The organism is Providencia sp. PROV205 (assembly GCF_028479505.1).
Taxonomy (GTDB): domain Bacteria; phylum Pseudomonadota; class Gammaproteobacteria; order Enterobacterales; family Enterobacteriaceae; genus Providencia; species Providencia huaxiensis.
This window is the reverse complement of sequence record NZ_JAMPNU010000009.1, coordinates 57,672-107,937: the sequence shown is the minus strand read 5'-3', so window position 1 is coordinate 107,937 and position 50,266 is coordinate 57,672. Positions and strand designations below refer to the sequence as shown.

Genomic DNA, 50,266 nt, shown 5'->3' with positions numbered 1-50,266 from the left:
ACGAATATTTATCGATAAAAATATATCATCTATTACCCCGCAATATACTGATATTATTGATACGTAATTTTAAAAACATTCCCTCTTTGCTATTTTTCTAATGGTGTCTCATGGCGCAGGTGTCACGGGCAAGAAGCCTTGGTAAGTATTTTCTCCTATTTGACAACATGTTGGTTGTCCTCGGCTTTTTTGTCGTTTTTCCACTTATTTCTATTCGGTTTGTTGATCAGCTGGGTTGGGCTGCCGTGGTGGTGGGTTTTGCCTTAGGAATTCGTCAGTTTGTTCAACAGGGCTTGGGGATTTTTGGCGGTGCTATTGCTGACCGATTTGGCGCAAAACCCATGATTGTCATTGGGATGTTATTACGCGCCAGTGGTTTTGCGGTGATGGCCGTGGCCCATGACCCTTGGGTATTATGGTTATCTTGCGTCCTCTCAGCACTGGGGGGCACCTTATTTGACCCTCCACGAACCGCATTAGTGATTAAATTGACCCGCCCGTATGAACGCGGCCGTTTTTATTCTTTACTCTTAATGCAAGACAGTGCTGGAGCCGTTATTGGCGCGTTGATTGGTAGTTGGTTATTGCAATATGACTTCCATTATGTCTGCTGGGTTGGCGCTGCGGTTTTTATCATTGCGGCCATCTGCAATGCTTGGTTATTACCCGCTTATCGGATCTCAACCGTCAGAACCCCTATCAAAGAAGGTATGGGGCGCGTACTAAAAGACAAACGTTTTGTAACTTACGTTGTCACTTTAGCGGGCTATTTTATGTTGTCAGTTCAAGTGATGCTTATGTTTCCGATTGTTGTCAACGAGTTAGCGGGGACACCAACTGCCGTCAAATGGATGTATGCGATTGAAGCCGCGATATCATTAACATTGCTTTACCCTATTGCTCGTTGGAGCGAAAAACATTTTCGCCTTGAACACCGGCTCATGGCCGGGCTATTTTTAATGAGTCTCAGCATGTTTCCAATTGGCATGACAACCTCTCTCAATACGTTATTTGCTCTTATTTGCCTCTTTTATCTCGGCACAATAACCGCTGACCCTGCTAGAGAAACATTAAGCGCGTCACTTGCTGACCCTAGAGCCCGAGGCAGCTATATGGGTTTTAGCCGCTTAGGCCTTGCTTTAGGCGGAGCTGTCGGTTATACCGGTGGCGGCTGGATGTACGATATTGGCCACCAATGGAATATGCCACAATTACCTTGGTTCTTATTAGGGATCATCGGTTTTATCACTTTATGGGCTCTTCATAAGCAATTTAACCGTAAAAAAATTGAAACAGTCATGTTGAGTGGGCAGTAATGCGCTAAACTAGCGGTGTTACTGTAAAAGGAGTCTTTATGAAGAAGTTTTTAATCGCTGCTATGGTGGGCTTTCTCACTCTGTTATCGGGCTGTAGCCAATTATCTGAGTTTAGTATTAGTGAGTCACAAATTAATAATTACCTTGCTAATAAAGTAAAATATGACCATAAAGTCGGCATTACGGGTTTTGCTGATGCGGATATTCAGCTCGCGAATTTAAAATCAGAAATTGGCCGCAGTGAACCAGGAAAAGTCGCGTTAACGGGGGATGCAACCGTTAAATTAGACTCGCTGATTGGTAAAGCGGAAGCACAAATTAACCTGACACTCACTGCGCGTCCTTACTTTGATGCCAAAACAGGTTCAATTTACTTAAAAGAATTGAATATTAGCAATTACAAAGTGACGCCAGAAAATATGGATACCGCTATGTCAGCTGTTATTCCTTACTTAAACAGTTCACTTGAAACTTTCTTTGAAACTCAGCCTGTTTATGTGTTGAATCCAGATAATGGTGCTGCTGAAGCAACCGCGAAGAAACTCGCTAAAGGGCTGGAAATCAAACCGGGCAAACTGGTCATTCCATTAGTCGATTGATTTTAACCATAAATAATTTCGATTGATAAAAGCATTAAAGGCAACAGGAAAATCTGTTGCCTTTCTTATTCGTTCAAACTCAATCAAAATTATTAATCAACACTGACGACTAAAGTAGAGTAATACCCATAATCAAAAGTGACAGTGTCATAATTATTCCGTATCTGAATCAAGTTCATCACGCAGTGCGATAACTGCATCACGGGTAATTTGGGCTAAAGTACGGTAAAATGGGGTTGTGGCATGGGCCTCAACCTTCCCTAAAAAGCTGCCATACCAGCTAAGAATATAGCTATCAAATAGTTCTTCTTGAGCGGCGGTTTCATCTTCCGCCGCTTGGTCTTCCAACCAAGAAGCTGCGAGTAGTAAAGCACCAAAGGCATCGGCTGGCGCATTCGTCAAAGACATTCCTCTCACAGTTAAAAATTCGCGAACCTCTGCTTCTGTAATTTCAGAATCGTAATCATTCGCTAACATTGAAACTGCTGGGGATCCACCTGCAAACAGAGCTTGGTAATCCGCATTAACCGCATTGATATCGAGATCTTTCGCCATGCGTGACCACAACTCATCTTGTTCCAATGGCCATGATGCTTTTAATTTATCTTGAGCAATCATATCAATAAGCGGCTTTACGAGGCTATCAGAGGGACTACGTTGAAATAGTGTCCCCAAAATACGGCAGACGATTGAAAATTCGTTCATATATTATCCTATTTTACAGATTCAGTAGTCACACCTCGTGACCGAAGCAGTTACTTTCAGTATATCGAAAAAATAGGAAAGATATTAGGGGTGATGATTGCGAGTGATCACAAAGACCACTCGCAACAAAGAAGTGGCTAATAACCGCGTTGCATATCAACCACACCAACAGGGGCTTGGCCTGCTTCAATGCGTTCAATATTACTGACAATCATATCCATGGCTTCTTTCGGTTTTGTAAAGGCCGCAACATGGGGAGTGATAGCGATACGTGGATGTGTCCAGAACGGGTGCATTTGCGATAACGGCTCACTCGCAAAAACATCCAGTGCAGCACCTGCAACTTGCCCTGATTCAAGCGCTACAAGCAAATCTTGTTCAACCAAATGGGCTCCACGTGCAAGGTTAATGACATATGCCCCTTGCTGTAGCTGGCTAAACAGCTGCTGGTTTAAAATTCCCACCGTTTCTGGTGTACTTGGCAGAAGGTTAATAACCACACGGGTACCAGAAAGAAAACTGGCTAATTGGTCATTACCAAAATAACTTTTCACGTTATCAAGTTGCTTTTCAGAGCGGCTCCATGTTCTTACATGAAAACCAAAGCTAACTAAGCGCTTTGCAACGGCTTGCCCTAATGCACCAGCCCCCATCACGCCGATAACAAAATCTTCGTGTTGATAAGCTGGTAACTGCTTCCATTGGCGCTGTGATTGCAACTGCCGGTATTCATCCATGCGACGAAAATAGCTTAACACTTTCGCGCAAGCGTACTCTTCCATTTGGATCGCCATACCCGTGTCTTCCAAACGCATGACAGGAACGCCTGCTGGTAAGGTGCCAGGTTTGTCTTGTTCTTGCTTTAAAATAGCATCCACACCTGCACCTAACGCGAAAATACCTTTTAAATCACTTCGGCCAGCAAGGCATTCATAAGGCGGTAACCAAACCATGGCATAATCCGCACTTTGGTTATCCCCTTTTTCCCATTGGCGAATATTCACCTGTGGTAATCGCGCTTTCATACCGTCAATCCACTGTTTTGAATCAAAAAATGGATGGTAAAATAAAATATTCATGGCAACTCCTCTTTGGTTTCTAACAGAGTGTGCCGAATGGCATTTCTTTTCAAGTTAATCAAGCCTATACACGCTACTCAATCAGAATTTTGTTAACTAGCTAACGGTTTTTACCTCCACGACTTGCCGTTTTAAATTAACATCAAAAGTATTATTTACCTTAGTCGGTCACATTTAAGATTAGATAATAATCAAATTGTTTTTTATTTAGCTAAACAGCAACAAAAGTCGGAAAAAGGAGAAATAGGGAGTTGACGTAAGACGCTATTTTCCCTATAGTAGCGCCCCGTTGCAGAGCAGGTTTTTATTCCCTACTCCACAACAGATTTAGAAAAACGGTGAGGTGTCCGAGAGGCTGAAGGAGCACGCCTGGAAAGTGTGTATACGGCAACGTATCGAGGGTTCGAATCCCTCCCTCACCGCCATTTTTCTTCTAGTTCTTACCCTCTCTTTCTTGATATTCCATCCCTTTGTTTTGTTTCTCTTTCGGTTCTATACCTACTCCTTGTGCATGGTATTCACGGCTAATATCTTCCCAGAGTTCTGCATTTTCTACTCCTGCTACTTTTGGGTCAAACACTGGGTCAACACCGAGTTTTTCCTGCCGCTCAAAGTCACGCAGTGCCCGTAATGCAGGTTTTGATAGGAAGACAATGGCGATAAGATTGAGGTAGCTCATGCTACCGAACCCGATATCACCAAGACTCCACATTAAACTGACTGATTGCACGCTTCCTATAAAAACAATAATCAAAAATACAAATTTCAGTATCAATTTGAGAATGGGGTAACGCAATTTTCTATCAAGATAAACAATTGTGGTTTCTGCGATATAGTAATAAGCCATCAATGTTGTGAATGCGAATAAAAATACAGCGATTGAGACGAATCCTGATCCTGCGGAAGTAAAGACGGTTGATACCGCCATCTGAGTCCATGCGGTTCCTGCTGCAACCCCTGGGACATATTCAACTAAGGCCGTTGCCGAACCATCGGGAAAAACGTTATACATATTCGTGACAAGGATCATCAGACCCGATGCTGTACACACAACGACAGTATCAATATAAATCGAAAATGCTTGGATCAGCCCTTGTTTTACAGGATGGCTTACCTCAGCGGCTGCAGAGCTAAATGTGGCTTCACCCGCACCGGCCACATTGGAAAAAACCGCACGACGCACCCCCCATGAAACAGCCGTACCAATAATACCACCGAATACAGCGTCCATTCCCATCGCACTGCGGAAAATTAAACTGAACATAGCCGGCACTTGTTCGTAATGGCTACCCAAGATGATCACCATCATGACGATATAAGCCAAAGCCATAATTGGTACAATCTTATCTGCTGCACTCGCAATACGTTTTATACCACCAAAAATTAGCCATGCCATCAGCACTGTCACAATGCCGCCTGTCGCAATTGGGGGTAAGTTGAATGAGGATTGGAAGGAATCCGCTATGGTATTGGCTTGAATACCCGGAACCAGTACACCATAAGATAGGCAAATAACGGCAGCCACCATAATGGCAAATGGCTTCAATTTTAACCCTTTCTCGATATAGTAAGGGGAGCCTCCACGGTATTGGTCATCAGAGCGCTGTTTGTATATTTGAGCGAGTGTGGATTCGATAAATGCACTTGCTCCGCCTAATAACCCCATGACAACCATCCAAAAAATCGCACCGGGGCCACCTGCGGCAATGGCTGTCGCCACCCCCGCGATATTCCCCACCCCCACACGTCCTGACAACGCTAAACAGAATGCTTGGAAGGAGGAAATGCCTTCTTTTGACGCTTTATTTTCCTTTAACAAACACACCATTTTAATAAGGTAGCGAAACTGTACACCGCGAGTCGCTAATGTAAAATAGAGCCCAACACCTAGCGATAATACCACTAATGCATTACCCCAGATGTAACCAACGATTGTATTAACGATGGCTTCCATTTTGTACTCCTTCGTTATTGTAATTGTTTATTTGTATTTGCAGGGTAAAAAAACCTGAGTCCACTTGGGCACTCAGGTCAACGTTTTTACTGATGGATAAACCAGATAACCTTGGTTTGAGTATATTGTTCAAATGCCTCTAAGCCGTTATCTTTACCGCCAAAACCTGATTGACGAAAGCCACCAAACGGTGTTGTGATATTACCTTCACTAAAGCCATTGACTGAAACAGTGCCTGCGTTAATGCGCTGTGCAATTTGCATGGCTCGGTGAATATTTTGACTATAAAATGAAGCCGCTAAACCATATTGAGTGTCATTGGCCAAAGCGACCGCTTCATCATCTGTTTTAAAGGATGTAACGGCTAAGATAGGGCCAAAAACTTCATGCTTAAATAGCGACATGTCAGGTGTGACCTCATCAAAAATTGTCGGCTCGATGTACCACCCAGCACCTAATTCATGATGGATTTTCCCACCCGCAATTAATTTTCCTCCCTCTTTTACCGTGGTATCTAAAAAGGATTTTACTTTCTCAAAATGAGCCTGTTCGACCATTGGCCCAATTGAAACATCCGCTTGCCTTGGGTCACCCACTTTCCATTCTTTAACCGCTACAGCAAGCTTGTCTAATAGTGTTTTTTTGATACTTTCATGCACAATTAAACGAGAACCGCAGCTGCAATTTTCACTCATATTCCAAAAGGCAGCTGCCATAATATGTGGAATTGCCGCGTCAATGTTTGCATCTTCAAACACTACTTGAGGACTTTTACCGCCACATTCGAGCACAATTTCCTTTAAGTTACTTTCGGCGGAATATTTTAAAAATAAGCGTCCCACATCTGTTGAACCGGTGAATGACACCATATCAACATCATGATGGCGACCAAGGGCTTCCCCGACTTTTTCACCTAATCCACAAACTAAACTTAATGCACCTTGAGGGACACCTGCCTCATAGGCCAGTTCCACCATACGATAGGCACTTAATGAGGTTAATTCGGCAGGCTTCACAATCACCGAGTTTCCTACAGCAAGCGCGGGAGCCACTTTCCATGCAAACATTTGAGCAGGAAAATTCCACGGTAACACCGCCCCAACCACGCCAATAGGCTCGTGCACTATCAGCCCCAATTCTTGATGACTTGTCGGTGCAATTTTGCCAAACAGCTTGTCAATCGCTTCGGCATACCAATAAAAGGTTTCAATGGTTGCGGGTAAATCAGTATTTAAACATTCAGTGATAGGCTTACCTGCATCTATACAATCTAGTGCCGCTAGTTCTTCACTGTGCAGTTCAATGAGACTAGCCCACTTAAGCATGATAGCTTTACGTTCTTGAGGTGATAACCCGCGCCATTCACCTTGATTGAACGTGTCACGTGCTACCTGTACAGCGACATTAATATCGTTCGCATCACCGTCAGCAATAAAACCAATAACGCTATTATCGATTGGGGTACGGTTTTCTAATTTATTTTGCTGCTCTGCATGCCCTGCAATTAAATTGCCAGCCCACAGTTTTCCTTGTTTTGCTCGTTCAAATACCTGCTGTTGGGTCATGGTCATATTTCCCCCTAGCGTTTAATCAATTTAATGAATTCATCGCGTTCTTGAGACGCTATATTTGACAGAGGCAAACGGACCGGGCCTACATTAAATGTGCCATTCAAGCAACCCGCTTTGGCTTTTTGGTTATAGTTACCTGATTCCATTGAGTAAATTGCAGGATAAATTTCATTCATAATCTGCTTAGCGAGTTGCCAGTCACCCGCTTGCGCCGCATTAAAAATAGCAACTTGCTCTGCTGGGAATACATTCCCAGCTCCTGCTATCCAACTTTTTGAACCCCAAAAGAAGAAATCCACTGGTTGGTCATCACAACCACAAATGACCTCAAAATTTTTGAATGGTGTTTGTAATAGATGCAGTGCTCGGCTAAAGCTTCCACTGCTTTCTTTGATAGCGACAATATTGTCAATTTCAGCTAGCTTGATAACCGTTTCAATGTCAATTTCAATACCGATCCGAGCTGGGAAGTTGTACATAATAATGGGTAATGGTGTTGATTTTGCGACTTTTTCATAGTGGGCGTACACCCCTTGCTGATCCGGTAAACTATACGGTGGTGGCGATAACATTAATCCTTCATAGCCCAGTTCTTGAGCTTGTTTCGCTCGTGCAATGGCACCTTCAGTTGATAAGTCGTTAATACCCGCAATTAGTGTCACTCGCCCTTTTGCAATTTTACAAACCGTAGACAGCACGGTTTTACGTTCATCTTCATTTAATGCGTAATACTCTCCCGTGGTCCCGCAGACCACTAAACCGGTAACTCCGCGCTCAATAAGTTTTTCAGTTAACTCAGCAAGCGCACTGATATTTAATGTTAAATCATCATGAAATGGCGTGACTAAAGGAACAAGAATGCCATGGAAATTCATTTGAATTCTCCTCAATATTAAAGAAATCGCTCAATGGAAAAAGGGGTGCAATCGATACTTGTCGGTTGCTGATGAATAAAACTATTAACGATATCTGCGGTGATCGCTGCTTGGGTTAGCCCTAAGTGTTGGTGACCAAAAGCAAAAATATAAGGGCCTTTATGGTCGATCACCGGCAAAGAGTCAGACGTTGATGGGCGAAATCCCATCCACGGTGTAGATTGTTGGCTGTTCAATGGCGTTTTCAGCATCGGCTGCGCTAACGGTAGAAAATGTTGAGCGCGTTGCATATTGGCTGGACGCTTTAGTCCCGCATACTCCACGGTTCCCGCGAGGCGTAACCCTTGAGACATTGGCGTCATAATAAAACGTCTATCCATACTTGATACGGGTATTGATAATCGTCCCAATTCATGGGGCAACATCAAATGATAACCGCGCTCAGTTTCTAACGGCACATTGATGCGACTAACCATTCTCACTAGTGATTTGGAAAATGCGCCGCCTGCAATAACAATTTTTTGGCCTGTGAACTGGCCTTGGGTCGTTGTCAATACCGCTTGTTGATTCGACGTCGATGTAATTTCTGTTACTTCGCAGTGGGTTAATACTTGTCCACCTGCGTGTAAAAACGCCTCAGTCAGCTTTTGGTGTAATGCACATAAATCCACAACATGGCCGGTATCTGGATAAAAAACACCCCCGATTTGGCTTTCGGATAAAGCGGGTTCGCGTGTTAGTAGCGCATCTTGATCAATCAATTGATTAGCTATACCAACACTTTGCAAGTACTCACTGTGCTGGCTTAACTTATCGAGCGTTTCTTTTTTCTCAGCCACCAACAGTGAACCCTTCATTTTGACAAGATCACTTAATTGCCATTTCTGAATAAATACTTGCCATGAATCGAAAGCGGCACTGTTTAATGTCATCAATGTATGATGGATATGGGTAAAGGGCTTATGGCGCATGTTACCTAACAGCTTGATTAACCAAGGTGTTAACGGTAATAAGTAACGCCAATCCAGACGCAGAGGGCCCAATGGGTCAAGGAGCATTTTTGGAATTGATGTTAAAACACTCGGATCAGCAATCGGGAAAACCTGTTCTGTCGCAATATGCCCTGCGTTGCCAAATGAGGCACCTTGGCCAATTTCCTGTTTATCAAGCAGCAACACTTGTGAGCCATTCGCTTGCACTGTCAGTGCGATACTCAAACCAATAATGCCACCACCCACCACGATCACTGGATATTTACGTTCCATTTCATACCCCTATGCCACCGAGATCCCAAAACGAAATGGATCTTGTTCATCTATCAATAAGGTATTTTTTCCGCTGATATAGGCATGCCCGCGAATAGTCGGAATAATGCCGTTTTCATCAGCCTGTTGAAAACTAGCCTGAAATTGGCTGCCAATGACGCTGGCTTGATGCCAGATTTCCCCTGCCGCCAGCTTTTTATCTGCAGCTAAGCAGGCGAGTTTAGCGCTAGTCCCTGTTCCGCAAGGCGAGCGGTCATATGCGCCACCTGGGCATAACACAAAACTTTGGCTATTGGCATTTGGGTGTGAACCGAATAATTCGATATGGTCAATTTCTTGGCCATCTTTACCGTAGATACTTTGGTCAACTAAGGCTTGCTTGATTTTTAAACTGACTTCTGTCAGTAATTTAATGTTTTGGAAATCAATGGCAACTGGCGACTGTTCAACAAGAAAAAACCAATTTCCACCCCAAGCGATATCCCCAATAACCGTGCCGAGATCTGGGACATCAACTCGTACCGCTTTGCGATAGCGATACGAATACACATTCTGAATACTCACGCTACCATCTTGATGTAATTGTGCTGTTACATCTCCAACTGGCGTCTCGATAAGATGGTTGCCATAAGTGATATGCCCCAGAAAGTGCAACGAGGCCACTAAACCGATAGTGCCGTGACCACACATTCCCAAGTAACCTTGATTGTTAAAAAAAATCACGCCTGCTGTTGCCGCTGGGTTTTGTGGTTTACACAATAGGGCTCCCACTAGAATGTCATTACCTCTAGGTTCTAAAATCGTTGTACGACGCCAGATATCATGGCTATTACGCAAAATATCTAAGCGAACGGCCACGCTTTGTTGCCCTAAATCGGGAAATCCATCAATAACAAGCCGAGTTGGTTCACCTGCGGTATGAGAGTCGATAACTTCAATTTTGGTATATTGAGATTGCATTGGTTAGCATCCTATCTATTATCATTGTTAATAGAATGCTTGATTTTTGTTAACAACTCTTGATATCTTTCTAACAAACTTATGCGGTTTTCAGCACAATCTAAAAATATTTAACAGAATTAATAAAATTAATTTAATATTTCGGAGCGCGGCATGATCAATCTAAATAAATTGCTGTTGATTAGTCAGGAGAACATGCTATTTCCCGTTGATAATATTGATATTTTATTAAACCATTTAGGTTTGATTATGCCACTCATTAATACCTTGCCGAATGTAACCTTTTTTGTGAAAGACCATAATGCAAAGTATGTTTTGGCCAATGATAATTTAGCCACCCGCTGTAAAATCGATAGTGTTAACCATTTAGTAGGTAAAGGTGCTGAAGATATTTTTCATTCAGAACTCGGCCAAAGCTATAGCTCTCAAGATTATTTAGTGATGGAAAAGAAAATTAGCGTCATTAATAAGCTTGAACTGCACCTGTATAAAGCAGGCTTGTTGGGATGGTGCTTAACAACTAAGGTTCCTATTTTTAATACACGTAACCAAGTTATTGGGGTTGCAGGAATTTCAGTGGATTTACAAGATGTCAAATCGGTCAGCCCTAAACTGAATAACCAGCTTAGCCGTGTTGAGCGCTATATTAGTGAACATTTTGATATTGCGATAAAAATGACAACTCTTGCTGAAATATCTGGCCTCTCGCTTTCTCAATTAAACCGCCAGTTTAAAGCGATTTTTTTGATAACCCCCCAACAATATATTCAAAAGATGCGTCTGGAACATGCTATTGAACTGCTCGAAGATGATTTTTCAATTACTGAAATTTCCAGTAAATGTGCATATGCTGATCACAGCGCTTTTTGTCGAAAATTCAAAGAAATGACCACAATGACACCTAGCCAATTCAAACGAATGCGTTCACGAATTGATAAACAAAAAGTATTGGCGTGATCGGGTATCATATCGGTTAATCTGTTTTTCCTTAATTTTGATAAGTCCCTTCTATTTCACTGCCACTAAATGTTTTTTATTCGATTATTCAAGTAATTGCCGTAATTTTATCGTTAAAATTATAGGGTAGCTTCCTTTGATTATCTCCTAACTTGAGATAGCTCTTATTGCAGAAATCAATCAATCGCGTATTGATATATCCCAATGCTGCGTCATAGTGCAGTGATGGGAAAGGAATACTCAATGACCATTTACGATCTGAAACCTAAATTTCAAGATCTTCTTCGTCCAATTGTTCATAAGCTATTTAGTGCGGGTGTTACCGCCAACCAAGTCACTTTGGCGGCTTTACTTCTATCCGTTATCAGCGGAATGCTATTACTTTTCATTCCAAATCCACACCTGTTTATTTTATTACCTTTCGTTCTGTTTATTCGTATGGCACTCAATGCGATTGATGGCATGTTAGCTAGGGAGCACAACCAAAAAAGCCACCTTGGTGCTATATTGAATGAGCTCGGTGATGTCATTTCAGATATTGCTCTGTACTTGCCATTTGCGGTTATTTTCCCTCAAGTATTTTGGCTTATTTTATTCATTCTATTTCTTACGCTACTGACTGAATTTATTGGTGTTATCGCTCAAGCTATTGGTGCGTCTCGCCGCTATGATGGCCCAATAGGTAAAAGTGACCGTGCATTTTTTTTCGGTGCGTTAGGGCTTCTCATTAGCATTTTTCCACAGATCATATTGTCTAGTTGGGTAAGTTATCTGTTTATCCTTTTAACTTTGTTGCTGTTTTATACTTGCTATAACCGTATTCGCCGTGCTCTTTGTGAATTATCTGCACATGAGAATAATAATTAAGGAAGAATTATGAACGTTCAAACAGATTATCTGACGCAACGTCCCGTTATTGAGTCCCAATTTACCACCAGTGACCATACTTCTCTTTTTTATCGACATTGGCCAGCAGAGGTTTCGACCAACAAAGCGGTTATTTTATTTCATCGTGGCCACGAACATTCCGGCCGTGTCGCCCATTTAGTCGATGAACTTAATCTACCTGACTATGCTATGTTTGCATGGGATGCCCGTGGACATGGCAGAAATGATGGCCCTCGAGGTTATAGCCCTTCACTCAGCACATCCATCAATGATGTCGATGAGTTTGTACGTTACATTTCCACTGAATATACTATTCCGTTAGAAAATATCATTGTTATCGGGCAAAGTGTTGGTGCCGTTCTTGTCTCCGCTTGGGTTCATGACTACGCCCCAAAAATTCGAGGGATGGTACTCGCCTCCCCTGCATTTAAAGTTAAATTGTACGTCCCATTTGCCCGAACAGGGCTTGCTTTAATGCAAAAAACGCGCGGCTTGTTCTATGTAAATTCGTATGTCAAAGCCAAGTATCTCACTCATGATGAACAACGCATTGATTCGTTTAATCGCGACCCATTGATTACTCGCCCTATTGCCGTCAATATTTTACTTGAACTGTATAAAACGGCTGATCGCATCGTTGCTGATGCGGGCGCAATTACTTTGCCCACCCAACTATTTATTTCAGGTAGCGACCACGTTGTTCACCATCGGCCTCAACATCAATTTTTTGATAAATTAAATACCCCAATAAAAGAAAAACATATATTACCCGGTTTTTATCACGACACTTTAGGAGAAAAAGATCGTCATATCCCGCTAGAGAAAATCCGTGATTTTATCGACAAATTATTCGCCTTACCGCGCTACCAACATAATTATCAATATGAAGATATATGGAGTGCCAGCGCTGAAAAATATCGTTCACTCATGACTCCATTGCCTAAATGGTGCCCTAAAAATCTTGCTTATAAAATTATGAGCAAATCAATGAGTACACTAGGCAAAGCTTCTGAAGGTATTCGTATTGGTTATGACAAAGGGTTTGATTCAGGCTCAACCCTTGATTACGTATACCGCGATAAAGCCCAGGGTAAAGGCTTATTTGGCCGTGTTATTGATAGACAGTATCTCAACAGTATCGGCTGGCAAGGAATACGCCAACGTAAAGTTAACATTGAAAATATCATTCGACAGGCTATTCGTGACCTCACTGATAAAGGGACACCTGTGCGAATTATGGATATTGCCGCAGGCCAAGGCCGTTACATTTTTGACGCAATCAATGACTATGGCAAAGTCGAATCTGTCCTACTAAGAGACTATAGCCCTGTCAACGTTGAACAAGGCCGCCTACACATCAAACAACGTTACCTTGAAGACAAAATTCAATTCACTAAAGGCAATGCTTTTGACGCTGATGATTTAGCTGCCGTTTCACCATCACCAACTATTGGTATCGTTAGTGGCTTATATGAACTGTTCCCCAGTAATGAAATGATAAAGGCGTCATTAAATGGGCTTTCTTGGGCAATTCCATCTGGTGGGCTATTAATTTATACCTGCCAACCATGGCACCCCCAAGTTGAGATGATTGCCCGTGTACTACCAAGCCACCAAGGTGGTCAAGCATGGGTTATGCGTTGCCGCAGCCAAGGTGAAATGGATAGCTTAGTTGAAGAAGCGGGCTTTGAAAAATTGAATCAATCTATTGATAACTGGGGGATATTCAGCGTATCTATAGCCAGACGACGTTAATGCATTCAACATACTATGTAATTAGCAACGAATGATTAGCAGTGAATGATTGGCAGTGAATGATTGGCAGTAAATAATTAGTTGTTAATGATTGATGGTGAACCATTGCCATCAATCACTAATTTTAACCATCACTAATACCCGTTGTTTATTGCGAGTAAAGCACCTATGCTGCTTAGTACTCTCTGTTTTTCCAGTTATTTTTTGATATCACCACCAGTTTGTTGCTATTTAAAGGAATAGAATAAAGGATGATGATTACAACCCGCGAGCCCCAAGAGACTATACCTCGACACAAAATAATATTGTCTGGTTTGCTATGGTTAGTTTTTTTAGCCCCTTTTTTCTTCTTAACTTATGGCCAAGTTAATACGTATACTGCAACGTTAGACCAGGTTCCGTCTGTCGTTTTTTCTTGGGAAACACATATTCCATTTCTTCCTTGGACTATCATTCCCTATTGGAGTATTGACATATTCTATGGGTTATCATTATTTATTTGTACGACCCGTAAAGAGCAAACCATCCATGGCCTACGGCTTATCACAGCTTCTCTTGTTGCCTGTATTGGTTTTTTGCTATTTCCACTTAAGTTTAGTTTCCCTCGGCCAACCACTGATGGGCTATTTGGCTGGATGTTTAACAGCCTAGAACTATTTGACCTCCCTTTTAACCAAGCCCCTTCATTACATATTATTTTATTGTGGATCCTCTGGTTACGTTTTCGAGCCCATACTCCAATAAAGTGGCGCTGGTTACTTCATAGCTGGTCTATTTTAATTTTAATTTCAGTGTTGACCACATGGCAGCACCATTTTATTGATGTCGTTACTGGATTTGCAGTTGGCCTATTAATTAGCTATTTGCTTCCTATACAAACTCGTTGGCAATGGCACTACACGGGGTCCCCTCGCAGTTTTAAAATGAGCAAAAACTATGGAATAGGTTCTCTTGCTTGTTTTATTCTTGCTTTTATCTTCCAAGGATTTGCTTGGGTACTATTATGGCCCGCTATCGCCCTCTTTTTTATTACCCTCGGCTATTTAGGGGCAGGCGCCAGCGTCTTTCAAAAAACACCTGAAGGAAATATTTCCCCTTCTGCTGCTATTTTATTACTACCGTACCGGCTCATTGCTTGGGGAACCTATCATTACTTCGCTAAGCACTGCGCACAACCCAGTATTGTTAATCAACATATCGTTTTGGGAGGCCGCCCACTATACGCTTTGCAAGCTCAAGCTGTTTTAGATATGACTTGCGAATGGCCTCGCAATTTTTACAGCAAAGGACTGAAATATTGTAGCCAACCGCAAATTGATTTGTTACCACTAAGCGCGGAAGATATCGAAAAGTCAGTCCATACTATGGATGAACTGATAAAACAGGGTCCGGTATACATTCATTGCAAATTAGGTTATTCACGAAGTGCGACTGTTGCTGTTGCATGGTTGGTACATCATGGCGATGCTAAAAACATAGAAGATGCCGTAACGTTAGTTGAACAAGCTCGCCCACAAGTTATTTTAAATACAGCAACGATAGAACAACTGAATGATTGGCACACCAATTACCATCTAAACCGAGTGAAAAATGAATACATTGATAAATAAACAGCAAGGTGAGGTCATCACTATTTTGACTCATAGTTGGCGTTATTTTGCTACTGGGTCTGTATTGGCACTATTTTGCCAATTCGCTTTGTTTTTCTATTCTAATTACTCTAAATATATTTTATTCGCCAATGTAATTATATTTATAATTTGCCAGTATTATATATATCGTCTTTGGTTAGATAACCATTTTTTTAAAATTATCTACACGCATAATGAAACGGAACAGTTTGATAATGCTTTGAATTGTTTATTTCCAAGCAAAATTAAATATCGTACGATGCAACAAAGGTGGTCTGGAACTAAACGCCTTTTCACACGAGCACTTGGGATAGCGCTGCTTCAATGGATAGGGCTATTGGCAGCAATAATAGCAGTTTAGTCGATTAAGTATTGACCAATTTATTATTTATAATGATTTATATTTACGATTAAAAAATAAAATGACTATTATTTATATGCACATCTAAAACAGGAACGTAACCATATAAAATATATTCTAACTATTTTTCTTTATAATATAACGTTTTTTTACTTTTGTTACTGAAAACGTTATGATAATTGTAGATTCATTGATACATAACAGATTTTTTTCAGGTTGCTAAGCGTATCCTTATAGGTACATCTTTCGTTTATTTTTCACCCTGTTATTTGGTAGGGTATAATGAGTACAAAAAAAATTAATAGGTTGCGCCCTTTTAGTGCGCTAATAGATTCTTGTTGGAAAGAAAAATATACGGCTACCCGCTTTATTAAGGATTTAATCGCGGGTATTACCGTGGGTATTATCGCTATCCCCCTCGCAATGGCTTTGGCTATCGCTAGCGGTGTTCCACCACAATATGGGCTATATACTGCGGCTATTGCAGGGATCATCATTGCAGTAACAGGTGGGTCTCGCTATAGCGTTTCTGGCCCCACGGCTGCTTTTGTGGTGATCCTCTACCCAGTCTCTCAACAATTTGGGTTGAGTGGGTTATTAGTCGCCACATTGATGTCGGGTATCATACTTCTTGCGATGGGGTTTGCTCGCTTTGGTAAGTTTATTGAATACATTCCCGTTTCTGTCACCTTAGGCTTTACTTCGGGAATTGCTATCACCATTGCCACAATGCAGATTAAAGATTTCTTTGGCTTGCAAATGGCGCATGTCCCAGAAAACTATGTTGATAAGCTAATTGCTATTGGCAATACATTCCCCACATTTCAATACAGTGACACTCTAATTGGGCTTTCAACCCTTTTGGTGCTTATCTTCTGGCCTAAACTAAAACTAAAACTTCCTGGCCATTTGCCAGCCCTTATTGTCGGGACTTTCGTCATGTGGGTGCTTTCATTATTTGGTATGGAAGTCGCGACTATCGGTTCTGAATTTAGCTATTTATTGCCTGATGGCACTGAAGGTAATGGTATTCCCCCTATTCTACCGCAGTTTATTTTGCCGTGGGAACTCCCCGGAAGTGCACCAATTAACTGGGCGATGATCACCGCATTAATGCCTGCGGCATTTTCTATGGCGGTACTGGGCGCAATTGAGTCACTGTTATGTGCCGTTGTATTGGACAACATGACGGGAACCAAACACCATTCTAATAGTGAACTTATTGGCCAAGGTGTGGGGAACATTGCAGCGCCTTTTTTTGGTGGGATCACCGCAACCGCTGCAATAGCTCGCTCCGCAGCTAACGTTCGAGCAGGTGCAACATCCCCTATTTCTGCGATTATTCACTCAATACTGGTGATACTCACATTATTGGTTCTTGCTCCAATGCTCTCTTATCTGCCATTAGCCGCTATGTCTGCATTATTATTGATTGTGGCTTGGAACATGAGTGCTGCAGGTAAGGTCGTTTACCTAATTAAACGTGCTCCTAAAGATGACATTATTGTATTAGTGTTATGTATGTCTCTAACCGTTCTATTTGATATGGTTATTGCCATCACTGTCGGGATTGTTCTCGCATCATTATTGTTTATGCGCCGTATTGCCAATATGACCCGTTCAACACAACTAGCAGAAACAGATGAAGAACAAAGCCGCTTAGTCGTAAGAATAAATGGCCCGTTGTTTTTCGCTGCTGCTGAACGTATTTTTGATGAGTTACGTGTCAAAAGCGCTGGCTATAAAACTATTATTATGCAATGGGACGCAGTACCTGTATTGGATGCGGGGGGCTTAGAAGCTTTCGAAAAATTCATAGATGCCGTTCGCAAAGATACCCATATCTTAGTTTGTGATATTCCGTTCCAGCCATTAAAAACATTGGCGAGAGCAAAAGTGGCACCTATTGAAGGCGTATTGAGTTTTTATAATTCAATGGATCATGCGCTTGAAGCCGTTAAAGCTATCGAACAAGCGGGTTCTATCGACACAGAAAAGCCAATAACAACACCTTAACTTAAGTATCAAACCAAACCGCCATGTTATTTTACATGGCGGTTTAGTATCACTCGCTGAAGCAAAACATCTCATTCCCTGCACTTTTTCCTTTTTCGCAGGCTATTTCCCTTAATTTTTTTGCTTTCACTTGGTCGATGGTCACCGTACCTGTATTATCTTCAGAAAATTTAAACGCTGCCATCCACTCTGCATAGCCCGGATAAGTCATCTCATTTGCCTTATCAAACCATTGTTGTGCTTGCTTTTCGTCTTTTGCAACACCTTTGCCATCTAAGTAAATAACACCAAGCAAAATAGGCGCAATAAAATAATCTGGGTTATTTAACGCATTAACCTCATTAAGAAGTTCTATAGACTGCTGATAATCCGTTTTACCCGCAATTGGGTTTATCAATGACTCTGCTAAACTGATTTTGCCACGCGTACTGCCCATTTCAACAGCTTTCGTCGCGTACTTACGAGCATCAATCAATTCCTGTGAAAAATAACTATCACTTAATAGATTGATATCTGCCAATAATGCATAACCATCCCCATTACCATTTTTTGCAGCTTCATTTGCCCATAAACGCGCACTATTAAGATTTTGAAGAACACCTAAACCGGAAAAATACATTTGGGCAAGCTGATACTGGGCCTGAGCATCTTTCTTGGTTGCTTTTTGGTGAGTTTGTACAAATTTCTGTTTATCTTCTGGGGTAATATCAAGTTGAGCTATCGCTTGAAAAGAAAACGTAATTAGAGACGAAACGATAATAGCTTTATAGAAAGTTGATTTCATATGTATTCTCATTGAATATATCAAAGTGCGGAGCCTTGCCCGCCCCATTTTAAGAAATATTGATATAAATTATTCATTCCCACCCAATGGTTTTCACACCAGTTCGGAGCGAGTAATGTGGGTTTTCTTGCACTGGCACTAATACGGTGATAAACAATATCAGCCGGAGTATGGCGCACCATTTCACCTGCAATTTCAGTATATTCATCGAGAGAAAGCGTTGCCAAGCGCCCTGCCCGCCAACTTTTGGCCATCACACTACCTTCGACAATATGTAAAGGGTGAAGTTTGATACCATCCGTTCCGCACTCAAGGACTTTATCAAGTGTTTGCATATTCATTTGGGCATTTTCACCGGGTAACCCGCAAATCAAATGTGTACAAACTTTTAATCCAAGGCTGCGAGCCTTTTGTGTCGTCTGTTGGTATGCATCAAAACCATGGCCGCGATTAATACGATGTAGTGTTTTATCATGGGCACTTTGTAAACCTAACTCAAGCCATATTTCATAGCCTTGCTGTTGATACTGGCTTAGCAAGGATAATACTGACTCAGGAACACAGTCAGGGCGGGTACCTACGCATAATCCAACAATATCGGCTTGCAGTAAGGCTTCTTCATAAAGTTGTTTTAATAGGCTCACTTCGGCATAAGTGCTGGTATAGGCTTGGAAATAAGCTAAGTAACGTTTTGCGCGGGAAATTCGGGTGATCTGTTGGTGAATTTGTTCACTAATAGTTTGAGATGACTGATTTTCATCAGCAAAAGAAGCCACATTACAAAAAGTGCAGCCTCCTCGCCCAAGGGTGCCATCACGGTTTGGGCAATTAAAACCACCATGTAAGGTAATTTTATAAATCTTTTCACCATATCGGCGCTGCAAATCAGCGCCGAACATAGAAACGACTTCAGTGAGTTGCATAAACCGCCTAACTTAGCGACTCGTATCTAACTCAGGGAAGCCTTTTACAACTTCGTCGATTGCTTTCATTTGCTTTAAGAATGGTTCCAGCTTATCTAATGGTAATGCTGATGGGCCATCGCAGCGTGCATTATCTGGGTCTGGGTGAGCTTCAAGAAATAACCCGGCTATCCCAACCGCCATTCCAGCTCTTGCCAATTCAGCAACTTGCCCACGACGACCACCAGATGCTGCACCAAACGGGTCGCGGCATTGTAGTGCATGGGTTACGTCGAAAATGACAGGACAGCCTTTTGATGCTTGAACCATGACATTAAAACCAAGCATATCAACAACTAGGTTGTCATAACCAAAGTTTGCTCCACGGTCGCAAAGAATAATTTTATCGTTGCCACCTTCGATAAATTTCTCAACGATATTTCCCATTTGTCCTGGGCTGATAAACTGAGGTTTTTTGATATTAATTACTGCGTCTGTTTTAGCCATGGCTGCAACTAAATCCGTTTGACGAGCCAAGAAAGCCGGTAATTGAATAACATCAACAACTTCGGCAACAGGAGCTGCTTGCGCAGGTTCATGAACGTCAGTAATAATTCTCACACCAAATGTTTGTTTCAACTCTTGAAAAATTTTCATTCCTTCTTCAAGACCTGGGCCACGGTAAGAGTGGATTGATGAGCGGTTTGCTTTATCAAATGATGCTTTAAAAACGTAAGGGATCCCCAACTTTTGGGTCACAGTGACATAATGCTCACACACTTTCATCGCCATATCGCGAGATTCTAATACATTCATTCCACCAAATAACACAAACGGCAAGTCGTTCGCGACATTGATATCACCAATATTGACTACTTTCTGCTGCATACTCTTACCTTTAATATTGAAACAGGGACATTAGCCTGTATGTTAATTAATGTAATACGATTGGATGATTATCCAACGAATAAATTTGTATTTTAATCATTTCAGAAACAGGGTCTTCTGGACAGTGCTCAATAAAGTAATTGAGATCACTTAACGCCACATGATTACAGTCTAAATGTGCAAGAATTAACCCTCGGTCCCGAATTTCGTAAGGGTCTTCAGGGTCAAGAGTCAGAAGCGTTTCACAAACTCGCAGCGCTAATTCCATCTTTTTCTCTTCCATTAATGACGCTTTCAATGTGTCAAAAATTTTACGGATGACAACGCTGTTTTCTGCTACATCCAATTGGTCATGGTAAAATTCAGAAAAAGGATCAACGGTTCCTTTGAGCCATAAATTTAATGTGTGTAGTGATAAAGACTCGCCATTTACAGGGTTAATTACCCACTGGCTGCCATCATTTCTTTCAGTGATAAATAATAATTGAGTTGGAAAAATAGCGGGATAAATCGCAATGCCAAGGCGCTCGGCAACGTACAAAAAGATAGCACCGAGTGTCACTGGCGTACCTTGCTTAGATGACAGTACTTTGTCTAGCCATAGCATATCTGATAACAGATAAATGCCTTCAGCTGGGCCAAACGACCATTCTTGGTAAAAAAGTGAGGTCAACTGCTGAATTTTGGTTTCGTTATCAGCGGTTAAATCGATACAAGACTTGGCTGATGAGACTAAGCTGTCTAACTGAGCTTGCACTTTCATCAGCGGGAAATCATGACGGATACATTGTGAAACAGTCATGATCCCTTCACTTAAAGGGAGTTGATTAAATTCTATATTCGCTATGGTTTTCATTACATTCCCAGTGCTATGCCACTTAACCATTCCATTGACCGAGTGAAATTCGCTCTCTTCCACCATAATCAAGACAGGTCTCAATTTTGGTGTACCCATGTACTTTAAATAAATCACGCACCGCAAGACCTTGTGTCCAGCCATGCTCAAGAAGTAACCACCCTTGATTTTTCAGATATTTTCTAGACTCTTTAATGATGTAAATTAGATCGGCTAAACCTTCATCCTTAGCCACTAGAGCGGTTAAGGGCTCAAATCGCACATCACCTTCACTGAGGTGCTTATCATTTTCATCAATATAAGGTGGATTACTGATAATCATATCAAATTGTTGAATTGATAGTGAAGCAAACCAATTACTTTGTATAAATTTGACATTTGAAATATTCAAGCGCTGTTGATTTCGTTGTGCTAAAGCGACCGCGTCAGGATTAAAATCCACACCAATAAGCTGACTTTGCGGCATCTCAGACGCCAAGGCTAATGCAATTGCCCCAGTCCCAGTGCCTAAATCTAAAATGTGATTTTTTTGCTCTGTTAACCTAGATAAGGCTTGTTCAACGATACATTCAGTATCTGGCCTAGGTATTAATGTTGCAGGTGAGACATAAAGAGGAAGGGACCAGAACTCACGTTCACCGACAATATAGGCGATAGGCTCACCTTTCTCACGGCGTTGCAAAAGTAATTCAGCTTGTTGGAATTCTTCGGCTTTGAGTTCCGTTTCACCAAATGCAAAAAGATAGGTACGACTGCGGCCTGTGACATGTTCCAGTAAAATTTCAGCATCTCGCTTCGCACTGTCACTTGCAGACAGCCGATTCGCTGCCTGCTTGACCCATTCGGTATATTGCATTATTCCTGCTCAGACAACGCAGAAAGTTGGTCTGCCTGGTATTCATTGATGATAGGTTGGATAAGTGAATCCAGTTTTCCTTCCATCACTTCATCTAAACGGTATAACGTCAAGTTGATACGGTGGTCCGTCACTCGGCCTTGTGGGAAATTATAGGTACGAATGCGGTCAGAACGGTCACCAGAACCTAATAAATTACGGCGTTCAGACGCTTCTGCGGCTTGGCGTTTATCCATTTCAGCTTGGCGAATACGCGCACCTAATACAGACATCGCTTTTGCTTTATTTTTATGCTGAGAACGCTCATCTTGGCACTCAACAACGATACCTGTCGGAATATGGGTAATACGAATTGCAGAATCGGTGGTATTAACGTGCTGCCCCCCCGCTCCTGATGAACGGAAGGTATCAATACGTAAGTCCGCAGGGCTAATTTCAGGTAATTCAGCTTCCGGTAGCTCAGGCAAAATAGCCACAGTACAAGCAGATGTATGAATACGACCTTGAGATTCAGTTTCAGGAACACGTTGAACACGATGCCCGCCTGACTCAAATTTTAAGCGACCATAAACGCTATCACCGGAAATTTTCGCGATAACTTCTTTAAAACCGCCATGTTCACCGTCACTCGTGCTCATGAGCTCAACGCGCCAACGGTTATTTTCCGCATAACGGCTGTACATACGGAATAAGTCACCCGCAAAAATTGCCGCTTCGTCTCCCCCTGCTCCCGCACGGATTTCAACGAAACAGTTATATTCATCATCAGGATCTTTCGGCAACAGCAACAATTGTAATTGCTGTTCAAGCTCTTCATTGCGCGCTTTAGCTTCTTTCAGCTCTTCTTGAGCCATTTCTTTCATTTCAGGATCGTCTAACAACATTTCAGCTGTTTCGATATCATCCTGTACTGTGCGCCATGCGCTAAAACACTTAGCGACATCAGATAATTGAGCATATTCTTTTGATAAAGCACGAAAACGGTCTTGATCGGCGATTACACCTGCATCAGCAAGGTGCGCTTCAATTTCTTCGTAGCGTTCTTGTAATGCTTCTAGTTTTGCGACAATAGAAGGCTTCATTCGTTATATAAGACCTATGATTAAAATGTGGTTATTGATGGTCCAGCCCTAAGCTGTCCCTAAGTAGATTTAGACGCTCGACATCCCCATTTCCTGCAGCTTGCTGCAAAGATTTAGTTGGAGCATGAATAAGGCGGTTGGTTAATTGTTGCGATAATTGCATGATCACTTGCTCAGGATCTGTACCTTGACGGATAGCCGTCAACGCTTTTTCAGCCATGCTTGCCCGAATGGCCTCAGCTTGTTCTCTGTAATCGCGAATTGTAGACACTGCCGCTTGTGAGCGCAACCAATCCATAAAGTGGCTACTTTCTTGCTCAACAATGTATTCAGCTTCAACGGCTGCGGCTTTTCGCTGAGCAAGGTTCTGTGCGATGATAGACTCTAAATCATCCACAGTATAGAGATAAACATCTCTTAATTTTTCAACATCTTGTTCGATATCTCGGGGAACGGCAATATCGATTAATAACATCGGCTTACTACGACGTATTTTCATTGCACGCTCGACCATCCCTTTCCCTATAATGGGTAAAGGACTCGCCGTTGAACTAATGACAATATCCGCTTCTGCTAAGCGGTTATCAATATCCGATAACGAAATGACTTGTGCATTAACCTCATTGGCCAATAACTCCGCCCGTTCACGTGTTCGGTTCGCTATCATCATTTTTTGTACGCCGTGTTCACGCAAATGACGAGCCACAAGTTCAATAGTTTCCCCTGCGCCAACTAACAAAATATTTAAATGCTTAAGTGATTCAAATATTTGACGAGCAAGCGTACAAGCCGCAAATGCTACGGAAACGGCATTTGCACCAATATCGGTTTCTGTACGCACACGCTTTGCAACAGAAAACGATTTTTGGAAAAGGCGCTCAAGTTCGCTCGATAACGAATGGTTACCTTGTGAAAGTGCAAATGCCTTTTTTACTTGCCCTAATATTTGTGGTTCACCCAAAACTAAGGAATCCAAGCCACTCGCCACACGCATTAGGTGACTAACAGCCCGGTCGTCTTGGTGCCAATATAAACTTGGCTGTAAATCTTTTTGGGTTATACCATGAAAATCACACAACCATTTTACTAGTTGTTCTTGAGCCCGCTCTTGTGATTCAAGGCTCAAATAAAGCTCAGTTCTATTACAGGTAGACAGCACAACGCCACCATTCACTTGAGGCTGTTTGAGGAGCTCTTCAAGTGCATGGTCAATTTTTTCAGGACCAAATGTCACCCGCTCACGCAGGGCTACTGGTGCTGTTTTATGGTTGATGCCTAAGGCTAATAAGGTCATTGTGCTTTACGACTTACTCACATTGCTTACAGTGCTAATTATTTTCAGTAATGCTCGATGGGTATTCCCCACCAATTCAGCAATACTGTTATTTATATTGTTCTATTGTAGATGATCCTCGTCTCTCTTTCTACGGTTTGCATAAGCCTATCCTTCAGAAAGATGACCCACGCCAAAAAATAAACCGAAAAAACAGACGTAATAGTTATTTTACCAATCCAGCTGATCGTAATTTTATCGTTTATTTATGCTATATGAAACTGATTATCAGCCATATCATTATTTACAATGATAAATTAACTGCAATAAGATGCATAGAGGATGCAATTATTTCGCACAGAAAGCAAATGGTGACTAATGAGGTTTCCCCTGATAACGTTGCCCCCCATTAGCCAAAATCAGATTGGCCTAACACCATCTTTAGGGATCTTTAGGAAACCATTCCCCCCATCAATACACCATGTCATTTGTATACAAACAGGTTATTTGTATACAAACTGTAAATCACTTACAGATTTTTATTGGCTAGGTATATCATCGAGTACAATAGATCGAGTGTAATAGATGGCTCAGATAGCCTTAACGCGCTAAACTAAACCTCTTTAAATGCAAGTAACTCAATAGAGACTGCTATCAGCGCCCAATACAACTTTGAGATTTGATATGCAATTAACTCAAGCTTTATCCTTTATGCACATAAATAAGCACTTTTTTCGCCTATTGCCACTTTCATGCGTCTTGCTAACCGCTTGCGTGACAACGTCACAAACAACCACTAAAGGAACTGGCTCTGCATCCGATGCTAAGTGGAAAGCACATCAACAAGAATTAAGTCAGTTACGTGACTACCAAACCCGTGGCTCCTTTGCCTATAACGGAGGGGAGACAAAAACGTACGCTAAGTTTTTCTGGCAACAATATACGCCAGAAAAATACCGTTTATTGTTAACTAATCCGTTAGGCTCCCGCGAACTTGAACTGACCGTTGAACCTGATTTAGCTCGACTAACCACTAAAGATGGCCAAACCCATATGAGTGACGTACCAAGTGAACTTATTTATCAGCTCACTGGTATGGAAATTCCAATTGATGACCTCACTGCTTGGTTAACTGGCTCACCTGGGCGTGCAACTGACTTCACCTTAGATGAAAATCACCTGCTAAAAAGTGTCACATTTGAAAGTAATGGTGAAACATGGCAACTCAACTATATTTCCTATGACAGCAAAACGGCACCTATGCTGCCGAACTACCTCGAGTTACGCCAAGGGGACAGGCTTATTAAATTAAAAATGGATAGTTGGACACTGAAGAAATGACGTTAACATGGCCTTCTCCGGCAAAATTAAATCTTTTTTTGTACATCACAGGTCAACGCCCTGATGGCTACCATGAGTTACAAACTCTATTTCAATTTGTTGATTATGGCGATGAAATCACCATGACAACACGTGATGACGACCAACTGAATTTATTGACTGAAATGCAAGGGGTTCCCCCCGAGAAAAACCTAATTTTACGGGCTGCTAAATTATTACAGTCCTATTGCCGCGAGACCTTACATCACAGTGGCCCATTAGGTGCTGATATCCGTATCCATAAAATATTACCCATGGGCGGTGGTATTGGCGGGGGCTCATCAAACGCAGCAACCACCTTAATTGCGCTTAACGAACATTGGAACACACAGGTTTCTGATGAAGTCCTTGCAGAATTAGGCGCATCATTAGGTGCAGATGTCCCTGTGTTTGTTCGTGGGCATGCCGCTTTCGCTGAAGGGGTTGGTGATATTTTAACCAAAGCTTCCCCTAAAGAGAAATGGTATCTGGTCGCTCATCCCGGAATTGAAATATCAACCCCGATGATCTTCACAGATCCACAATTAAATCGAAATTCTCCAAAACGCTCCCTAGCCGCATTATTACTGGCTCCGTACGCAAATGACTGCGAACCAATCGCAAGAAAACGTTTTCGTGAGGTTGAACAGCTTGTTTCTTGGCTGTTAGAATATGCTCCGTCTCGCCTTACAGGAACAGGCGCATGTGTTTTTTCTGAATTTGAAACACAAGCGGATGCCCTGCAGGTGTTAAATAAAGCCCCATCGTGGGTGCAAGGGTTCGTCGCTCAAGGCGTTAACGTTTCCCCACTGCACAAGTTCCGCGCTGGGATAACCCGTGTATTGCACCAATAAGCCTTGTCGCTATTGGTCAACAATATCTCTCTGGACGCAAGCCTGAGGTTTTTCTCGTGCCCGATATGAAGCTTTTTGCTGGTAACGCTACACCGGAACTAGCACAACGTGTTGCTAACCGCCTTTACACTAATCTTGGAGACGCGGCTGTTGGTCGTTTTAGCGACGGCGAAGTCAGTGTTCAAATTAATGAAAATGTTCGCGGTGGTGATATTTTTATCATCCAGTCAACTTGTGCACCAACCAATGATAACCTGATGGAACTGGTTGTTATGGTCGATGCGCTACGCCGTGCATCTGCTGGTCGTATTACCGCTGTTATCCCTTACTTCGGTTATGCAAGACAGGATCGTCGCGTACGTTCTGCCCGTGTACCAATCACCGCTAAAGTTGTTGCCGATTTTCTGTCAAGTGTAGGTGTAGACCGTGTGCTCACAGTCGATTTACACGCAGAGCAGATCCAGGGCTTCTTTGATGTTCCTGTGGATAATGTATTTGGTAGCCCTATTCTTCTGGAAGATATGTTACAGAAGAACTTGGAAAACCCAATCGTTGTATCTCCAGACATCGGCGGCGTGGTACGTGCTAGAGCTATCGCAAAACTCCTGAATGACACTGATATGGCCATTATTGACAAACGCCGCCCACGTGCGAACGTTTCTCAAGTTATGCATATCATTGGCGATGTTTCAGGTCGTGATTGCATCTTAGTGGACGATATGATTGATACCGGTGGTACTCTGTGTAAAGCAGCTGAAGCACTGAAAGAACGTGGTGCTAAACGTGTATTTGCATACGCAACACACCCGATTTTCTCAGGTAATGCTGTAGACAACATCAAAAATTCAGTCATTGATGAAGTCATTGTTTGTGACACTATCCCTCTTTCTCCTGAAATTAAGGCGCTGAGCAATGTTCGTACCTTAACGCTTTCAGGTATGTTAGCTGAAGCTATCCGTCGTATCAGCAACGAAGAGTCAATTTCAGCAATGTTTGAGCACTAATTCCCTAGTATTGGGTTTTAGCGTTCAACCGTGATGAAAAAGTCGCAATAAAAGTATAAGCCCCTGCAATGTCATTTGCAGGGGCTTTATGATTGTAGAGGGTAACCCCCGTAAATACCTATTTTTATACTTTATAGCCAGCCAATTGATAATTTTCAGCATATCATGGCATAAAAATAACCATTTAAAATAACTCACAATATTCACGACAGAAGAGCAAAATTCTCATGAATTTTACTCCTCTTAATGCCTAATTATCAGACTCGTTCACCATTATCAGCAATTAATTGCTTTAGGCTATTTATGGATAACGGTGATTATCTCTACGTGAATGATAATGTTGTTTTAACTGCCAGTAACGGTCTGCAACTTTTTCACGGCCGCCGATCCTAGCACCGACTAACCATACCATCGCACCGATAAAAATACCGAATAAGGAACCATTAGTGATAAGTTCTGAAAGGCCTAAGTTAACGATATGAGAGAATAAGTTGACACCGATACTCCCGATCATCAACACCATTCCGATTCCCATGAAGACATTACCAAGAAGATGAGCGCTTTTCCGTTTCATATATACCTCCAGTACCAGTAAACTGATAAGCAAGCATGTGTAAATAAATTCGGTCATACTTTATATTTATGTAATGATTATAGTGCATTAAGTAAAATTTTTTGCGATAGACATCACAAGGAAGGAAGTTAGCAAGAATATCTGTACAAAAAGTGCTTTTTATCAAAAAATCAGTAAACCCGAATAGTTTATCTGGCAATTATAATCCCAGTGACTTTATCTATCACAATTTTGTACATCCTGCATCTCACAAGGTAAACTAGGGCATTATTTTCATAACTGATAGTGAAATCACCACCGTGAGCAAAATTAAGTTAATTGTTGGACTTGCCAATCCGGGTGCTGAATATGCACAAACGCGCCATAATGCAGGTGCATGGTATGTTGATTTACTGGCTGAGCGCCATAACCAGCCATTGAAAGAAGAAGCTAAATTTTTTGGTTATACCGCTCGCATTAATATGAACGGTAACGATATTCGCCTGCTAGTTCCAACCACATTTATGAACTTAAGTGGTAAATCTGTTGCCGCTATAGCCAATTTTTATCGCATCAATCTCGATGAAATTTTAGTCGCCCATGATGAGCTCGATTTACCACCTGGTGTGGCTAAAATGAAGTTAGGTGGCAGTAATGGCGGCCATAATGGGCTGAAAGATATTCAAAGTAAATTCGCCAATAACCCAAATTTTTATCGTTTACGCATTGGTATTGGCCATCCGGGTGATAAAAATAAAGTCGTTGGTTTTGTTTTGGGTAAACCGCCTTTATCTGAACAAAAATTAATTGATGATGCAATTGATGAAGCGGCTAGGTGTACAGATATTCTTCTAGCAGATGGTATGGACAAAGCCATCAACCGTCTGCATGGTTTTAAAGCAACCACATAAGAGTTCATTTCATCCGAATCAACTTTTTGTGTATAATCAGCGCCAATTTCTAAACATTGGGTGCAGCGCGTGGCTGCCCCTTGCTATTAAGGTGAGAAACATATGGGTTTTAAATGCGGTATCGTTGGTCTGCCTAACGTGGGTAAATCCACCCTATTTAATGCATTGACCAAAGCCGGCATCGAAGCAGCCAACTTCCCTTTCTGTACGATTGAACCAAACACGGGTGTTGTGCCAATGCCAGACCCACGTCTTGATCAATTAGCTGAGATTGTGAAGCCACAGCGTATTTTACCAACGACTATGGAGTTCGTGGATATTGCGGGCTTAGTGAAAGGTGCATCCAAAGGTGAAGGCCTAGGTAACCAATTTTTAACGAATATCCGTGAAACCGAAGCCATTGGCCATGTCGTTCGTTGTTTTGAAAACGACAATATCATTCACGTTGCAGGCCAAGTTGACCCTGCCGAAGATATTGAAGTGATTAATACGGAATTAGCACTCGCAGACCTTGATACCTGTGAACGCGCTATCCATCGCGTCCAAAAACGTGCAAAAGGCGGCGACAAAGACGCAAAAGCGGAATTAGAAGCATTAGAAAAATGTCTGCCGCACTTAGAGCAAGCGGGTATGTTACGCACATTAGATTTATCTAGTGAAGATAAAGCAGCGATCCGCTACTTGAGCTTCTTAACATTAAAGCCAACAATGTACATTGCTAACGTTAATGAAGATGGCTTTGAAAATAACCCATTCTTAGATGTGGTTTATAAAATTGCTGCAGCTGAAGGTTCTGTCGTCGTGCCCGTTTGTGCAGCAATCGAGTCTGACATCGCAGAGCTTGAAGATGAAGAGCGTGATGAGTTTATGGCAGATTTAGGCATCGAGGAACCGGGACTGAACCGTGTTATTCGTGCTGGATATGAGCTATTAAACTTACAAACTTACTTTACTGCAGGCGTTAAAGAAGTTCGTGCATGGACTATCCCTGTTGGCGCTACGGCTCCACAAGCTGCAGGTAAGATCCACACAGACTTCGAAAAAGGCTTCATTCGCGCGCAAACTATCGCATTTGATGATTTTATCCAATACCGTGGTGAGCAAGGCGCAAAAGAAGCAGGCAAAATGCGCGCTGAAGGTAAAGATTATATCGTTAAAGACGGCGATGTACTCAACTTCTTGTTTAATGTGTAGCCTATATTTTAGATTTACACCCAACTAAAAAATATCATTAATCAAAAAACAGCATAATATTTAATTTATAAATATAATACTATGCTGTTTTCTCTCCTGTTATATCATAAAAACTCACTATTGGTTCTCCTTCTCTTTCTAAATAAATAGAATCTAGCTTACTTTCATAACAATTTGAATTTACAGGCTAACAAAACCAAGTTAAAAAATATCAGACTAGTGACCGCCCTAAGTCATATCTTAAAATAAAACATTATGGTAAAAAACGACACATATCCGTACTTGTTTACTACTCTGCAGTAACTCTCTAACTAGATATGAAGTAAGCTAGAAGAGCCCGTAACAAAAAATTTAAGCAGATAGAACCCTATAGTGTCTCGGCTATGGAGGTATAAATATTTAGATAAGTAAGGCTATTGATGTAATGAAAAGAAATCACACATCATCTCTGCTAGCTACTATAATGATTTAATTGTATTTTTTTGTAGATTTTTACTCCAAATGAGAGTGCTGATTAATCATTTGATTTTATTGATTTTTTTATAAAGTCTTTCATTTTTCAAATTGCATAATCACTCCTTATGTGTGTGTTTTTGATTGAAATCAAGTTATTCTGTTACAATTTAAGAGAATTTATTAAAATTTGTTAATTTCAGATAAAAATACTTTTTTTCATGTCAAACCAAGCCTAATAAACTAACAAGCTAACTTCTAAATTTGATTTTAAAAAAATTGTTAAAAACTTTGAATGTTTATAACTAATTGTTAGATAAGTAAAACAACTGAATTGTAAAAAATGTAAATATAAGCTGTTAATTAGACTTGATTCTTTTTAGTGGTTTGATTTAAAAAAATCTACTCATTATAATTGTAAGCACTTAAGGGGAATACATAAGAGTAAAATAAATTATTGAATTATTAAACTGAGACCTTGTTATTAATTATGAGTAAAGTTAATAGAGTCATATCCAAATATGAAACACAAGATAATCTATTTTCTATTTACTGTGGATTAGTTATAAGAAAAATACGCAAAGAGAATGGTATTACAGCTTGTGACCTAGCCAAGAAAGTGAATGTTTCACAGCAACAAATGTCACGTTATGAACGTGGAATAAATAAAATTAGTATTGATATGTTATTTAATTTAAGCGTAGCACTCGAATGTCCATTTGAAAGAGTTATTAAGCTTATTATTGCAGAAGTTCAAAAATCCCCTTCGGATGATGTAATTTCTTTAAGAAATAAGATATCAGCCTCTGATACAATTTATTTTTATTAATCCATTTAAATATATTTATTTAAATATATTTTATTTAAAAGATGCATATAAATATTTATATGTATACCTATACTTATCGTTTGAGGAAAAAATGAAAAAAATTATTTTAGCAACTATGATTTCTGGTTTAATGAGTGCATCTGCTTTAGCTGTTGATGCAGGGAGTGGTACGGTAACATTTTCTGGTTCTATTATTGACGCACCATGCTCTATTGCTCCCGGTGAAGAGAATCAAGAGGTTCCATTAGGCCAAGTATCTAATGTAACTTTAGATAATGGTGGTGAATCATCAGCGCAGCCGTTCCAGATTAAATTAGAAGGCTGTAACCTGAAAGGTGATAATCAAGTTGCTGTCACTTTCAAAGGAACTGAAGCAGGGAAAAATACAGGCTATTTACAGATTACAGGTGATGCTACTGGTGCCGCAGTGAAGATCATGAACTCATCAGGTACTCAAATTAAAGTTAACTCTAGCGCAAAACAAAATTATGTTGAAGGAAATAATACATTAAAATTCCAAGCATCATTAATTGGACTTCAGCTAGTTGATGCACAAAGCAAAGTTATTCCAGTAACACCAGGAAAATTCCAAGCAGTTACTAACTTTACATTAGCATATAATTAAATAATTTTTTTATAAAATGCTATCTCACCACGAGATTAATAAATCTCGTGGTGTATATTTTAATGGTTATAATATGATAACAAAGAAAAAAGAAACTATTTTGTCATTGTGTTTTTTCTTACTATTACCCTTTTTTAAATGTGCTTTTGCAAAGAGTTCAATGGATTTGATAATGCAAGGTAGCATTATGGATACAGCGTGTAGTATTGATACCGGTTCTTATGAACAATCCATTGATATGGGGATATTACCACTGTCATTAATACAGCAAGAAGGGCAAGGACAGGCACAGGATTTTTTTATTACATTAATTGGTTGCAGGCTAACATCTTATACAGGCGAACTTTGGAAAACATTTGAAGTTTCATTTGATGGGCCTGTTAATGGGGATTTTTTTTCGGTATCGGGTTCTGCACAAGGGATAGCGTTATTATTAACTGAATCGAATGGAGAATATATTTACCCAGGAAAAAAAACATTACCGAAAAGTATAAAACCCGGGAAATATATTTTGAATTATCAGTTAAAAGTTGTTTCAAATGACACACCGTTACGTGCTGGACAGTATCAGACATCAATCCGTTTTAAACTGGATTATTACTAAATAATAAATAAATTATTGCTATATTTTAGGAATGTTTTTATGTCTTCGTTACCTATTTACACACCAAAATTAAAATTGTTAAGTATTCTTATTGGGTTAACAGTCAGTTGTGTGACTTTAACAACCAATGCGAATAATTATATTGAATTCAATACTGATGTTTTAGATTTAGAAGACAAAAATAACATTGATTTAAACCAATTCTCTCGCGCCGGTTATATTATGCCCGGGGTTTATAATTTCACTTTAAAAATTAATAATGAACAAATATCTGATATTAACATCCCCTATTATTCTGCTGAGCATGATCCTGAAGATAGCCAGCCTTGTTTATCTCCAGAAATAGTTAAACTGCTAGGGCTTACTTCAGAGTCGCAAAAAAAATTAACATGGTGGCATGAAGGGCAATGCCTTAGTGAGGATAGCTTGCCAGGATTACTACTGCGCGGTGATTTAGCTACGTCATCTTTATATGTCAGTATTCCTCAAGCATACCTAGAATACACATCAGAAAACTGGGATCCCCCTTCTCGCTGGGACAATGGAATATCAGCCTTGCTTATTGATTATAATGTAAATGCTAATTCCACCAATTCCTATAACGGAGGAGCGAATTCATCTTCAGTGAATAGTAATGGTGTAGCTGGTATCAATTTAGGTGCTTGGCGGTTTCGAGCTGATTGGCAAAGTCGTTATAACCATACGACAGGAAGCCAAGGACGTGATCAATCTGATTTCACATGGGATCGTTTTTATGCCTACCGAGCTCTATCTGAATTAAAGGCTAAACTCGTACTGGGTGAAGACTATTTGTCCTCAAATATTTTTGATGGTTTTAGATTTATCGGTGCCAGTTTACAATCTGAATTAAGCATGATGCCACCAAACTTACGTGGATACGCCCCTGAAATAACAGGAATAGCACAAAGTAATGCTACAGTGACAGTCATGCAGCAAGGACGGATATTATATGAAACTCAAGTTGCGCCAGGCCCTTTTCGTATCCAAAATTTAAGTGATGCTATAACCGGAACGCTAAATGTTGCCATAAAAGAGCAAGATGGCTCTATTCAAGAATTTCAAGTTGATACTGCAAACTTGCCATATCTAACAAGACCTGGACAAGTTCAATATAAATTTGCACTAGGCCAGCCAACGAATATTGATCGCCAAAGTGAAGGGGAAAATTTCATTACAGGTGAATTTTCTTGGGGTATAAGCAATGGTTGGTCTTTAATTGGCGGTAGTTTAAATAGCCAAAATTATAATGCGTTATCAATGGGATTTGGGCGAGATTTGCTCGCATTCGGTGCTCTTTCATTTGATATTACTCAGTCTATTGCCCGTTTACCCGGTGAAGGAACATTAAGTGGGAGCTCATACCGAATAAACTATTCTAAACGATTTGAAGAATTCGATAGCCAAATACAGTTCGCTGGTTATCGTTTTTCAGAACGAAGTTATATGAGTATGAGTGAATTCTTAAATACCCAAAAAACAGGACTACGTAATTATGGGAGTAAAGAGCTATACACCATATCAGTCAATAAAAACTTCCAGGATATAGGATTATCATTATATTTAAATTATAACCATCAGACGTATTGGGACAAAAAAGATAATGACTATTACAGTTTAATGCTGTCCAAATATATGGATATTGGCCCAATAAAAAACATGAGTATTAGTTTATCTGCAAATCGCAGTTTTTATAACGGTGTGACAGATGATAGCGCTTATGTATCACTATCTTTCCCACTAAGTAACGGGGCGAATGTCGGTTATTCGATGAATACAAGCCGCTATGATACGACCAATCGTGTTTCTTATTATGACAGATTGGATGATAGAACAAATTATCAAGTCAGTGCGGGCGCAAATCGAAAAGGAGGAACTGCAAGTGCTTTTATTTCACATCAAGGAGATAGCGCTCGCTGGTCAGCAAATGCGAATCATGTAAATAACCAATATAGTGCTTTTGGTCTTTCCACTTCTGGTGGTTTGACTTTGACAGGAAAAGGTATTGTTGCCCATAGAATAAATAATCTTGGTGGAGCTCGTATATTAGTTGATACTGATAATGTTTCAAATATTACAATTCGCGGTATTGGCGTTCCTGTTGAATCAAACCGATTTGGGAAAGCAGTTATTTCAGATGTCAGTAGTTACTATCGAAATAAAGCACAGATTGATTTAAATAAACTGCCTGATGACATTGACGCCCAACAATCCGTTATTCAAGCAACATTGACTGAAGGTGCCATTGGATATCGCTCATTTTCAGTTATTTCAGGTCAAAAAGTTATGGCTGTTATCGTACTTACTGATGGTTCTCATCCACCATTAGGGGCCCAAGTAACAAACCATAAAAAGCAAAATGTCGGGATTGTAGGCGATTTAGGTAATACTTATATTAGTGGTGTTCATCCTTCAGAAACAATGAATATAACATGGGGTAAAAATATGTCATGTGAAATAACTTTTCCTTCTGAATTAATGAATCAAGAAATTCAAGACAATTTATTACTTCCTTGTAACTAGGCAGTAAAAAACAAACAAATAATTATTTAATTTAAATAGATGAAATTAATGTATAAAGGTAATAACCAAGTGAATATCAAAAAAATATTAACAAATGTTTTTTTAGGGTCATTAGCCCTAAGTGGTTTTTCAGAGGCTGCAGTATCATTAGATAGAACAAGAGTTATCTTTGATGGAGAGAACAAGTCAATCTCTTTAAATATTAACAATAATAATAAGCAACTTCCTTATCTTGCTCAAGGTTGGATTGAAAATGAAGAAAGTAAAAAAATAACATCACCATTGATTGTATTACCACCGGTTCAACGATTAGAACCAGGGAAATCTAGCCAAATGAAAATTGAAGCTTTACCTGATATAAAAAATTTACCTCAGGATAGAGAATCATTATTCTATTTTAATATGCGAGAGATCCCACCGAAGAGTGATAAACCAAATACTTTACAGATTGCATTACAAACAAAAATAAAATTATTTTACCGTCCAGAAGCAATTGCACCACAGCAAAACAGTGCACCATGGCAAGAAAAAATGCAGCTTGAGAGAAAAGGAAGTGTTGTTTTTGTTAAAAACCCAACACCTTATTATATCACAATAATTAATGCAGGAGCTCATGAAAATACAGATGCAAAAGAATTTACTCCAATTATGATTGCACCCTTTAGTGAAATCAATATTGGAATGACAAATGAGCAACTAGGTAACACCCCCGTAATTACTTATATTAATGACTATGGTGGTCGTCCAAAATTAGCCTTTGATTGTAAAAATACAATCTGCTCTGTTACTAAAAAAGATCATTAAATAAATAGCAAAGGAATATAAAGCTAAATGAGGACATATTTATGAGCTTAAGAATATACCACTGGCTACGTTCAAAACATGTGGTCATTTCACTTTGCTTAGCCACAGTATTGCCAGCAACTGCTGGCAATAATAATCTGTTTAGGCCTACAGATGGTTGGGAGGTTGATGGACAGCATGGAGTCATTCATGTTTCAGGTTCTTTAACTGAAAACCCATGCGAATTAGCCATGAAATCTACTAACCAATCAATCTCACTAGGAAATATATCATTCAGTGATTTAAATTCTTCTGAGCAAGTGATGCAGCCTATTCCATTCCAAATTGAGTTGTTAAATTGCCTGCAAGTTCAAAGTGAGCTTCAAAATTTCCAAACTGGAAAAACGATATGGAGTAGCACACAGCCTGCGGTCAAAGTTAAATTTTTAGCAGTAAATGAACCTGAATATTCGAATATTATTCGAGTCAATGGAGCATACGGCTTTGGGTTGCAAGTAGCAAATTCAGAAGGGAAAATATTACCAATAGGTAAAGAAAGTAACCCAACGTTAATTGCATCAGGCCAAAATAACTTAACTTATTATGTCTCAGCTATCAGAACGTCCGGCCCACTCATACCTGGTGCTTTTTCTGCATTAATTGCTTTTGAAATGCTATATGATTAACGTCATAGCATCGCAATAATAATTTATAAAAATTGATAGGTAATAGCGTAATGCTAAAAAATAAAGACATTTATCTTATAAAAATATTGATGCTAGCTTTACTATTCATAATTAATAGTAAAGCTAATGCAAGCCCATTAAATCCTAACAGTATATATACAACAAGTATAAAGCATCCACTAATTAGTGATGCATACAATGTTATACCAAAAACGTTAGGCCCTTATTTTTTGTATATTCCAGATGAGATCAAAAACAGCACAAATACTGAGTGTAATATCACAGTTATTGCAACTGGTCGCTCATCGACAGGCTCTATACAATCTATGGCAACACCAGATATTACTCTACTATCTGGGTTTAGTAGTATATATAATCTAGGTGTAGTTAAATACTATTCAGTCACACGAAACACACCTAAGCACTGTAGTGAGGTGCTACCTGATTTTGGCGTGAAATTTGGGCAGTTTAATGTTAGATATATCAATTTCTTCGATTATTCAGCATCTGTAACAGGTTATGCAGATACCTGTTTACAAATAATTGTGAATGACAAAACTGTAGGAACAACCTGTTCAGTTAATGTCCCTGAAATCCCTGTATTGCCTTCTTGCAATGTATCTATGCCATTAACTATATCTCATGGTAATGTCAATTCAAATAATATAAATGGAAATATTGCAAAAATTGACGGAAGTATATCATGCACTGGCGATATGAGCGCCACATTCCAATTTTTACCTGAAAATAAAATTGATTTATTACATGGTGTAGAAAGCCAATTAGATGTATGTGTCTCAGGAAAGTGCATGTCAAATAATTTAGTTCAAACCGAGATTAAAAAAAATACTAACTTACCATTCTCCATTAGCTCAACTCTATCTGCATTGGGAAATCCTGAACCAGGTTCGAGGGTTGGAAATGCTATTTTATCTGTTGTAATTAATTAATAAAAATAAATTTAAATTATTTAATTTATTTATTGGAGTATAAATAATTATGATATTCTTAATTCAAATAATAAAAGAAAGATTACTTTTACTATTTGCAATACTCACGAACACACTAATTATTTTTTTTAGTGGATTCTGTATTGCAGAAACCTATACATTAACAATTAAGGTAGATGTTATTGAAAGCACTTGTGATGTATATGGTGAAAATGGCCCTGGGCAACCTATTGAGGTCTCATTTGGTGAAATAAATCTAAATAAGTTTACCAGTGAACGCTATACAAAAAATATTGACTATCATTTGGATTGCGGAAATAAATCATCCAGTAATCCAAATCTTAAATTAAAGCTTGAAAGCTCTAGTGCTGGCTTTAATACTGATTTAGTTGAAACATCCAACCCTAATTTAGGTCTAAAAATTCAAGCAGATAATACACTTTTATTACCTAATGAATACCGTAATTTCACTTATCAAACACAGCCAGTATTAACTGCGACACCCGTATTTCATGAAGGAAAAGAAATTGAACTAGGCTTATTTAAGGCTACTGGAATATTAAAAGTTGAATATCAGTAATAGTTTATTTAATTTTAACAAAAAAATGCTGTTTTATTTGATAGATTTAATTAAATGAACATACCCTTGAATACAAAATAAATCATTAAATATAAAGATGTTATAAATCAATAAAATAAAAATAATGGTTTACTGTATAACACATAACCTAACATTAGTTCGCTCTAAGTACCATAAGTGTATTGAAACAGCATAAAGTTCAGGCGGTTGCCTTGGTTTTATGCTGTTTTTCCTATGTTGCCCCATCACAAGGCTAATTTGCGTTCCTATCTTCTATAATCATTGCTGCTGCGCGTTCTGCAATCATGATCGTTGGTGCATTGGTGTTTCCACTTGGAATTTCAGGCATCACAGAACAGTCCACTACACGTAAATTATCAATACCATGCACTCGTAGCCGTAAGTCAGTCACTGACGTTGTGGTATCCGTTCCCATACGGCAAGTTCCCACAGGATGGTAAACCGTTTTACAAAAATTTCGGACAAACTCTTCAAGTTGAGCTTCATCATGACGTACAGAAGCGGGCGGCATTAAAACCTCTTTGCTTACTGCTTGTAATGAAGCGGAATCCAATACTTCCAGACCAAATTTAACTGCACGCTTGCAGCCTTCCATGTCTTCTGGTGATGCAAGGTAATTAGCGTGAATTTTTAGCGGTGCTTGTGGGTCTGTGCTGCGTAATAAAATTTCACCACGAGACTTAGGTTGTAAATACCCGACCTTTAAAGAAAAACCGTGGGTAGCGGGCAGTGGCTCACCAGGAACATCATCCCAACTATCTAAAATAGGTAAAAAGTGAATTTGTACATCAGGGCGACCTTGATTGCAGCTATCTTTAAATGCAGCACCTTCTAGAACATTAGATGCGAGTAATCCGCTGCGAAATGCCATCCACTCTACCCCATGTTTAATCGCATTTAAGCCTTGGTCCGCACCGAATAAACTTATTGGCTGCTTAGTCGTGACGTTAATTGACATATGCAGGTGGTCATGAAAATTTTTGCCAACAGGTAGATTCACATGAGTATGGATCCCCAACGAAGACAAGTGCTCTTCAGGCCCGATCCCTGATAGCATCAATAATTTTGCAGAGCCCATCGCACCAGAACAGACCAATACTTCGCAACTGGCGAATGCCTCAACTTCATGGCCATTTTTCCCTTGATAGGCAACACCAATCGCGCGGCCATCACGAATGATTATACGGTTCACTTGAGTGCCAAGCTTTAATGTCAATTTGTCACTCTTTTCCACTGATTTTAAATAGGTTTTCGACGTACTGGCTCTTTCTCCATTATGCGTTGTGGTTTGGTAAAAGCTTGTTCCTTGCTGGCTTTCTCCGTTAAGGTCATTGACATAAGGAAGGCCATGCTCTTGTGCTGCACGAATAAATGCCATTGATAATGGGTGCCGATATCTGTTTTCACTAACCGGAAGTGGGCCTTCTGTCCCATGGTATTCCCCTGTTAAGCTTTCATTGTTCTCTGCTTTTTTAAACCATGGCAATACATCCGAGTATCCCCAACCTTCACATCCGTAATTTAGAGCCCAATTATCATAATCTTGTTTTTGGCCTCGAATATAGATCATTCCGTTGACAGAGCTGCTTCCCCCCAGCACTTTGCCTTGAGCAATTTGCATTTTACGGTTATTAGCGTGAGGCTCTGGCTCAGTTTCATAAGGCCAGCTTTTTTGGGCGATAATTTTCGCTACACCTGCTGGCATACGAATAAACAAATGGTTATCGCTACCACCCGCTTCGATAAGTAATACTCTAGATTGCGTCTCTTGGATCAACCGAGCAGCCAGAACACAACCAGCAGAACCTGCACCGACAATAATATAGTCATATTTTACTGCGCTCATTTGTCACCCCGCCAAATAAAACAAACAATTCATTTTCATTTATTTAACAATAGCGCCTTTAATTTATTAATGTATGAATAATATTTTGTATATGTGATTTAAATCAAAAATAATTTCTTATGTAATTATTTTTGAACTTTAATAACCTTTGTTTATTAAAGAAAAGTTTAAATCCAAATCAACACTTAAACCCTACCCACATTTCATTAATAAATGAATGTTTATCATTGAGCAAGCAAGGGTTGCAAGATAATCGATGAGTGCTATAGTAACCGTTAATTTACATTCTATCGGCTTGAGGACGACCTCAAGTACGTATCAGCAACAGGGACGGCCCTTTCTTCTTAAGGAAAAATATTATGGGGCACTTCCGTTTCAATAGTCCGCTCATCCCATTAACGACTTGGGCTCGGTTAATTGGCTCTTGGTTAGTCGTCATTTTCTTTATCTTAAGTGGCGAAACATTACTTAATGACAGCCTTTCAGCATTTAGTGCAACTTGGGTTTTTCTACTGTTGTTCATTACAATACTAACCGCTTCCTTCGGTGTCGTTAAAGAAGCTGACCATCTTGCTGAACAATTGGGTGAACCATACGGAACACTGATCCTGACTTTATCGATTGTCTTAATTGAAGTAATTCTTATTGCTTCAGTCCTACTAGGACCTGGTGATTTTCCAACCATTGGGCGTGATTCAATATTCGCAGTGATGATGATTATCATGAACCTCGTCGTAGGTATCTGCTTACTCGCAGGTTCAGCTAGAAATGGTGAACAAGAATATAATACGCAAGGTGCGAACAGTTATCTTTCAATGATCGTATTACTGACAGGTTTAGCGTTAATACTACCAAATTACACCTCTAGCCAAGGGGAGTACTCCTATACGCAAGCCATTGGTATTTCGGGTATTACTATACTCATCTATGGGGCTTTTTTGTGGATGCAAATGCGAGGCCATCGCCGGTTTTTTATTCAGCCTCCTAAAGGGCTGATGAATGTCCCAGAACAATTCGTTTCAACTAACCATGTTTTAGCAGACAATAATGTCGAAAATAAAGATAACCACTCTGAGTCAAACAAAAAAGCCATTATCATTCGCTCTTGTGTATTAATTGGGCTGATACTCCCTATTGTGTTACTTGCGCATTACTTAGCTATCGTAACTGATTACGGAATTGAGGCTTTAGGAGCACCAGCAGCAGTCGGTGGTGTCCTGATCGCGATTATCGTATTTACGCCTGAATCGATCACAGCTGTAAAAGCGGCAATGAATAATGAAATGCAACGAGCGATAAACCTTTGCCAAGGTGCATTTGTCTCAACGGTGGGTTTGACTGTGCCAGCAGTATTAATTATCGGCATTATTACTGGTAAACAAGTCATCATGGGGGTTTCTAGCGCAGAAATTGTTTTATTCGCAATCACCATGTTACTGACTATGCTTTCATTTAATGGCCAGAGAACATCTCCCATCCAAGGCTGGATGCACCTTGCCACCTTTGCTGTGTTTGGGCTTATTCTATTTTATCCGTAATGACTGACAAAAAGTGAAGGCTTCATAAGAAAATACCTGATTGGTATCAAATTTTATGCAAGCCTCACTCATACTTCCCTTATTCTTAACATATCCAAAGCCAAATCATGCCATGCTTGTGCACGACGGCTTTGGTGGTGATTTTTTACTGTCGCTAAAGCAATGTCGTAAGCCAGTATTGGCTCAATAACGGGAATAACGGACAACCCCACTGAGCTGGTGTTTTTCCACATACTATCTGGAAGTAGCGTTATCCCTACCCCAGCTCTTACCATAGCGGTCACCAAATCTAAATGGCTACTGCGCCCAGAAATAGTGGGTTTTTTACCATAAATACCACAAGCACTGACAACAAGTTCATTAATTAGAAAATCATCAGAAAAGAAAATAAAAGGCTCATCGACTATTTCACTAAATTTAACAAATTCACGCATTGATAGTGGATGTTGGTTACTAACCAAGAGCATTAATCGGTCCGTTGAAAAAGGGTGTACTTCAAAGCGCTCATCTGCAAAAGGTAACATCACAGCGGCAGTTTCAACGTCGCCATTTAACATTGCCTCACGCATTTTTCGCGTACCCAATTCAAGAATTTTCAGTTCCACCTGTGGATAACGTTGGCTAAAAGCCATAATAATATCAGCAAAATAGGTCGATGCTATCACGGGTGGTAACCCCACGGGTAGCACCCCAGATATAGGACCAGACCTTTCCAGTAACGCTTTTTTCATATTCCCAAATTGAGAAAGGATTTGCTTCGCATGAGCCAATAAAATATCCCCCTCCTCTGTTAACTTAACGCCATCGACTTCCCTAGTCAGTAACGTATAGCCAAGCTCATCTTCTAGTTTTTTAATACTGCGGCTAATCGCTGGTTGCGTTACAAATAAACTTTCTGCCGCACGGCTAAAACCATTGAGCTGCACAACTTCAACAAAATAACGTAATGAACGAATGTCCATTTCGCCCCCTATAATTTTTAGTTATAGATAGAATGAGTTTAAGTGATTTCCTTTAAAGCATAATAAACGATAAAAATAATTCAACTTAGAATTATTGGCTATGCAATTATTGGAGATCAGCATGATAAACAAGACTGTTATCGAATACGTATTAGATAGACTTTACCAAATCGGTATTCACGATATTTTTGGTGTTGCTGGTGACTACGCATTCCCGATTGAAGATGCCGTATGTGACAGTGAAAATATGCGCTGGATTGGCAACTGCAATGAACTCAATGCCTCATATGCTGCGGATGGCTATGCCCGCGTGAAAGGTGCAGCAGCATTATCAACGACTTTTGGTGTCGGCGAACTCAGTGCTTTAAATGGTATTGCAGGCGCTTATGCCGAGCATCTTCCCGTTTTTCATCTTGTTGGCATGCCAGCAAGTGGAGTTCAAAAAAACCACCGTTTAGTTCACCACACCCTAGGAAATGGTGACTTTGATGTGTTTTATCAAATGAGCCAACATTTAAGCTGTGCTCACGCTATTTTAACGCCTGAAAACTGTATTGCCGAAACAGAACGTTTAATTACGACCGCTTTACAAGAATCTCGACCAGTTTATTTAGGTTTCCCTTCTGACTACGCTATCATGCCAATTAAAACAGACAAAACACCTGAAACTATCACTATAAATAAAAGTCATAGCGAGTCATTATCAGCTGCCGTTACAGCTATTGTCGAAAAGCTCACATCGAGTACAAAAGCCTGTATTATTCCTGGGATTTTAACCGCACGCTTCGGCTTAGCCGCTGATGTTCAAGCGATTATTGAAAAAACGGGCCTACCTTACGCCACTATGTTTATGGATAAAGGGGTAGTAAGCGAATCTAACTCTCAATATATGGGGATTTATAACGGCAAACTGATGAATCCAGAGGTTAGGGAGTACGTCGAAAGCTGTGACTGTGTCATGGGTATTGGCGCGGTATTAACAGACTTCAACTCCGGCAGCTTCACCGCAAATATTAACCCTGAAAGCTGTATTAACATTCTTTCTGACCATGTGAAAGTGGGTTCCGCTATCTACCCGAATGTATTGATGAAAGATGTGTTAGATAAATTAAAAGAATTTGCGCCCTCACTTAACTATGTTGGGCTCAAAGCTCAAGGATTAGGATCCCCTCAGCAAGGTGAAAATGGCCAAATTACCGCCTCATATTTGTACCCTCGCCTAGAAAAAATGTTCCGTCAGGACGATATTATTGTTGCAGAGACTGGGACTGCCTCCATGGGGTTAGGTTTTGCTTTATTACCTGAAAATGCACAATTTCATAACCAAACATTGTGGGGTTCTATCGGCTGGGCCACCCCCGCGGCCTTTGGTGCAGCAATTGCAGAGCCACAGAAGCGAGTTATTTTAGTGACTGGAGAAGGTTCTCACCAACTCACTGCCCAAGAGATTAGCCAGTTTGCCCGCTTTGGCTTAAAACCCATTATTTTTGTCCTGAATAATGATGGCTATTTAATTGAGCGACTTTTGTGTAAAAACCCTGAAGCCTATTATAACGACTTACCCCAATGGAATTATGCCCAACTCCCTGCAGCATTAGGCTGCAAAGATTGGTATTGTCAGCGTGTTACCCATTGCGATGAATTAGACAATGCAATTAAACAGGCCGAACTATCAAAGCATGCGGCCTATATTGAAGTAGTCATGGATAGATATGCGGCATCAGAGCTTGCTGAAAAACTTGGAAAATCAGTCGCATCTTTATATTCATTTTAAATTGACAGATTATGGCAGCCATCACGCTGCCAATGTCTTTATGATCCAAATGCCAGCCCCACATCGTCTCGTGATTGATGCAATATTTTTGAGACAATTAATGCTAATTCAAGTAATTCATTACATTTAGCATAGTTTTTAGTGGCAATTTGCTCACGAAAAAATGCAAACTCATAGACCATATGGTTGATAGCTGCATCCCGAGATACGCTGGATATTTCCCCGCCAATACAAACCTCAACTGACTGACAAAGGCTTGGGGCTCCCTTGATACATATATACCCTTTGGTACCTTGAATAATAAAGTAACCGGGGCTTGCCGAATCTTTCGCCCCCACACACGATGCAACTGAACGCCCAAAATAGGCCGTTAATACCCCTGATGTATCAATTCCATTAAACCCTTTATTACAAATATAGCGGCTATTATCGGGTGCTCCCATCAAGGCAGATAATAAATAAATGTTATAAAGATTAATGTCATAGAGTGCACCGCCGGCTTGCAGTGGGTCAAATGCAGCATGAACTCGGCCTTGCAAGTAATCATTATATCGACTTGAATATTGGGAATAATTACCGTGAATCACTTTGATTTCACCGATTTTACCAATATGTTGTCTGATAAAGTGAAATTCAGGGGTATGAATAGACGTAATGGCTTCAAACAAAAAAAGCCCTCTAGTCTGTGAAATGGAAATTAACACCTGCAACTGTTGCCAATTTGGTGTAAACGGTTTTTCGCATACCACATGTTTGTCAGCCATTAATGCATCGAAGGTATACTGATAATGCAAATGGTTTGGCAAACCTATGTATATCACCTCAACATCAGGGTCTTGTAACAATTTTTGGTAGTCAGTATACAACTTTGCTATACCAAATTGTTGGCAAATAGCCTGTCCCTTTTCAATACTTTCCGCCCGAACACACAGTGCGACTAGCTCTATCCCCTGCACCTGTATTAAGGCATCGAGAGCCGACATAATTATTTTCCCGGAACCGACCAGCGCTAGTTTCATCTCTGTTATCCGTTAAGAAAAGTGAATTTCATTCTGCCATAAGGCTCATTATTAAAGAAATACCTTCGTTGCTTTTTTGATAACCACTGCCATTTCCGAATTTTGCCCTTAAAAATTTAATAAAAATGACGCATTTTTTCGCTGGAGGTTCTTTTCATTATTGCTGGCGTACTTATCAATTTCATCAGGTAAACCAAATAACCGCTATGAATGACAATTAGTCACCCATTTACAATCATTTCTATTCACGTTGTCATCAAAATGCTCTTATTTTAAAACTTCCATAACCAATTGTTTTATATTAATAATATTTTACTTTTATTTTTATAACTGAAAAATACCTTTTTAAAACCCTAACTCACATCACAATTTATTAACAACTCTCTTGAATCATTTTTTATTATTCTTCATGCTAATTTTATTAAATAAACCAATGGTTTACTGTATAAACCAGTCGAGGTTGATATGAAAGAGAATATTGTCACTGCCGTTGATGATGCTTTACAGTTATTGATGCTATTAGGTGAAAAAAACAATCTTGGGTTAAGTGAACTTGCACGCTTATCTGGCATGAATAAATCCAAGGTATACCGCTTATTATGCACACTAGAAAATCGCCATTTCGTACAAAAAAACGAAAATCCGGTTACTTATCATTTAGGCCATCAATTATTAAGCTTGGGGAATTGCGCTCGCCAGCAAATTAACTATATCCAAGTTGCAGAAGTTGAAGCAGAGCAACTACGTCAACGTTTTGATGAAAACATTCAAATGCGTATACGTGACAACGATGAGATTTTACAAGTTCTTCATAAGCCATCAGGGCAATCACTTCAAGTGCGCAGTGAAGCTGGAAATCGCCGGCCGTTAGGTTCTGGGGCTTCAGGCAGAGTGCTATTGGCTCACTCACCTAAAGATGTTCAAGCACATTTTATTGAAAAGAACCCCTCTATTGAAAAATCTATTGTAACCATACGCTCACAAGGTTTTGCAATTACCCGAGGTGAACTAACCGCAGGTATTGGTGCGATTGCCGCGCCTATCTTTTCACAACATGGGGAATGTATTGCTTCACTGAGCATTAGCTTACCTCTAAGCCGTTTTTCTGATGAAAAAGAACAAGAAATGACTGAACAACTGCTTCTGTCTGCTTTACGTATATCGAGGCAGCTCGGTTACGACTCATAATTAATTACAATAAAAGAGACAACGCCATGCAACCAACAAACAGCACAATACAAGCCCCATCTTCACCACCTAGCTGGCAAATGAACCCGGTTTTAGTAATGTTAACTATTGTTATCATTGCTTTTTTAATGACTTATTTTATTAATTCAGGCCAATATGAGCGCGATGGTAAGAAAGTCATTCCGGGCTCTTACCAAACTATCACTAAAGACATCAAGTTAGCGCAATTATTAGGCACTGAGAAATCGGAGGAAGGTACTGCCGCTCCTGTCAGTTTGCCTCAACTGTTTAAAGCGATCCCTGAAGGAATTGTTAAACAATCACCACTTATATACATGGTGTTATTTATCGGAGGAATGTTTGGTATTCTCAATAAAACAGGGGCAATAGAGTCAGGGCTAGAGCGGTTGCTCCATGTTACCCGAGGCAATATCTACCTGTTAATTCCTTTCTTAATGATTGTATTTTCCATGGGAAGTACCTTTATGGGGTTAGCCAAAGAGTATCTTTTGGTTATTCCCATGGTTATTGCCTTAGTGAAACGCGTTGGATTGAATGAACTTATTGGGCTTGCCATTGTAGCCATTGCGGTTAAGGTCGGATACCTCGCCTCTATCACCAACCCGTATGCACTTTCTATCGCACAACCGCTTGTTGGTTTACCCGTTTTTAGTGGTTTAAGTATGCGAATTGCGGCGTACCTTATTTTTATTACACTCGGTATTTTATTCGTTTTCTATAGCATTCGTAAAACGACACTCACAAACTATGTGGCTGAAGAACATAATCAAACCACACCATTAACCTATCGCCATAAACTTATGTTAATTATCTTAGCCATCGGTGTTGCATTTTTAGTCTATGCCTCTAATCGTTGGCATTGGAAAAATAATGATTTATCTGCCTACTATTTATTCTTAAGTGTCATTTTAACTTTTTGTAGTGGTTTGACCGCAAGTGCCGCCGCTAACGCATTTGTCAGTGGAATGAAAAAAGTCCTCATCGCAGGGGTGTTAATTGGGTTGGCGACTGCTGTCGAAATTATTCTTTCTCAAGGTAAAATTCTCGATACCATAATTCATCAATTAGTTGGGCTTGTCGGTGATCACGGACCTTATGTTTCATCATATAGCATGTTTATCTCCCAACTATTATTAGACATTGCCATTCCCTCTACTTCTGGGCAAGCCGCTGTCACAATGCCAATCCTAGGCCCCGTTGGTGAAATTTCTGGTGTTTCCCCCCAAACAACGGTTTTTGCATTTTTAATGGGTAATGGGCTAACCAATATGATCACACCAACATCGAGTGGATTATTGATCTTTTTAGCTACAGCCGGTGTCAGTTGGACCACCTGGGCAAAATACATTTTACCGCTTTTTATCATTTTTATGGCAGTCAGCATTGGTTTACTGAGCGTCGCCGTTACCATAGGGTATTAGTAAGATGGATATGAAGAATTACCGAATAGAAATGCGTGATGGAATAATGCTATCAACAGATGTTTACTTTCCACTAACTCAATCAACTGCATCTTTTCCCGTGATTATAGAGCGAACACCCTATGATAAAACCGCACCTTCTCGTTCGGAAAAAACGGTATCTGGCCAGCAAATAACACGCCAAGAAATGGCAAAATACTTCAGTAAACATGGTTTTATTGTTGTGTATCAGGATTGCCGCGGGCGCTATGAGTCCGAAGGAAAGTTCACAAAATATATTAATGAAGCTGAAGATGGTTTTGATACATTACAATGGATTATGGAACAACCCTGGTGTAATGGCAAAATAGGCTCAATGGGTCTCTCTTATGCCGCTCATACACAATTAGCAATGGCGTGTTTAAATCCACCAGGTTTACAGACGATGGTGCTGGATTCTGGCGGTTTTGCCAACGCCTACCAATGTGGGATACGTCAAGGGGGCGCTTTTGAACTTAAACAAGCCACTTGGGCATTTAAACAAGCTAAACTAAGCCCGCTAGCTCAGCAGTCTCCCGACATTTTAGCCGCGCTCGAACAAGAAAATATCCATGAATGGTTTACGACAATGCCATGGTATCAAGGGCAAACATTGCTCAAACATGTTCCTGAATATGAATCATATTTATTTGAACAATGGGAAGAAGAGTGTTTTTCCGATTATTGGAAAAAAATAGGTATTTATGCCGAAGGCTATTATGACCAAATACCTGATATCCCAGTGTTATTTATGTCTAGCTGGTACGATGCCTATGTCAGTTCAACATTAGATAACTACTATGCATTTGTTACCAAAAAACAATCACCGCAAAAGTTAATTATGGGGCCTTGGCTACATGGCGACCGTAATATCACGCACAGTGGTGACGCAGAGTTCGGAGATATCGCAGCATTTGATCACAATGTTAGTGAAAGTTGGTTATCTTGCCGTTTAAACTGGTTTGAAACTCACTTAAAAGGTGAAAATGCTAAAAAACATCATGAAGAAGTAACAATATTCATGATGGGTGGTGGAAGTGGTAAACGCAACCAACAAGGGCGTATAGAACATGGGGGAGAATGGCTTAGCCACCATCAATGGCCTTTGCCAAATACTGAAAAAACCATGTATTATCTGTGGCCAAATAACAAATTACATCATCAGCCCTACGCTAAAACAGCCACAATATCCTATTGTTATGACCCTAAGCACCCAGTGCCTACCATTGGTGGTGCTTTAACTTCAGGTCAACCTATATTTTGGGGTGGGGCTTTTAATCAACGTGAATTACCAAAGTTTTTTGGTAGTAAGCAAAATAACTTACCCCTTTCTGCCCGCAGTGATGTATTAGTATTCGAAACCGAAGAATTACAAGCAGATGTCTGTTTAGCAGGTGAAATTGAAGTGTCACTTTGGATAAGCAGTGATGCATTAGATACAGATTTCACCGCAAAACTTATTGATGTTTACCCTCCCAGTGCCGATTACCCTCAAGGCTATGCCATGAATATTACTGATGGCATCATTCGTTGTCGTTTTCGGCATGGTTATGAACAGAAGGAATTATTAACCCCAAATGAAATTGTCGAAGTAAAAATTAAGCCCTTTGCCTGTGCAAACCGTTTCGCAAAAGGACATCGTATCCGATTAGATATTTCTAGTAGCAATTTCCCTAAATATGACTTCAATACAAATACAGGTAAAACTATCGCGGGTGATAGAACGTGGAAAATAGCTTGTAATAGCCTACATATTTCTAGCGAATACCCGTCAAAAGTCATTTTGCCTGTGCTCAACGAAACCTAAAAAAAATATAATTAACCCACAAACTATATGCCCGTTGCCCGCTTTAACTGCCAACACCACTAAAGCGGGCTATATAAGAAGAAATTTATTCCGCTTGAACCCAAAATACACCATCCCCCTCTAGGGCAGTAAAAGTCTGGTGTAAATAATCG

General features: G+C 40.1%; 44 protein-coding genes and 1 tRNA gene (1 of these 45 running past the window's edge). 26 read left to right on the top strand and 19 right to left on the bottom strand.

Going from position 1 to position 50,266, the window contains the following annotated elements:
* The first annotated feature begins 110 nt into the window (after positions 1-110).
* On the top strand, positions 111-1,316 hold the full coding sequence (gene mdtH, locus PR800_RS07820) for a multidrug efflux MFS transporter MdtH (RefSeq protein WP_166265098.1): 1,206 nt from the start codon (positions 111-113) through the stop codon (positions 1,314-1,316).
* 38 nt (positions 1,317-1,354) lie between these two features.
* A complete protein-coding gene (locus PR800_RS07815; RefSeq protein WP_102140249.1) occupies positions 1,355-1,915 on the top strand; it encodes a lipoprotein in 561 nt (186 codons plus the stop codon).
* Positions 1,916-2,068: 153 nt separating this feature from the next.
* On the opposite strand, the gene PR800_RS07810 is transcribed toward PR800_RS07815, so the two are convergent.
* Both PR800_RS07810 and ghrA read right to left on the bottom strand, forming a co-directional pair.
* On the bottom strand, positions 2,069-2,620 hold the full coding sequence (locus PR800_RS07810) for a TorD/DmsD family molecular chaperone (protein ID WP_166265104.1): 552 nt from the start codon (positions 2,618-2,620) through the stop codon (positions 2,069-2,071).
* A gap of 137 nt (positions 2,621-2,757) precedes the next feature.
* Positions 2,758-3,699 (bottom strand): glyoxylate/hydroxypyruvate reductase GhrA, encoded by a 942-nt coding sequence (ghrA, locus tag PR800_RS07805; RefSeq protein ID WP_102140466.1) that lies wholly within the window; start codon positions 3,697-3,699, stop codon positions 2,758-2,760.
* Between the two features lie 337 nt (positions 3,700-4,036).
* On the opposite strand from ghrA, the gene PR800_RS07800 reads away from it, so the two are divergent.
* Positions 4,037-4,124: transfer RNA gene (locus PR800_RS07800), tRNA-Ser, on the top strand.
* 8 nt (positions 4,125-4,132) lie between these two features.
* Here PR800_RS07800 and PR800_RS07795 read toward each other — a convergent pair.
* From PR800_RS07795 to PR800_RS07775, 5 genes are all read right to left on the bottom strand, one after another.
* The gene (locus PR800_RS07795) at positions 4,133-5,653 is read right to left on the bottom strand and encodes an alanine/glycine:cation symporter family protein (protein ID WP_166265107.1); all 1,521 of its coding nucleotides are present in this window, start codon (positions 5,651-5,653) and stop codon (positions 4,133-4,135) included.
* Between the two features lie 86 nt (positions 5,654-5,739).
* Entirely contained in the window at positions 5,740-7,224 is a 1,485-nt protein-coding gene (locus tag PR800_RS07790; RefSeq protein ID WP_210843979.1) for an aldehyde dehydrogenase, read from the bottom strand.
* Between the two features lie 8 nt (positions 7,225-7,232).
* Positions 7,233-8,099, bottom strand: coding sequence for a 4-hydroxy-tetrahydrodipicolinate synthase (gene dapA / locus PR800_RS07785; protein WP_102140463.1), 867 nt, complete (start codon positions 8,097-8,099; stop codon positions 7,233-7,235).
* 17 nt (positions 8,100-8,116) lie between these two features.
* On the bottom strand, positions 8,117-9,364 hold the full coding sequence (locus PR800_RS07780) for an NAD(P)/FAD-dependent oxidoreductase (RefSeq protein WP_272530512.1): 1,248 nt from the start codon (positions 9,362-9,364) through the stop codon (positions 8,117-8,119).
* A 9-nt stretch (positions 9,365-9,373) separates the two neighbouring features.
* The gene (locus PR800_RS07775) at positions 9,374-10,324 is read right to left on the bottom strand and encodes a 4-hydroxyproline epimerase (RefSeq protein WP_102140461.1); all 951 of its coding nucleotides are present in this window, start codon (positions 10,322-10,324) and stop codon (positions 9,374-9,376) included.
* 153 nt (positions 10,325-10,477) lie between these two features.
* On the opposite strand from PR800_RS07775, the gene PR800_RS07770 reads away from it, so the two are divergent.
* From PR800_RS07770 to dauA, 5 genes are all read left to right on the top strand, one after another.
* Positions 10,478-11,281, top strand: a complete 804-nt coding sequence (locus PR800_RS07770) for a helix-turn-helix domain-containing protein (protein ID WP_102140460.1) — start codon at positions 10,478-10,480, stop codon at positions 11,279-11,281.
* 243 nt (positions 11,282-11,524) lie between these two features.
* On the top strand, positions 11,525-12,148 hold the full coding sequence (locus PR800_RS07765; protein WP_166265116.1) for a CDP-alcohol phosphatidyltransferase family protein: 624 nt from the start codon (positions 11,525-11,527) through the stop codon (positions 12,146-12,148).
* A 9-nt stretch (positions 12,149-12,157) separates the two neighbouring features.
* Complete coding sequence (locus tag PR800_RS07760; protein WP_272530509.1) at positions 12,158-13,924, top strand: bifunctional alpha/beta hydrolase/class I SAM-dependent methyltransferase; 1,767 nt, start codon at positions 12,158-12,160, stop codon at positions 13,922-13,924.
* Between the two features lie 254 nt (positions 13,925-14,178).
* Positions 14,179-15,534 (top strand): phosphatase PAP2/dual specificity phosphatase family protein, encoded by a 1,356-nt coding sequence (locus PR800_RS07755; protein ID WP_407072561.1) that lies wholly within the window; start codon positions 14,179-14,181, stop codon positions 15,532-15,534.
* A 664-nt stretch (positions 15,535-16,198) separates the two neighbouring features.
* The gene (gene dauA / locus PR800_RS07750; RefSeq protein WP_102140455.1) at positions 16,199-17,932 is read left to right on the top strand and encodes a C4-dicarboxylic acid transporter DauA; all 1,734 of its coding nucleotides are present in this window, start codon (positions 16,199-16,201) and stop codon (positions 17,930-17,932) included.
* 49 nt (positions 17,933-17,981) lie between these two features.
* On the opposite strand, the gene PR800_RS07745 is transcribed toward dauA, so the two are convergent.
* Genes PR800_RS07745 through hemA form a run of 7 tightly spaced genes read right to left on the bottom strand, consistent with a single transcriptional unit; the run spans position 17,982 to position 24,594 of the window.
* On the bottom strand, positions 17,982-18,716 hold the full coding sequence (locus PR800_RS07745) for a tetratricopeptide repeat protein (RefSeq protein WP_166265125.1): 735 nt from the start codon (positions 18,714-18,716) through the stop codon (positions 17,982-17,984).
* A gap of 20 nt (positions 18,717-18,736) precedes the next feature.
* Positions 18,737-19,639, bottom strand: coding sequence for a TIGR01212 family radical SAM protein (locus PR800_RS07740; RefSeq protein WP_166265128.1), 903 nt, complete (start codon positions 19,637-19,639; stop codon positions 18,737-18,739).
* Positions 19,640-19,651: 12 nt separating this feature from the next.
* Positions 19,652-20,506 carry a 3-deoxy-8-phosphooctulonate synthase gene (kdsA, locus tag PR800_RS07735; RefSeq protein ID WP_102140452.1) on the bottom strand — a complete coding sequence of 285 codons (855 nt, stop codon included), beginning with the start codon at positions 20,504-20,506 and terminating at the stop codon, positions 19,652-19,654.
* 46 nt (positions 20,507-20,552) lie between these two features.
* On the bottom strand, positions 20,553-21,362 hold the full coding sequence (sirB1, locus tag PR800_RS07730) for an invasion regulator SirB1 (protein WP_102140468.1): 810 nt from the start codon (positions 21,360-21,362) through the stop codon (positions 20,553-20,555).
* 22 nt (positions 21,363-21,384) lie between these two features.
* Complete coding sequence (gene prmC / locus PR800_RS07725; RefSeq protein ID WP_102140451.1) at positions 21,385-22,218, bottom strand: peptide chain release factor N(5)-glutamine methyltransferase; 834 nt, start codon at positions 22,216-22,218, stop codon at positions 21,385-21,387.
* Positions 22,218-23,300 (bottom strand): peptide chain release factor 1, encoded by a 1,083-nt coding sequence (gene prfA / locus PR800_RS07720; RefSeq protein WP_004264135.1) that lies wholly within the window; start codon positions 23,298-23,300, stop codon positions 22,218-22,220. Before prfA ends, prmC begins: the two co-directional genes overlap by 1 nt.
* Before the next feature lie 31 nt (positions 23,301-23,331).
* Complete coding sequence (hemA, locus tag PR800_RS07715; protein WP_102140450.1) at positions 23,332-24,594, bottom strand: glutamyl-tRNA reductase; 1,263 nt, start codon at positions 24,592-24,594, stop codon at positions 23,332-23,334.
* A gap of 663 nt (positions 24,595-25,257) precedes the next feature.
* On the opposite strand from hemA, the gene lolB reads away from it, so the two are divergent.
* Genes lolB through prs form a run of 3 tightly spaced genes read left to right on the top strand, consistent with a single transcriptional unit; the run spans position 25,258 to position 27,790 of the window.
* On the top strand, positions 25,258-25,914 hold the full coding sequence (gene lolB / locus PR800_RS07710; protein WP_395349597.1) for a lipoprotein insertase outer membrane protein LolB: 657 nt from the start codon (positions 25,258-25,260) through the stop codon (positions 25,912-25,914).
* The gene (gene ispE, locus PR800_RS07705) at positions 25,911-26,786 is read left to right on the top strand and encodes a 4-(cytidine 5'-diphospho)-2-C-methyl-D-erythritol kinase (RefSeq protein ID WP_102140467.1); all 876 of its coding nucleotides are present in this window, start codon (positions 25,911-25,913) and stop codon (positions 26,784-26,786) included. Before lolB ends, ispE begins: the two co-directional genes overlap by 4 nt.
* Positions 26,787-26,842: 56 nt before the next feature.
* On the top strand, positions 26,843-27,790 hold the full coding sequence (gene prs, locus PR800_RS07700; RefSeq protein WP_004910604.1) for a ribose-phosphate diphosphokinase: 948 nt from the start codon (positions 26,843-26,845) through the stop codon (positions 27,788-27,790).
* Positions 27,791-28,091: 301 nt separating this feature from the next.
* Here the strand turns inward: prs and ychH are convergent, their stop codons facing one another.
* On the bottom strand, positions 28,092-28,364 hold the full coding sequence (ychH, locus tag PR800_RS07695; RefSeq protein WP_102140448.1) for a stress-induced protein YchH: 273 nt from the start codon (positions 28,362-28,364) through the stop codon (positions 28,092-28,094).
* A gap of 299 nt (positions 28,365-28,663) precedes the next feature.
* On the opposite strand from ychH, the gene pth reads away from it, so the two are divergent.
* The 10 genes from pth (at position 28,664) to PR800_RS07645 (ending at position 38,499) form a co-directional block, all read left to right on the top strand.
* Positions 28,664-29,254, top strand: a complete 591-nt coding sequence (gene pth, locus PR800_RS07690; protein WP_102140447.1) for an aminoacyl-tRNA hydrolase — start codon at positions 28,664-28,666, stop codon at positions 29,252-29,254.
* A gap of 102 nt (positions 29,255-29,356) precedes the next feature.
* Positions 29,357-30,448 carry a redox-regulated ATPase YchF gene (gene ychF / locus PR800_RS07685; RefSeq protein ID WP_102140446.1) on the top strand — a complete coding sequence of 364 codons (1,092 nt, stop codon included), beginning with the start codon at positions 29,357-29,359 and terminating at the stop codon, positions 30,446-30,448.
* A gap of 943 nt (positions 30,449-31,391) precedes the next feature.
* Complete coding sequence (locus tag PR800_RS07680) at positions 31,392-31,730, top strand: helix-turn-helix domain-containing protein (RefSeq protein ID WP_102140445.1); 339 nt, start codon at positions 31,392-31,394, stop codon at positions 31,728-31,730.
* A gap of 91 nt (positions 31,731-31,821) precedes the next feature.
* Entirely contained in the window at positions 31,822-32,355 is a 534-nt protein-coding gene (locus tag PR800_RS07675) for a fimbrial protein (RefSeq protein WP_102140444.1), read from the top strand.
* Between the two features lie 187 nt (positions 32,356-32,542).
* Positions 32,543-32,959, top strand: coding sequence for a fimbrial protein (locus PR800_RS07670; RefSeq protein ID WP_231068351.1), 417 nt, complete (start codon positions 32,543-32,545; stop codon positions 32,957-32,959).
* Positions 32,960-32,998: 39 nt separating this feature from the next.
* A complete protein-coding gene (locus PR800_RS07665) occupies positions 32,999-35,500 on the top strand; it encodes an outer membrane usher protein (RefSeq protein WP_272530503.1) in 2,502 nt (833 codons plus the stop codon).
* Between the two features lie 48 nt (positions 35,501-35,548).
* Positions 35,549-36,304 carry a fimbria/pilus periplasmic chaperone gene (locus tag PR800_RS07660; RefSeq protein ID WP_229597577.1) on the top strand — a complete coding sequence of 252 codons (756 nt, stop codon included), beginning with the start codon at positions 35,549-35,551 and terminating at the stop codon, positions 36,302-36,304.
* A 41-nt stretch (positions 36,305-36,345) separates the two neighbouring features.
* A complete protein-coding gene (locus PR800_RS07655) occupies positions 36,346-36,969 on the top strand; it encodes a fimbrial protein (RefSeq protein ID WP_272530495.1) in 624 nt (207 codons plus the stop codon).
* A 50-nt stretch (positions 36,970-37,019) separates the two neighbouring features.
* Positions 37,020-37,919, top strand: coding sequence for a hypothetical protein (locus PR800_RS07650; RefSeq protein ID WP_272530494.1), 900 nt, complete (start codon positions 37,020-37,022; stop codon positions 37,917-37,919).
* 49 nt (positions 37,920-37,968) lie between these two features.
* Positions 37,969-38,499, top strand: coding sequence for a fimbrial protein (locus tag PR800_RS07645; protein WP_102139637.1), 531 nt, complete (start codon positions 37,969-37,971; stop codon positions 38,497-38,499).
* Positions 38,500-38,752: 253 nt separating this feature from the next.
* Here PR800_RS07645 and PR800_RS07640 read toward each other — a convergent pair whose 3' ends face one another.
* Positions 38,753-40,366 carry a GMC family oxidoreductase gene (locus PR800_RS07640; protein ID WP_210848126.1) on the bottom strand — a complete coding sequence of 538 codons (1,614 nt, stop codon included), beginning with the start codon at positions 40,364-40,366 and terminating at the stop codon, positions 38,753-38,755.
* A gap of 359 nt (positions 40,367-40,725) precedes the next feature.
* On the opposite strand from PR800_RS07640, the gene PR800_RS07635 reads away from it, so the two are divergent.
* Positions 40,726-41,904, top strand: a complete 1,179-nt coding sequence (locus tag PR800_RS07635; protein WP_166265158.1) for a calcium:proton antiporter — start codon at positions 40,726-40,728, stop codon at positions 41,902-41,904.
* Positions 41,905-41,972: 68 nt separating this feature from the next.
* Here PR800_RS07635 and PR800_RS07630 read toward each other — a convergent pair whose 3' ends face one another.
* Entirely contained in the window at positions 41,973-42,866 is an 894-nt protein-coding gene (locus tag PR800_RS07630) for a LysR family transcriptional regulator (protein ID WP_272530493.1), read from the bottom strand.
* 124 nt (positions 42,867-42,990) lie between these two features.
* Here PR800_RS07630 and PR800_RS07625 point away from each other — a divergent pair, with 124 nt between their 5' ends.
* A complete protein-coding gene (locus PR800_RS07625) occupies positions 42,991-44,640 on the top strand; it encodes an alpha-keto acid decarboxylase family protein (protein ID WP_272530515.1) in 1,650 nt (549 codons plus the stop codon).
* 38 nt (positions 44,641-44,678) lie between these two features.
* Here the strand turns inward: PR800_RS07625 and PR800_RS07620 are convergent, their stop codons facing one another.
* Positions 44,679-45,659, bottom strand: a complete 981-nt coding sequence (locus tag PR800_RS07620) for a Gfo/Idh/MocA family protein (RefSeq protein WP_206276835.1) — start codon at positions 45,657-45,659, stop codon at positions 44,679-44,681.
* A 465-nt stretch (positions 45,660-46,124) separates the two neighbouring features.
* On the opposite strand from PR800_RS07620, the gene PR800_RS07615 reads away from it, so the two are divergent.
* From PR800_RS07615 to PR800_RS07605, 3 genes are read left to right on the top strand one after another with little or no spacing between them, the layout of a single operon-like run.
* The gene (locus PR800_RS07615; protein WP_206276834.1) at positions 46,125-46,847 is read left to right on the top strand and encodes an IclR family transcriptional regulator; all 723 of its coding nucleotides are present in this window, start codon (positions 46,125-46,127) and stop codon (positions 46,845-46,847) included.
* Between the two features lie 26 nt (positions 46,848-46,873).
* On the top strand, positions 46,874-48,289 hold the full coding sequence (locus PR800_RS07610; protein ID WP_239979161.1) for a YfcC family protein: 1,416 nt from the start codon (positions 46,874-46,876) through the stop codon (positions 48,287-48,289).
* Between the two features lie 4 nt (positions 48,290-48,293).
* Complete coding sequence (locus PR800_RS07605; protein ID WP_272530492.1) at positions 48,294-50,114, top strand: CocE/NonD family hydrolase; 1,821 nt, start codon at positions 48,294-48,296, stop codon at positions 50,112-50,114.
* An 85-nt stretch (positions 50,115-50,199) separates the two neighbouring features.
* Here the strand turns inward: PR800_RS07605 and PR800_RS07600 are convergent, their stop codons facing one another.
* Positions 50,200-50,266, bottom strand: partial view of an ABC transporter substrate-binding protein gene (locus PR800_RS07600; RefSeq protein ID WP_102139643.1) — the 3' portion only. 1,076 nt of this gene lie beyond the right edge of the window; the window shows 67 of its 1,143 coding nt (coding positions 1,077-1,143); the start codon falls outside the window, past its right edge; it ends in the stop codon at positions 50,200-50,202.

What these genes read in the sequence shown, in the direction of transcription:
- PR800_RS07655 (WP_272530495.1), top strand. Translation starts at nt 36,346, where the DNA reads ATGAGCTTAAGAATATACCACTGGCTACGTTCAAAACATGTGGTCATT.
- PR800_RS07760 (WP_272530509.1), top strand. Translation starts at nt 12,158, where the DNA reads ATGAACGTTCAAACAGATTATCTGACGCAACGTCCCGTTATTGAGTCC.
- PR800_RS07770 (WP_102140460.1), top strand. Translation starts at nt 10,478, where the DNA reads ATGATCAATCTAAATAAATTGCTGTTGATTAGTCAGGAGAACATGCTA.
- PR800_RS07630 (WP_272530493.1), bottom strand. Translation starts at nt 42,866, where the DNA reads ATGGACATTCGTTCATTACGTTATTTTGTTGAAGTTGTGCAGCTCAAT.
- PR800_RS07680 (WP_102140445.1), top strand. Translation starts at nt 31,392, where the DNA reads ATGAGTAAAGTTAATAGAGTCATATCCAAATATGAAACACAAGATAAT.
- prmC (WP_102140451.1), bottom strand. Translation starts at nt 22,218, where the DNA reads ATGCAATATACCGAATGGGTCAAGCAGGCAGCGAATCGGCTGTCTGCA.
- PR800_RS07795 (WP_166265107.1), bottom strand. Translation starts at nt 5,653, where the DNA reads ATGGAAGCCATCGTTAATACAATCGTTGGTTACATCTGGGGTAATGCA.
- PR800_RS07815 (WP_102140249.1), top strand. Translation starts at nt 1,355, where the DNA reads ATGAAGAAGTTTTTAATCGCTGCTATGGTGGGCTTTCTCACTCTGTTA.
- PR800_RS07610 (WP_239979161.1), top strand. Translation starts at nt 46,874, where the DNA reads ATGCAACCAACAAACAGCACAATACAAGCCCCATCTTCACCACCTAGC.
- PR800_RS07740 (WP_166265128.1), bottom strand. Translation starts at nt 19,639, where the DNA reads ATGCAACTCACTGAAGTCGTTTCTATGTTCGGCGCTGATTTGCAGCGC.
- ispE (WP_102140467.1), top strand. Translation starts at nt 25,911, where the DNA reads ATGACGTTAACATGGCCTTCTCCGGCAAAATTAAATCTTTTTTTGTAC.
- PR800_RS07755 (WP_407072561.1), top strand. Translation starts at nt 14,179, where the DNA reads ATGATTACAACCCGCGAGCCCCAAGAGACTATACCTCGACACAAAATA.
- PR800_RS07670 (WP_231068351.1), top strand. Translation starts at nt 32,543, where the DNA reads ATGGATACAGCGTGTAGTATTGATACCGGTTCTTATGAACAATCCATT.
- PR800_RS07620 (WP_206276835.1), bottom strand. Translation starts at nt 45,659, where the DNA reads ATGAAACTAGCGCTGGTCGGTTCCGGGAAAATAATTATGTCGGCTCTC.
- dapA (WP_102140463.1), bottom strand. Translation starts at nt 8,099, where the DNA reads ATGAATTTCCATGGCATTCTTGTTCCTTTAGTCACGCCATTTCATGAT.
- PR800_RS07745 (WP_166265125.1), bottom strand. Translation starts at nt 18,716, where the DNA reads ATGAAATCAACTTTCTATAAAGCTATTATCGTTTCGTCTCTAATTACG.
- PR800_RS07645 (WP_102139637.1), top strand. Translation starts at nt 37,969, where the DNA reads ATGATATTCTTAATTCAAATAATAAAAGAAAGATTACTTTTACTATTT.
- PR800_RS07615 (WP_206276834.1), top strand. Translation starts at nt 46,125, where the DNA reads ATGAAAGAGAATATTGTCACTGCCGTTGATGATGCTTTACAGTTATTG.
- PR800_RS07650 (WP_272530494.1), top strand. Translation starts at nt 37,020, where the DNA reads ATGCTAAAAAATAAAGACATTTATCTTATAAAAATATTGATGCTAGCT.
- sirB1 (WP_102140468.1), bottom strand. Translation starts at nt 21,362, where the DNA reads ATGAAAACCATAGCGAATATAGAATTTAATCAACTCCCTTTAAGTGAA.
- PR800_RS07660 (WP_229597577.1), top strand. Translation starts at nt 35,549, where the DNA reads ATGTATAAAGGTAATAACCAAGTGAATATCAAAAAAATATTAACAAAT.
- PR800_RS07640 (WP_210848126.1), bottom strand. Translation starts at nt 40,366, where the DNA reads ATGAGCGCAGTAAAATATGACTATATTATTGTCGGTGCAGGTTCTGCT.
- PR800_RS07605 (WP_272530492.1), top strand. Translation starts at nt 48,294, where the DNA reads ATGGATATGAAGAATTACCGAATAGAAATGCGTGATGGAATAATGCTA.
- lolB (WP_395349597.1), top strand. Translation starts at nt 25,258, where the DNA reads ATGCAATTAACTCAAGCTTTATCCTTTATGCACATAAATAAGCACTTT.
- PR800_RS07775 (WP_102140461.1), bottom strand. Translation starts at nt 10,324, where the DNA reads ATGCAATCTCAATATACCAAAATTGAAGTTATCGACTCTCATACCGCA.
- PR800_RS07780 (WP_272530512.1), bottom strand. Translation starts at nt 9,364, where the DNA reads ATGGAACGTAAATATCCAGTGATCGTGGTGGGTGGTGGCATTATTGGT.
- dauA (WP_102140455.1), top strand. Translation starts at nt 16,199, where the DNA reads ATGAGTACAAAAAAAATTAATAGGTTGCGCCCTTTTAGTGCGCTAATA.
- prfA (WP_004264135.1), bottom strand. Translation starts at nt 23,300, where the DNA reads ATGAAGCCTTCTATTGTCGCAAAACTAGAAGCATTACAAGAACGCTAC.
- kdsA (WP_102140452.1), bottom strand. Translation starts at nt 20,506, where the DNA reads ATGCAGCAGAAAGTAGTCAATATTGGTGATATCAATGTCGCGAACGAC.
- ychF (WP_102140446.1), top strand. Translation starts at nt 29,357, where the DNA reads ATGGGTTTTAAATGCGGTATCGTTGGTCTGCCTAACGTGGGTAAATCC.
- PR800_RS07635 (WP_166265158.1), top strand. Translation starts at nt 40,726, where the DNA reads ATGGGGCACTTCCGTTTCAATAGTCCGCTCATCCCATTAACGACTTGG.
- PR800_RS07665 (WP_272530503.1), top strand. Translation starts at nt 32,999, where the DNA reads ATGTCTTCGTTACCTATTTACACACCAAAATTAAAATTGTTAAGTATT.
- PR800_RS07810 (WP_166265104.1), bottom strand. Translation starts at nt 2,620, where the DNA reads ATGAACGAATTTTCAATCGTCTGCCGTATTTTGGGGACACTATTTCAA.
- PR800_RS07790 (WP_210843979.1), bottom strand. Translation starts at nt 7,224, where the DNA reads ATGACCATGACCCAACAGCAGGTATTTGAACGAGCAAAACAAGGAAAA.
- mdtH (WP_166265098.1), top strand. Translation starts at nt 111, where the DNA reads ATGGCGCAGGTGTCACGGGCAAGAAGCCTTGGTAAGTATTTTCTCCTA.
- ghrA (WP_102140466.1), bottom strand. Translation starts at nt 3,699, where the DNA reads ATGAATATTTTATTTTACCATCCATTTTTTGATTCAAAACAGTGGATT.
- PR800_RS07765 (WP_166265116.1), top strand. Translation starts at nt 11,525, where the DNA reads ATGACCATTTACGATCTGAAACCTAAATTTCAAGATCTTCTTCGTCCA.
- hemA (WP_102140450.1), bottom strand. Translation starts at nt 24,594, where the DNA reads ATGACCTTATTAGCCTTAGGCATCAACCATAAAACAGCACCAGTAGCC.
- ychH (WP_102140448.1), bottom strand. Translation starts at nt 28,364, where the DNA reads ATGAAACGGAAAAGCGCTCATCTTCTTGGTAATGTCTTCATGGGAATC.
- PR800_RS07675 (WP_102140444.1), top strand. Translation starts at nt 31,822, where the DNA reads ATGAAAAAAATTATTTTAGCAACTATGATTTCTGGTTTAATGAGTGCA.